General features: G+C 71.5%; 51 protein-coding genes (2 of these 51 running past the window's edge). 19 read left to right on the top strand and 32 right to left on the bottom strand.

All coding sequences use genetic code 11. The features are described from left to right. The 3 genes from MTF69_RS42910 to MTF69_RS18345 all read left to right on the top strand — a co-directional run. Positions 1-2687, top strand: the 3' portion of a protein-coding gene (locus MTF69_RS42910) for a serine/threonine-protein kinase (protein WP_308401419.1). The gene continues 1573 nt to the left of window position 1, outside the view; 2687 of the gene's 4260 nt are visible here — the last part of the coding sequence; the start codon falls outside the window, past its left edge; its stop codon occupies positions 2685-2687. 51 nt (positions 2688-2738) lie between these two features. Next, positions 2739-4853: a TPM domain-containing protein gene (locus tag MTF69_RS18350; protein WP_374323305.1), complete on the top strand. Its 2115-nt coding sequence runs from the start codon at positions 2739-2741 to the stop codon at positions 4851-4853. A 101-nt stretch (positions 4854-4954) separates the two neighbouring features. Further along, positions 4955-5674, top strand: a complete 720-nt coding sequence (locus MTF69_RS18345; RefSeq protein WP_243335875.1) for a PspA/IM30 family protein — start codon at positions 4955-4957, stop codon at positions 5672-5674. A gap of 96 nt (positions 5675-5770) precedes the next feature. Here the strand turns inward: MTF69_RS18345 and MTF69_RS18340 are convergent, their stop codons facing one another. The 8 genes from MTF69_RS18340 to MTF69_RS18305 all read right to left on the bottom strand — a co-directional run bounded on the left by MTF69_RS18340 (position 5771) and on the right by MTF69_RS18305 (position 15541). Continuing rightward, on the bottom strand, positions 5771-8371 hold the full coding sequence (locus tag MTF69_RS18340; protein ID WP_243336141.1) for a SpoIIE family protein phosphatase: 2601 nt from the start codon (positions 8369-8371) through the stop codon (positions 5771-5773). A gap of 185 nt (positions 8372-8556) precedes the next feature. Then, complete coding sequence (locus tag MTF69_RS18335) at positions 8557-8985, bottom strand: ATP-binding protein (protein ID WP_243335873.1); 429 nt, start codon at positions 8983-8985, stop codon at positions 8557-8559. A gap of 167 nt (positions 8986-9152) precedes the next feature. Then, positions 9153-9623, bottom strand: a complete 471-nt coding sequence (locus tag MTF69_RS18330; RefSeq protein ID WP_243335870.1) for a (deoxy)nucleoside triphosphate pyrophosphohydrolase — start codon at positions 9621-9623, stop codon at positions 9153-9155. Between the two features lie 44 nt (positions 9624-9667). Then, a complete protein-coding gene (locus tag MTF69_RS18325) occupies positions 9668-9871 on the bottom strand; it encodes an SPOR domain-containing protein (RefSeq protein WP_243335867.1) in 204 nt (67 codons plus the stop codon). A 232-nt stretch (positions 9872-10103) separates the two neighbouring features. Then, positions 10104-11516, bottom strand: a complete 1413-nt coding sequence (gene iscB / locus MTF69_RS18320; RefSeq protein ID WP_243335858.1) for an RNA-guided endonuclease IscB — start codon at positions 11514-11516, stop codon at positions 10104-10106. Positions 11517-11749: 233 nt separating this feature from the next. Then, complete coding sequence (locus MTF69_RS18315; protein ID WP_243335847.1) at positions 11750-12502, bottom strand: GntR family transcriptional regulator; 753 nt, start codon at positions 12500-12502, stop codon at positions 11750-11752. A 126-nt stretch (positions 12503-12628) separates the two neighbouring features. Next, on the bottom strand, positions 12629-13804 hold the full coding sequence (locus tag MTF69_RS18310) for a DUF4190 domain-containing protein (protein WP_243335845.1): 1176 nt from the start codon (positions 13802-13804) through the stop codon (positions 12629-12631). Positions 13805-13966: 162 nt separating this feature from the next. Then, positions 13967-15541: a S8 family peptidase gene (locus MTF69_RS18305; RefSeq protein ID WP_243335843.1), complete on the bottom strand. Its 1575-nt coding sequence runs from the start codon at positions 15539-15541 to the stop codon at positions 13967-13969. A gap of 220 nt (positions 15542-15761) precedes the next feature. Between MTF69_RS18305 and MTF69_RS18300 the strand changes: the two genes are divergently transcribed. Continuing rightward, positions 15762-16883: a pyridoxal-phosphate dependent enzyme gene (locus tag MTF69_RS18300; RefSeq protein WP_243335841.1), complete on the top strand. Its 1122-nt coding sequence runs from the start codon at positions 15762-15764 to the stop codon at positions 16881-16883. A 107-nt stretch (positions 16884-16990) separates the two neighbouring features. After that, positions 16991-17881, top strand: coding sequence for an EamA family transporter (locus tag MTF69_RS18295; protein ID WP_243335840.1), 891 nt, complete (start codon positions 16991-16993; stop codon positions 17879-17881). A 26-nt stretch (positions 17882-17907) separates the two neighbouring features. Here MTF69_RS18295 and MTF69_RS18290 read toward each other — a convergent pair whose 3' ends face one another. The 8 genes from MTF69_RS18290 to MTF69_RS18255 all read right to left on the bottom strand — a co-directional run bounded on the left by MTF69_RS18290 (position 17908) and on the right by MTF69_RS18255 (position 27833). Beyond that, positions 17908-18810 (bottom strand): serine protease, encoded by a 903-nt coding sequence (locus tag MTF69_RS18290; RefSeq protein ID WP_243335831.1) that lies wholly within the window; start codon positions 18808-18810, stop codon positions 17908-17910. Beyond that, positions 18726-19781, bottom strand: coding sequence for an alpha/beta hydrolase (locus tag MTF69_RS18285; protein ID WP_374323357.1), 1056 nt, complete (start codon positions 19779-19781; stop codon positions 18726-18728). The genes MTF69_RS18290 and MTF69_RS18285 overlap by 85 nt, the downstream gene beginning before the upstream one ends. Positions 19782-20066: 285 nt before the next feature. Next, a complete protein-coding gene (locus MTF69_RS18280; protein ID WP_374323300.1) occupies positions 20067-21311 on the bottom strand; it encodes an alpha/beta hydrolase in 1245 nt (414 codons plus the stop codon). 224 nt (positions 21312-21535) lie between these two features. Next, a complete protein-coding gene (locus MTF69_RS43410; protein ID WP_243335828.1) occupies positions 21536-21913 on the bottom strand; it encodes a BTAD domain-containing putative transcriptional regulator in 378 nt (125 codons plus the stop codon). Between the two features lie 197 nt (positions 21914-22110). After that, on the bottom strand, positions 22111-23679 hold the full coding sequence (locus MTF69_RS18270) for a class I adenylate-forming enzyme family protein (RefSeq protein WP_243335826.1): 1569 nt from the start codon (positions 23677-23679) through the stop codon (positions 22111-22113). A 226-nt stretch (positions 23680-23905) separates the two neighbouring features. Beyond that, positions 23906-26296: a xanthine dehydrogenase family protein molybdopterin-binding subunit gene (locus MTF69_RS18265; RefSeq protein WP_243335825.1), complete on the bottom strand. Its 2391-nt coding sequence runs from the start codon at positions 26294-26296 to the stop codon at positions 23906-23908. 2 nt (positions 26297-26298) lie between these two features. Beyond that, the gene (locus MTF69_RS18260; RefSeq protein ID WP_243335823.1) at positions 26299-26916 is read right to left on the bottom strand and encodes a (2Fe-2S)-binding protein; all 618 of its coding nucleotides are present in this window, start codon (positions 26914-26916) and stop codon (positions 26299-26301) included. A gap of 2 nt (positions 26917-26918) precedes the next feature. After that, positions 26919-27833 (bottom strand): xanthine dehydrogenase family protein subunit M, encoded by a 915-nt coding sequence (locus MTF69_RS18255; protein WP_243335822.1) that lies wholly within the window; start codon positions 27831-27833, stop codon positions 26919-26921. Positions 27834-28044: 211 nt separating this feature from the next. On the opposite strand from MTF69_RS18255, the gene MTF69_RS18250 reads away from it, so the two are divergent. Then, positions 28045-29778 carry a PucR family transcriptional regulator gene (locus tag MTF69_RS18250; RefSeq protein ID WP_243335820.1) on the top strand — a complete coding sequence of 578 codons (1734 nt, stop codon included), beginning with the start codon at positions 28045-28047 and terminating at the stop codon, positions 29776-29778. A 56-nt stretch (positions 29779-29834) separates the two neighbouring features. Continuing rightward, the gene (locus MTF69_RS18245) at positions 29835-30416 is read left to right on the top strand and encodes a Uma2 family endonuclease (protein WP_243335818.1); all 582 of its coding nucleotides are present in this window, start codon (positions 29835-29837) and stop codon (positions 30414-30416) included. Between the two features lie 77 nt (positions 30417-30493). On the opposite strand, the gene MTF69_RS18240 is transcribed toward MTF69_RS18245, so the two are convergent. The 5 genes from MTF69_RS18240 to MTF69_RS18220 form a co-directional block, all read right to left on the bottom strand. Beyond that, positions 30494-31573 (bottom strand): C40 family peptidase, encoded by a 1080-nt coding sequence (locus tag MTF69_RS18240; protein WP_243335816.1) that lies wholly within the window; start codon positions 31571-31573, stop codon positions 30494-30496. A 68-nt stretch (positions 31574-31641) separates the two neighbouring features. Then, entirely contained in the window at positions 31642-32124 is a 483-nt protein-coding gene (locus MTF69_RS18235) for a poly-gamma-glutamate biosynthesis protein PgsC/CapC (RefSeq protein WP_243335815.1), read from the bottom strand. Then, positions 32121-33866, bottom strand: coding sequence for a poly-gamma-glutamate synthase PgsB (gene pgsB / locus MTF69_RS18230; RefSeq protein WP_243335812.1), 1746 nt, complete (start codon positions 33864-33866; stop codon positions 32121-32123). The genes MTF69_RS18235 and pgsB overlap by 4 nt, the downstream gene beginning before the upstream one ends. Positions 33867-33870: 4 nt before the next feature. Next, the gene (locus MTF69_RS18225; protein ID WP_308401418.1) at positions 33871-36183 is read right to left on the bottom strand and encodes a HAMP domain-containing protein; all 2313 of its coding nucleotides are present in this window, start codon (positions 36181-36183) and stop codon (positions 33871-33873) included. An 88-nt stretch (positions 36184-36271) separates the two neighbouring features. Next, complete coding sequence (locus MTF69_RS18220) at positions 36272-37495, bottom strand: CapA family protein (protein ID WP_374323355.1); 1224 nt, start codon at positions 37493-37495, stop codon at positions 36272-36274. A gap of 141 nt (positions 37496-37636) precedes the next feature. Here MTF69_RS18220 and MTF69_RS18215 point away from each other — a divergent pair, with 141 nt between their 5' ends. Continuing rightward, positions 37637-38491 (top strand): hypothetical protein, encoded by an 855-nt coding sequence (locus tag MTF69_RS18215; RefSeq protein WP_374323296.1) that lies wholly within the window; start codon positions 37637-37639, stop codon positions 38489-38491. A 133-nt stretch (positions 38492-38624) separates the two neighbouring features. Here the strand turns inward: MTF69_RS18215 and ychF are convergent, their stop codons facing one another. Next, on the bottom strand, positions 38625-39713 hold the full coding sequence (gene ychF / locus MTF69_RS18210) for a redox-regulated ATPase YchF (protein WP_243335808.1): 1089 nt from the start codon (positions 39711-39713) through the stop codon (positions 38625-38627). A 133-nt stretch (positions 39714-39846) separates the two neighbouring features. On the opposite strand from ychF, the gene MTF69_RS18205 reads away from it, so the two are divergent. Beyond that, a complete protein-coding gene (locus MTF69_RS18205) occupies positions 39847-40326 on the top strand; it encodes a DUF6542 domain-containing protein (RefSeq protein ID WP_308401417.1) in 480 nt (159 codons plus the stop codon). A gap of 100 nt (positions 40327-40426) precedes the next feature. On the opposite strand, the gene ppgK is transcribed toward MTF69_RS18205, so the two are convergent. Both ppgK and MTF69_RS18195 read right to left on the bottom strand, forming a co-directional pair. Continuing rightward, positions 40427-41173 carry a polyphosphate--glucose phosphotransferase gene (gene ppgK / locus MTF69_RS18200; RefSeq protein WP_243335800.1) on the bottom strand — a complete coding sequence of 249 codons (747 nt, stop codon included), beginning with the start codon at positions 41171-41173 and terminating at the stop codon, positions 40427-40429. 50 nt (positions 41174-41223) lie between these two features. Continuing rightward, positions 41224-42267, bottom strand: coding sequence for a 4-hydroxy-3-methylbut-2-enyl diphosphate reductase (locus tag MTF69_RS18195; RefSeq protein ID WP_374323293.1), 1044 nt, complete (start codon positions 42265-42267; stop codon positions 41224-41226). Positions 42268-42363: 96 nt separating this feature from the next. Between MTF69_RS18195 and MTF69_RS18190 the strand changes: the two genes are divergently transcribed. The 4 genes from MTF69_RS18190 (at position 42364) to MTF69_RS18175 (ending at position 46026) form a co-directional block, all read left to right on the top strand. Continuing rightward, positions 42364-43803: an APC family permease gene (locus tag MTF69_RS18190; protein ID WP_243335796.1), complete on the top strand. Its 1440-nt coding sequence runs from the start codon at positions 42364-42366 to the stop codon at positions 43801-43803. A 9-nt stretch (positions 43804-43812) separates the two neighbouring features. Next, positions 43813-45030 (top strand): exodeoxyribonuclease VII large subunit, encoded by a 1218-nt coding sequence (gene xseA / locus MTF69_RS18185; protein WP_243335794.1) that lies wholly within the window; start codon positions 43813-43815, stop codon positions 45028-45030. A 79-nt stretch (positions 45031-45109) separates the two neighbouring features. After that, positions 45110-45337 carry an exodeoxyribonuclease VII small subunit gene (locus MTF69_RS18180; RefSeq protein WP_243335792.1) on the top strand — a complete coding sequence of 76 codons (228 nt, stop codon included), beginning with the start codon at positions 45110-45112 and terminating at the stop codon, positions 45335-45337. Between the two features lie 98 nt (positions 45338-45435). Beyond that, positions 45436-46026 (top strand): malonic semialdehyde reductase, encoded by a 591-nt coding sequence (locus MTF69_RS18175; protein WP_243335790.1) that lies wholly within the window; start codon positions 45436-45438, stop codon positions 46024-46026. 82 nt (positions 46027-46108) lie between these two features. Here MTF69_RS18175 and MTF69_RS18170 read toward each other — a convergent pair whose 3' ends face one another. Further along, on the bottom strand, positions 46109-46627 hold the full coding sequence (locus MTF69_RS18170) for a DUF4245 domain-containing protein (protein WP_243336135.1): 519 nt from the start codon (positions 46625-46627) through the stop codon (positions 46109-46111). Between the two features lie 211 nt (positions 46628-46838). Between MTF69_RS18170 and glpX the strand changes: the two genes are divergently transcribed. Then, positions 46839-47870 carry a class II fructose-bisphosphatase gene (gene glpX / locus MTF69_RS18165; RefSeq protein WP_243335787.1) on the top strand — a complete coding sequence of 344 codons (1032 nt, stop codon included), beginning with the start codon at positions 46839-46841 and terminating at the stop codon, positions 47868-47870. 158 nt (positions 47871-48028) lie between these two features. Here the strand turns inward: glpX and MTF69_RS18160 are convergent, their stop codons facing one another. From MTF69_RS18160 to MTF69_RS18150, 3 genes are all read right to left on the bottom strand, one after another. After that, on the bottom strand, positions 48029-48403 hold the full coding sequence (locus tag MTF69_RS18160) for a WhiB family transcriptional regulator (RefSeq protein ID WP_374323290.1): 375 nt from the start codon (positions 48401-48403) through the stop codon (positions 48029-48031). Positions 48404-48574: 171 nt separating this feature from the next. Continuing rightward, entirely contained in the window at positions 48575-48994 is a 420-nt protein-coding gene (locus tag MTF69_RS18155; RefSeq protein ID WP_243335784.1) for a maleylpyruvate isomerase N-terminal domain-containing protein, read from the bottom strand. 92 nt (positions 48995-49086) lie between these two features. After that, positions 49087-49803, bottom strand: a complete 717-nt coding sequence (locus tag MTF69_RS18150) for a DUF1707 domain-containing protein (RefSeq protein WP_243335783.1) — start codon at positions 49801-49803, stop codon at positions 49087-49089. A 150-nt stretch (positions 49804-49953) separates the two neighbouring features. Here MTF69_RS18150 and MTF69_RS18145 point away from each other — a divergent pair, with 150 nt between their 5' ends. Then, on the top strand, positions 49954-51615 hold the full coding sequence (locus tag MTF69_RS18145) for a fumarate hydratase (protein ID WP_243335781.1): 1662 nt from the start codon (positions 49954-49956) through the stop codon (positions 51613-51615). 50 nt (positions 51616-51665) lie between these two features. Here the strand turns inward: MTF69_RS18145 and MTF69_RS18140 are convergent, their stop codons facing one another. Together MTF69_RS18140 and MTF69_RS18135 are read right to left on the bottom strand one after the other, a co-directional pair. Next, a complete protein-coding gene (locus MTF69_RS18140) occupies positions 51666-53309 on the bottom strand; it encodes a recombinase family protein (protein ID WP_243335779.1) in 1644 nt (547 codons plus the stop codon). Positions 53310-53656: 347 nt separating this feature from the next. Next, positions 53657-54106: an ATP-binding protein gene (locus MTF69_RS18135; protein WP_243335778.1), complete on the bottom strand. Its 450-nt coding sequence runs from the start codon at positions 54104-54106 to the stop codon at positions 53657-53659. 270 nt (positions 54107-54376) lie between these two features. Between MTF69_RS18135 and MTF69_RS18130 the strand changes: the two genes are divergently transcribed. Then, entirely contained in the window at positions 54377-55234 is an 858-nt protein-coding gene (locus MTF69_RS18130) for a helix-turn-helix transcriptional regulator (protein ID WP_243335776.1), read from the top strand. Further along, a complete protein-coding gene (locus tag MTF69_RS18125; protein ID WP_243335774.1) occupies positions 55231-55437 on the top strand; it encodes a DUF397 domain-containing protein in 207 nt (68 codons plus the stop codon). Before MTF69_RS18130 ends, MTF69_RS18125 begins: the two co-directional genes overlap by 4 nt. Before the next feature lie 63 nt (positions 55438-55500). Here the strand turns inward: MTF69_RS18125 and MTF69_RS18120 are convergent, their stop codons facing one another. Then, on the bottom strand, positions 55501-55857 hold the full coding sequence (locus MTF69_RS18120) for a hypothetical protein (RefSeq protein WP_243335772.1): 357 nt from the start codon (positions 55855-55857) through the stop codon (positions 55501-55503). 71 nt (positions 55858-55928) lie between these two features. Further along, on the bottom strand, positions 55929-56351 hold the full coding sequence (locus MTF69_RS18115) for a hypothetical protein (RefSeq protein ID WP_243335770.1): 423 nt from the start codon (positions 56349-56351) through the stop codon (positions 55929-55931). Between the two features lie 100 nt (positions 56352-56451). On the opposite strand from MTF69_RS18115, the gene MTF69_RS18110 reads away from it, so the two are divergent. Both MTF69_RS18110 and MTF69_RS18105 read left to right on the top strand, forming a co-directional pair. Next, positions 56452-57222, top strand: a complete 771-nt coding sequence (locus tag MTF69_RS18110; protein WP_243335767.1) for a glycerophosphodiester phosphodiesterase family protein — start codon at positions 56452-56454, stop codon at positions 57220-57222. A 168-nt stretch (positions 57223-57390) separates the two neighbouring features. Next, positions 57391-57477 carry the start of an AfsR/SARP family transcriptional regulator gene (locus MTF69_RS18105; protein ID WP_243335765.1) on the top strand. It continues 816 nt past the right edge of the window, so the window shows 87 of its 903 coding nt (coding positions 1-87); its start codon is at positions 57391-57393; its stop codon lies off the right edge, out of view.

The raw sequence follows: 57477 nt of genomic DNA, 5'->3' as shown, positions 1-57477 counted from the left end.
TCGGGGACGGGGCGCAGGACCGCGACGGAGCCGGGGCAGAGGCCGGCGTCGAAACCGGGGCAGAGGCCGGCGTCGGAACCGGGACAGAAGTCGGCGGCGGAACCGGGGCAGAAGTCGGTGTCGGGGACGGGGCAGCGGACCGCGTCGGAGCCCGGGCCGAGGCTGGCGTCGGAGCCGGAGCCGACGTCGGAGCCGGCGTCGGGGTCGGAGCCGACGTCGGAGCCGGCGTCGGGGTCGGGGTCGACGTCGGGGTCGGAGCCGACGTCGGAGCCGGCGTCGGGGTCGGCGTCGGGGTCGGAGCCGGCGTCGGGGTCGACGTCGGAGCCGGGGTCGACGTCGGAGCCGGGGTCGGGGCTGAGGCGGGCGGGGTGCCTGGGCATGTGCGGGAGTTTGTGCGGGAGTTGTTGCTCGAGGCCGAGGGCGGGGTGCGGGCGGTCGAGGTCGGGGATGAGGCGCGCATCGATGTGCTGGCCGTGGCCGCCGACGCCGCGGCGCGGTTCGACGCGGAGCTCGCGGGGCGGCTGCTCGGCGACGCCGAGATCGCGGCGTGGGAGGGCGGCCGGGGCGACGGGGCGCGGGTGGCCGAGCTGCTGACCCGGCTGGCCCGGGCCACCTCCACCCGCGCCCCGGCGCGGGCCCGGCGGCTGCTGACCGAAGCGCAGCAGGCGCTGTTCACGGTGTTCGGCTCCCACCGGGCGGGCCCGCTGTGCGCGGTGGCGGAGGAGCTGGCCGTCCTCGCCCCCGCGCAGGCCGCCCGGATCGCCGAGGACCACTTCGCGGACGGCCGGGCGGACAAGCGGCTCCGGGCCCGCGTCGCCACGGCCGTCGCGGCGGCCGATCCCGCCGAGGCCGAGCTCCAGTTGGCGCTGATAGCCGACCCCGCGCTGCGCGGGGCCGCCACCTACGACATGGTGCTGGCCGTCGCCCCGCACGACGTGGCGGCGGCCCTGCGCCTCAGCGAACGCATCGGCTCCGCCGGGGGCCGGCTGCTGGCGCTGTGCCAGGTGGCGCGCGAGCGTGCCGGGGCCGGGGACGCGGCGGGCGGGGCCAGGGCGCTGGAGCAGGCGGAGGAGGAGCTGCCGCGGTTCCTGGAGGAGCGGGCGGCCTGGCTGCGCGAGGAGGCCGCGCACCATGCCGAGCAGGGGCGGCTCGCCCAGGCGGAGCGGCTGCGGAACCAGGCCGCCGCCCTGCTGGGCCGCCGCCCCGGGGAGGCCGCGGACGCGAAGGCCGACCACGCCCTGTCTTCGCTGGCCGGCGCCCGGGCCCGCGTCGAGCAGGACACCCGGTCTCCGCTGGACCCGGCGGCGGCGCGGGAGCGGGCGGGCCGGGCCCGCAGCCTGCCGGACCCGGAGCAGCGGGCCCTGCAGCTGGCCCTCGCCGCGCGCTTGTGCGTGGGGACGGGCCTGGCGCCCTGGCGGGCGGAGGCCGCCGCCGACGCGGGGAGCCCGCCGCCGTCCGGGATCAGGGCCCTGGGCGGCCCGGACGCCGGTTCCGGGACGCGCGTGACGGGCTCCGGGCCGAAGCCGCTCCCGCGCCCCGGGCCCGGGGTGCACGCCTGGCAGACGGCCGCCCGCCCGGACGCCGCGTACGCGGCCGGGGCCCACGTGGTGTGGCGGTCGGGGGCCGAGGTGGGCTGCGTACGGGCCGAGGAGGGCACGACCCGCTGGACGGCCCGCTCCGACGAGGGTGTGGGCGCGGCCGCGCCCCCGCTGCCCGGGACCGGGCCGCTCCTGGTGTCCTGCGCGGCGGACGCGGACACGGTGTACGTCGAGGTCCGGCGGGACGGGTTGCCGGGAGTACGGCTGCTGGCGCGCGAGCCGCGCGACGGGCGGGTGCGGTGGTGGCGGGACCTGCCGGGGGGCACGCAGGACCCGCACGGCACCAGCCGTGCGTACCTGCCCGGCACGCGGCCGCTGCGCAGCGCCGGGCCCGTGGTGGTGCACGGGGCGCCGGGGGACCTGACCGCGCTGCGGGCGGCGACGGGCGAGATCCTGTGGCAGCGTGCCGTTCCCGACCCGGCGACGCGCTCCCCCGCCGCGGTGGGCGACTGCCTGGTCCTCGCGGACGGGCTGCGGCTGCAGGCGCTGCACCTGCCGACCGGCCGCCTGGTGTGGTCCTTCCGGCGGTCCGGCCCCACGGCGCGCACGCTGCACGATCCGCGGCTGTCCGGAGGCGGCCTCGTCCATCTCGTGGACGAGGGCTCGGTGCTGGCCCTGGACCGGGGCTCCGGCCGGGAGCTGTGGCGCCACGCCCTGGGCGCCCCGGCGGAGGGCCTGCTGGTCGAAGGCGGCACGGTGTACGCGGCCTCGCACGCCCCGGAGGTCCGGGACGGCCGGGACCGCCGGGACGGCCGGGACGGCTCGGGCGGCTGGGACACGGTCCAGGCGCTGGACGCGGGCACGGGCGCGCTGCGCTGGCAGCGCCAGGCGGCCCGGTGCGGCGGCGCGGAGTGCGGGCTCGAACTGCTGGGGCTGCGTCCGGGCGGCCTGTACGTCAAGGTCCCCCAGGGCAGCCGGCGCGGTCTCCTCGGCCGCGCGTCGGAGCCGTGCGTGGCGGTCCTGGACCCGGCCTCGGGCAAGCCGCGCCGGTACTGGGACCACCCGCCGCTGGCCACGGCCGACGTCCTGCTGGTCGGCGACCGCCTGGTCCTGTCCCGCCCGGAACTCGCGGCGTACGGCCTGCCGTAGGACCCGGGTCTCCGGGTGCGGGAGGGCGAAACCGCCCATACTCTCCCAAATGTGACTCCGCCGAGAAGCAGCACGAAGAGACGCACCACCGCCGGGATACCCGTCCGGACCGGCCTCGCCCTCGCCGCCGCACTGTTCGCGCTCAGCGGCTGGGCGACGGCCACCGCCCCGGCGGCCCGGGCCGACGATCCCGTCACCCTGTCAGCGCAGGGGCAGATCACCGACCGGGTGGGCGCCCTGGGCGACCGCAAGGCCGAGGTCACCGCCGCGCTGGACAAGCTGTACGCCGATCGGAAGGTCCAGCTGTTCGTCACGTACGTGCGCGACTTCTCCGACCGGTCCGCGCAGAGCTGGGCCGACGCCACCGCCCAGAAGAACGGCCTCGGGCAGAACGACGTCCTGCTGGCCATCGCCACCGGGGCCCGGCAGTACGCCTATTCGGCCGATGTCGACTCCGGATTCACCAAGGAGCAGCTCGCGGCGGTCGCGCAGACCGCCATCGAGCCGGCCCTCAAGCAGAACGACTGGGCGGGAGCCGCGATCGGCGCCGCCAACGGCTACGACGCGGTCCTGGGCGGCCGGCCCGTGCCGGTGCCGGCCATCGTCCCCGGCGAGGCCGACCCGGGAGGCGCCGCGGCGAGCGGCGGCGAGAGCGGCGCCGGGGACTTCGTCCTCCCGGTGGTCGTGGTCGGCGCGGCCGGCGCCCTCGGGGCGTACGCGTACACCCGCCGCAAGCGCAAGCAGACGGGCGGCAGTGGCGGCTCGAAGACCACCGGCTGGTCCGGGCAGGGCCCCGCCCAGCTGCCACTGCCGGAGCTGGACACCAAGGCCAAGGCCATGCTGGTGGAGACCGATGACGCGATCCGTACCAGCACCGAGGAACTCGGCTTCGCCACCGCGCAGTTCGGCGAGGAGGCGGTGTCGGCCTTCACGCAGGCGGTGGACTTCGGGAGGAGCGAGCTGACGGCCGCGTTCCGGCTGCGCCAGCAGCTCGACGACGCGTACCCGGAGGACGACGCCACCCGCCGCCGGATGCTCGACGAGATCGTGGCCCGCTGCACGGAGGCGAGCCGGCGGCTCGACGCCGAGTCGGCGGACTTCGACCGGCTGCGGGACCTGGAGAAGAACGCCCCGCAGGCGCTCGCGACCGTGGAGGCCCACTTCCGCGCCCTGACGGGCCGTACGACCACGGCGGAGGCCACCCTCACGGCGCTCGGCCGCCAGTACGCGGACTCCGCGGCGGCGCCGGTGGCCTCCAACCCCGAACAGGCCAAGGACCGGCTGCTGTTCGCGACGACCAGCCTCGGCGGGGCACGCGCCGCGATCGACGCCGGGGACAACGGCAAGGCCGCCGTGCACGTCCGGGCGGCCGAGGGCGCCGTGGACCAGGCGGCGACCCTGGTCGACGCGGTGGAGCGGCGCGCGCAGGAGCTGGCGGAGGCGGCCGGGAAGCTGCCGGGCGCACTCAACGAGACGGACACGGACCTCGCCGACGCGCGCGGGCTGCTGACCGGCACCACCGAGGGCTCGACCGCCGATCTGCGCGGCCGGATCAGCCGGGCGGAGGCCGTGGTGGCCGACGTACGCCAGGAGCAGGGCGCCGGACGGTACGACCCGCTGGACGCGCTGCGCCGCGTGGAGGAGGCCGACGCGGCCCTCGACGAGGCGCTGGCCGGGGCCCGCGAGCGGGAGTCGGGCCGGCAGCGGGCCGCGGCCCTGCTCGACCAGGCCCTGCTGACGGCCCGCAGCGCGATCGGCGCGGCCACGGACTACATCACCACCAGCCGGGGCGCGATCGGCAGCCAGGCCCGCACCCGGCTGGCGGAGGCCCAGCGCCACCTGGAGCGGTCCACGTCCCTGGCGGGCTCGGACCCGGCGGGCGCACTCGCCGAGGCCCAGCAGGCGGACTCGCTCGCGCGCCAGGCGCAGCAGCTGGCCGAACAGGACGTACGGGGCTACCAGAACCCGTACGGCGGTGGCGGCCGGCAGCAGGGCGGCGGCATGGGCGGCGCGGTGCTCGGCGGGATCATCCTCGGCGAGATCCTCGGCGGCGGCCGCGGCGGAGGCGGCTTCGGCGGCGGCTTCGGCGGCGGCGGCGGACGCGGCCCCGGCTCCTTCGGCGGCGGCGGAACCCGCGGCCGCATGGGCGGCGGCGGCCGCTTCTGACAGACGCACTCCCTTCGCACCCGCACCCGCACCTCCCCTCCCCCCTCACCCTCCCCTCCCCCCTCACCCTCCCCTCCCCCGTTCCCAAGGAGACAGAGCGCATGAGCAAGCAGAGCATCCTCGGCCGCGTCACCCAGCTCGCCAAGGCCAACATCAACTCCCTGCTGGACCAGGCGGAGGACCCGCAGAAGATGCTGGACCAGCTGATCCGCGACTACACGAACAACATCTCCGAGGCGGAGCAGGCCGTCGCCACCACCATCGGCAACCTGCGGATGCTGGAGGCAGACCACAAGGAGGACGTGGACGCGGCCGCGGAGTGGGGCGGCAAGGCCCTCGCGGCGAGCAAGAAGGCCGACGAGCTGCGCACGTCCGGGTCGGCCGCCGACGCCGACAAGTTCGACAACCTCGCGAAGGTCGCGCTCGGCCGCCAGATGCAGTCGGAGAAGGAGGCGAAGACGGCCGCGCCGACGATCGCCGCCCAGACCGAGGTGGTCGACAAGCTGAAGTCGGGCCTGGCCTCGATGAAGACCAAGCTGACGGAGCTGACGGCGAAGCGCGACGAGCTGGTCTCGCGGGCCAAGACCGCGCAGGCGCAGAACACGATGATGGACGCGGTCAAGAACATCGACGTGATGGACCCGACGAGCGACATCACCCGCTTCGAGGAGAAGGTCCGCCGCGAGGAGGCCATGGCCCTGGGGAAGCAGGAGCTGGCCGCCTCCTCGCTGGACGCCCAGTTCGAGTCCCTGGACGACCTCGGCAAGACCTCGGAGATCGAGGCCCGCCTGGCCGCACTGAAAGCCCGTAAGGCCGCCTGAGGGCCGGCGCCCGGCGAGGCGGGCCGCCCTCCGGGGCGGCCCGTACCCGTTTCTCACCAGGGGCTGCGGACCCTGACCCCAAGGCCCCGGACGTGCTCACCCGTACATGCTCAGCAGTTGCTCCGCCGACAGTTCCGCCACCGACTCGGCCACCGCGCCCGGGAGCGGGAGTTCGAACCAGACCGTCTTGCCCCGGTGGGTGCGGCGGGTGCCCCAGCCCGCGGAGAGCAGGCCGACCAGCTGGAGGCCGCGGCCGCCCTCGTCGGTGTCCCGTGCCCGGCGGCGGCGGGGCTGGACCAGGTTGGCGTCCCAGACTTCGCAGACCAGGGTCCGGTCCAGCAGGAGGCGCAGCCGGATCTCGCCCTCGCCGTACCGCAGGGCGTTCGTGACGAGCTCGCTCACCAGCAGTTCCGTGGTGTCGAGCAGTCCCTCCAGGCCCCACGCGGGCAGCTTCGCCCGCGCCAGCTCGCGGGCCCGGCCCACCGAGCGGGCCTCGCGCGGGAGCTGCCAGTCGCCGACCGCGTCCACCGGGAGGCCCTGGACCCGGGCCATCAGCAGCGCGATGTCGTCCTCGCCGTGCCGGGTGTCCAGGGTGTTCAGGACGTGGTCGCAGACCTCCTCCAGCGGGCGCGCGGGGTCCGCCAGCGCGTCCCGCAGGCCCCGTAGGCCCTCCTCCAGCGGGTGGGTCCGGGATTCGACCAGGCCGTCGGTGTAGAGGGCGAGCAGCGCCCCTTCGGGGAGTTCGACCTCGACCTCCTCGAAGGGTTCCCCGCCGACGCCCAGCGGCATCCCGGTCGGTATCTCCAGCAGCAGTCCGGGGCGGGGCGCAGCGCCCTCCTCGACCGGTTCCACCAGCACCGGCGGCATGTGGCCGGCGTTGGCGATGGTGCAGCGGCGGGTGACCGGGTCGTAGACGGCGTAGACGCACGTCGCGAGGTACACCTCCGAGCGGTCGGCGTCCCGCGAGTGCAGCGCGGCCCGGGAGGCCTGCTGGGAGCCGCCGGGTGCGCCGAGGCCCCGGGCGATCTCGTCCAGCGCGGTCAGCACCTCGGCCGGTTCCAGGTCGAGCAGCGCGAGGGTCCGTACGGCGGTGCGCAGTTCACCCATGGCCACGGCCGCGCGCAGTCCGCGGCCCATGACGTCGCCGACGACCAGCGCCGTACGGTGCCCCGGCAGCTCGATGACGTCGAACCAGTCGCCGCCGACTTCGGTGGCGGCGTTGCCCGGCAGGTAGCGGCAGGCGATGTCGAGTCCGGCGGCCTCCGGGTCGCCGGGGGGCAGCAGGCTGCGCTGGAGTATCAGCGCGCGCTCGTGTTCGCGCCGGTAGAGCCGTGCGTTGTCGATGCACACGGCGGCCCGTGCGGCGAGCTCCACCGCGACCGCCCGGTCGCGTTCGCCGAAGGGCTCGCTGCCCTTGGTGCGGGAGAACTGCGCGAGCCCGACCACCGTGTCGTGCGCGACCAGCGGGACGACGAGCGTGGACTGGACGAGGTCCCCGGACTCGGGTCCGCCGCCCTCCACCAGTCTCGGCCGCGCCGTGCGCAGGGCGAAGGCCCCCGGCGATCCGGCCGGGTACCGGTGCACCTCCCCTACGGAGACCAGCGCGCCCGGGCCGGACAGCGGCGCGTCCGACACGGCCGAGGAGAAGGCCACCCGCCGCAGCGGCGCCGAGGGCGCGCGTCCCGTTCCGTGGCCGGGCAGGCTGGGCACGCCGGGGCCCTGCGGGCGGGCGGGGCGGTCGTCGTCGCCGAGCAGCAGCCCCTGGTAGAGGTCGACGGCGGCCAGGTCGCAGAAGCCGGGGACGGTGACGTCGAGGAGCTCGCGGGCGGTGGTCTCCAGGTCGAGGGAGTTGCCGATGCGGTGTCCGGCCTCGTTCAGCAGGGCCAGGTTGCGCCGGACCCCGGCGGCCTCGCGGGCGGCGAGGTGGCGGCGGGTCACGTCGATGCCGATGCCGGCGACCCCGATGGGGCGGCCGGTGCCGCCGTGGACCCGGTAGAGGTTGATGGACCAGTGGCGGTTGTCCCGGCTGCCGGGGGCGGCGCCGGTGATCTGGAGGTCGTTGACGGAGTCGCCGGTCTCCAGACACCTCCGGAGTGCGTCGGCCATCCGGTCGGCCTCGTGCGCGGGCAGGTAGTCGTGGACGGTGCGGCCGCGGTGCTCCTCGGCGGCGCCGCCGAAGACGGTCGCGAAGCGGCGGTTGGCCCGCTGCACGGTGAGGTCCGTGCCGAAGAGCAGGAACCCGAAGGGAGATTGACCGAATATCGCCTGCGAGGCGGCCAGATCGGATTCGATCCGGCGCAGCGCGCGTACGTCGACCACGACGCAGAGCGCGGCCCGCTCGGCGGATTCGGTCTGGGTCGGCATCACATAGATCTCGGCCACCCCGTGCGCACCGTCGCCGCCGGGGATCCGGAAGGGGATCAGGCCGGTCCATTCCTTGCCGTCGAGAATCTCGGCCACCCTGCGGTGTGCGCCGGCGCGCAGCTCCGGGGGCATGAAGGCGTCGACGGGGTCGCGGCCGACGGCCTCGGCCGCGGTCAGCCCGAAGATTTCCTCGGCGCGCAGACTCCACTGGTCGATCAGCCCGTCGGGCCCGATCGAGAAGGAAGCGACCTTTATGTAGTCATATATCGAGCCAGGCGGGCTGCTGTGCCACAGGGAGTCGCGCCAGGTCTCCCCAGACGCTTTCCCGGGCACACGGGCCTGATGTGCCTGTACAGGTATCTCGCTCACGCGACCGTCCCCTCCAGCTCACCGCAACCGGACCGGCCATGACCGAAGTATTCAGCACCACGGCGCTCTACGACACGGCCTTCGCGATCACAAAAAGATCCCGTTGTTTTCCAGCCAAGCTTTGTGATCGTCGATGGGCCCTCACCTTGTTACTCACCAGGAAGAGCCAATTCGAACCACACGGTCTTGCCCGACTTCCCGTGGCGGGTCCCCCAGCGCTGCGCGGAGACGGCCACGAGGTGGAGTCCGCGGCCCCCCTCGTCGTCGGGTTCGGCGATGCGCTCGCGGGGTGGATCCGGAAGCGGATCCGAAACCTCCACGAGAAGCGCGGGACCCGAGGGGGCGTCGGCGGCGGCTGGATTGCGCCGTACGAGACGGACACCGATGGGGCCGGAGGCGTACCGCAGGGAGTTGGTGACCAGCTCGCTGACCAGCAGTACGGTGACGTCTCCGACGGAGTCGAGACCCCAGTCGCGAAGAGTGCCGCGCACCGCGTGGCGGGCGGTGCGGACGGCACCCGGTTCGGCGGGAAAGGCCCATTCGGCGCATTCACCGTCTGTGTCGATCACGCCGATCACTTCCCGGGCCGGCTGGCGACCCCAGTCCGGTTCGACAGGGAGGACAGAGCCTCGTGTGCAAGTGCGAGATAGGGATTAATAGCGACATACCCGATATTCGTGGCGTCGTACCACTCGGCCCCCCGCGGACCGGCGCACTGTGGCGCAGACGGCCTAGCGCGTGCGCGTCACGCGCCCCCGCGACCGCCGTGAACCCCGTGGACCCCGTGGACCCCCGCGACCCCGCGAACCCCGTGAACTCCTCCGGCAGCGCTCAGCCGGCGGCCCGCCTCGGCGACGGCCGGGCGGTCCTGGTCGAGCCAGTCCACCGAGTCCAGCTCCTCGGGCCGCAGCCAGCGCAGCTCGTCGTGGTCCTCCAGCGGGAGCGGATCGCCCGAGAGCAGCCGGGCCGTCCACACGTGCAGGACGAGGCCGGGCTTCAGCGGCCACTCCCCCGGGATCCGCTCCAGCGCCTCGGTCTCCACGCCGAGCTCCTCGCGCAGCTCCCGTACGAGCGCCTCGGGTACGGATTCGCCGGGCTCGGCCTTGCCGCCCGGGAGCTCCCAGCGGCCGGCGAGCTCCGGGGGCGCGCTCCGGCGGGCGGCCAGCAGGCGCCCCTGATGACAAAGGGCTCCGCCCACGACCACTCGTACAGTCATGAGCGGAGCCTATGGCAGCGGCGGCGACGGGTGCGCCGCACCGCTCAGTTCCTCGTACCGGTCCGGCCGGCGGTGCTGTCCTGACCGAGGCGCTCGATCCAGTAGAGCTGCTTGTGCCCTCTGTCCTCGAGGCTGTCGGCGACCTTCTGGGCCTCGGCCCGGGTGGAGTACCGGCCCACCCGGTAGCGGTTGCCGTTGTCGTCCTCACGTATGACCAGCCACGGGAGCAGGGCACCGCTGTCGTTCATCGCGTTTCACCCTCCGCCGACGTACCTGCCCGGGAAACCGCATTGCGCATATGCCCGAGCCTACGCCCGACCTTTACTCAGCGGATACGGTTTTTCACGAAGAGGTACCTCGCAGGCGTACGCATCCGGCCATGCGTACGAGTGGGCCGTGCGCGCCGGTTCAGACCCCGCGCACGGTCGGCGGCGGCAGGATCAGGGGGCGCCGGAAGTGTCTTCTCCCTGGCGGTGGCGGTCAGATGGCAACGGTGGGGCCTTCGGGTCGAGCGGTGTAGGCATAGCCGTCGGCTCGTTGGAGGAGCCGGAAGTGTTTGTGGCGGATGCCCTGAATGAGGCCGTGTGTGGTTTTGATGTTGAAACTGCCGGTGGCACGGACGGCAATACGGCCGGTGTGCGTGCCGGCCTTCTTGCCCGTGGGGACGACGGCCCGGGCGAGGTCTCCGGTCTGGTAGCCGAAGAACTGCTTCTGCCTGGGCAGTCGTAGGCGGGGGAAGCCGTACTTGTCGGGGCAGGTGCGGGTATAGCTGCCGCGCCCGGTTGCGGTGACCGCGAGAACGCGGGCCGGGGTGCGGGTGACGGTGTCGAGCTCGCCTACGCAGAGGGCGTCGAGGGTGTGGGTCTTGGGGGTGCCGGTCCGCTGCCGGTTCCATTTGGTGCGGCCACCGGATGCGGTGCGCACCGTGGGGAAGGCGGCGTCGAGGGCGCGCCAAAGGGCCCAGCGGGTGGCGTTGACGGCTGCCGCGTCGCGGAGTGGGGCTTTGGCCTGGGCGAGGATGCGGGCCAGCACGCGCGGGGACTTACCGAGAAACTCTTCGACCGGCTGGTTGGACTTCTTCTCGTTGCAGGGGATGCAGGCGGTGCACAGGTTGGAGATGCGGTCGCTACCGCCGCGTGAGCGCGGGTGGATGTGGTCGATATTGAGCGGCACCCCCGTGATACCGCAGTAGGCGCAGGCCCTCCCCCACTTGGCGAGGAGGTATTCGCGGGCTTCCGTGCCGTGCAGGGTGCCGTACTGGTACTCGGCTCCCTCCAGCGGTCCGCCGTGGGACATGACATGGGTGTCGAACGCGACGCGCTCCACATGCACCGCGCGAACGGGTGCCCAGCGCGCGAGGCGTGTCATCCACGACATGGTGGTATCCACGCGGTGACGCAGCGACGGGGCGAGCCAGCCTGTGGGGCGGGTGCGGTTGGAGAAGCGGGGTGCGCGGTAGCGCAGGTTGCGTGAACGCCTGCCACGACGGTAGGCGGCACGAGTGGTGAGCTTGTCCCGGATCCGGCCACCCCGGTGGGTGAGCTCGACCGTGTACAGGCCACGACGCTCACCGTCCTTCGCAGTGAAGACAGCGATGCCGGTGCGCTTGGACCCGGGGTCTATCCCGAGTTCCACACTGTCCACCTGCGACTGGCCGGCGGTGCGGTCTTTGAGCCGGATGACGAACGGAGTGTGCCGGGCCACGACGGCCCTGCCCTGACGGAGGAGCCGGCGGGCCCTCGCGGGACTGGTGGGTTGCAGCGGATGGCCGTGCTTGTCCAGGACGAACACGACGGGGTGGCCTTCACGGGCCTTCTCCCCAACCTGATGGTTGGGGGTGACGCCACCGATGCCAGGTGAAGCATCGGCGGTCTCCCCTCGCACATGTTCCACGCCGGTTACCGCAGAGCGGTGTTCGAGTCCCGTTTCGTCCCCGATCCGAGGGGTGTCTGCTGACTCGAATTCCAGAGCAGCCCGCTGAGGAAGCACGGACTGGTGGGTCTTCTCGCCTACGTGGAACGTAGCCAACTTCGTTCACCTCCACATGTGGATTGTTGGCTGGTGCTGGTAACGGCGGCCCTCAGTCAGTGCCGCTGACAGCCCCCTCCTTCAGGAGGGAGATCCCGTTACCTCACCGGCAGGTGGTACGCCAGGCGGTAGCGGTCGGCCGGGACGATGACGTCGGCGGTTTCCACGGCGCGGCCGGAGGCGAAGTAGGTGCGCCCGATCACCAGGACCACGTGCCCCGGCACCCCGCCGAGCTGCACGCTCTCCTCCGCCAGGCCCGGTCGCGCCCCGACCTCCTCCACCACGTTGTCGACGATCACGTCGATCGCCGCCATCCGGTCGACGACCCCCGCGCCGCCGAGCGGCCCCTCCTCCGGCAGCATCACCGGCGTCCGCCCGGTCACCGTCAGCGGCTCCCAGGAGGTGGACAGCATCATCGCCTCGCCCGCGTCGCGGTAGACGTACCGCGTCCGCATCACCCGCTCGCCCGGTTCGATGCCGAGCCGTTTCGCGATGTCCGCCGGGGCGTCGGCCTGTTCGCTGCTGGAGTCCCAGGTGCCGCGCGCGCCCGAATCCGCCTGTTCCTGCCGGAAGGGGGTCGAGACCCCGCCGGTGCGGTAGCCGGAGCGCGCGACGCGCCGCGGGACGGGTTGTTCGCGTACGTACGTGCCGGATCCGGACCGGCCCTCGACCAGACCCTCCGCCATGAGGACCTTGCGCGCCTCCAGGGCCACCGTGTCGGAGACCCCGTATTCCTCACGGATCCGGGCCTGCGAAGGGAGCCGGGCGTGCGGAGGCAGGGACCCATCGACGATCTTCCGTCGCAGATCCCCGGCGACGCGCAGATAGGCCGGCTGCTCGCCGAAAGTCACAGGCCACTCCCATCAGGTTGACAGACAGCTACACCCTGGCAACCGACGGTTGTCCATCGCAAGCAAGGGCCAGAGTTTCACCCGAAGTGATGAAGCCAGGTCACCCAAACCCACGCGTCACACCCGTTACGCGGACTCCCTGGAAGGGCTCCGCGCGGGACCCGGCGAGGTGCCCGGCGGACCCGACCCGTTCCCCTCATTCCCCTCTGACCCCACCAGCCACTCGGGAACCGTCGTCGACAGTCCGTACGACCCGCGCAGCGCCTTCTCCAGCTCGACCGGCAGCGCGGCGAACGCCCGGTCCCACGCGTCCAGGAACGCCTCCTCGGTCGTCGCCCGCGCCGCCTGCTGCCACGCGAGCCGTGCGACCTCCAGCCGCTCGCGCTGCACCCCGGCCGGACCGGCCGGACCGGCCGACTCGGGCCGCTCCTTCGCCGTGTCCAGGAACCGCGCCTCGGCGCCCAGCGCCTCGTCCATCTCCCGCGCCCAGGCCCGGTAGGACGGCAGGTCGTCGGCCACGTCCCCGGCCGGCTCCTCGGCCAGCGCCTCGTCCACCCCCTTCATGACCCGCAGGAAGGCCACCTGTTCGGGCGTCAGCATGCCGCCGTCGTTGCGCAGGCTGCCGCGCTGTTGCCCGTCAGCCGTGCCGATCACGCACACGATCCGCCGGTCCCCGTCGCGCCAGCTCCCGCGCGAGGGCGCGAAGTAGTACATCCCCGCGTACGAGGGCAGGGCCCACGTGTCCATCGCGTACGTGTCCTGCGCGCTCCAGCAGTCCCGCACCGCGATGTCCCGCACCTCCTGCACACCCGGGTACCGCTGCTCGGTCATCGAGGCCGCGGAGGTGACCTCCGCGTCGTGGACCTCGGCGCAGTCGATCCGGTACATGGGGGTCTCCTCGGCGAGCAGGCCCCCGTCCGGGACGTTGAAGCAGTGCCCGACGCGCAGTTCGGACGCGTCCACGAGGGTGCCCGCCACGGACTCGTACGTCCCGGCCCCGCCCAGGGAGCGGCCGCGTCCGTCGAGCGCGTCCAGGGCCCGTACGGCCACGGGGACCGCGAGGACGGCGGCGACGCTCATCACCAGCGACACCACCAGCCCCCAGACGGCGAGCGCCGCACCCCGCTCGCCCTTCTTCTTCGTCTGCACGAGCGCCACGATCGCGAAGACGATGCCCAGCGGCGGGAAGCAGAGCAGCCCGACGAGCAGGGAGGCGAGCGCGAAGCCGTTGAACGGGGGCGGCCCGGACGCGTACCCCTGCGGGGGCGGGGCGGGCCAGAGGTGCGGGGGCTGGGTGCTCACGGGGCTCCAGGAAGCGGGGCGAACGAATGCGCGAATGGTACGCAGCGGGGGCGACCGTCGAAACGGTCGCCCCCGCCTGTTCATCGCGTCCCTACTGCCCGGGCATCAGAACCGGAACGTCAGAGCCGGAGCCTCAGAACCGGAGCATCAGAAACCGGAGCCTCAGAACTGGAGCGCCCAGGAGTCGATCTTGCCGGTGTCGATGTTCGCGTTGTCGTTGACCCGGAGCTTCCACACGCCGTTGGCCACCTCGGAGGAGGCGTTGACCGCGACGGTCTTGATGATGTTGTCCGCGCTGCCGCCCGAGCGGTTGTGCAGGTTGTACAGGGTGCCGTCGGGGGCGACCAGGTCGACCTTCAGGTCACCGATGTAGGTGTGCTTGATGTCGACCGAGACGCTCAGCGTGGCCGGGGCGTTGCCGGAGATCCCGCTGACGGTGAGCGGCGAGTCGACGGTGGTGTTGTCGGCGATCGCGTAGTCGTTCAGGTTCTCGAAGCGGGTGCCCGGGTTGGGCGGGGTGGTACCGGTGCCGACGCGGAGCAGGCGGTTCGGGGAGCCGGTGCCGGGGCTGGTCACCACGTTCGGAGTCGAGGCGGCGACGAGGCCCGCGGAGATCTGGGCCGGGGTGCTGCCCGGGTTGTCCGCGAGGTAGAGGGCGGCCGCGCCCGCGACGTGCGGAGAGGCCATCGACGTGCCCGAGATGGTGTTGGTGGCCGTGTCGCCCGTGCCCCACGTGGAGGTGATCGAGGAGCCCGGCGCGAAGAGGTCCAGGACGGTGCCGAAGTTGGAGTAGCTGGCCTTGGCGTCCGTGTTGGTGGTGGCGCCCACCGTGATCGCCTCGGCGACGCGCGCCGGGGACTTGGTGGAGGCGTTGGCCGTCTCGTTGCCCGCCGCGACGGCGTAGGTGATGCCGCTGGCTATGGAGTTGCGCACGGCGGTGTCCAGGGCGGAGTCCGCGCCGCCGCCCAGCGACATGTTCGCCACGGCCGGCTTGACGGCGTTCTGGGTCACCCAGTCGATGCCGGCCACGACCTGGGCCGTCGTGCCCGAGCCCTGGTTGTTGAGCACGCGGACGCCGACGATCTTCGCCTTCTTGGCCACGCCGTACGAGGTGCCCGCGACGGTGCCGGCGACGTGCGTGCCGTGGCCGTGGCCGTCCTGGGCGGTGTTGTCGTTGTCGATGGCGTCGTAGCCGTCGGCGGCGCGGCCGCCGAAGTCCTGGTGCGTCTTGCGGACGCCCGTGTCGATGATGTACGCCGTCACACCCTCGCCGGCCTTGTCCGGGTAGGTGTAGCTCTGGTTCAGCGGGAGCGCCGCCTGGTCGATGCGGTCCAGGCCCCAGGAGGGCGGATTGGGCTGGGTGGCGTCGACGGTGAACACCCGGTTCTGCACGACGGACTTGACCGCGGGGTCGGCGGCGAGCTTCCTTGCCTGCGCCTCGGAGACCTCGACGGAGTAGCCGTTGAGGGCCGCGCTGTAGGTCCGGTCGATCCTCGCGCCGTACCGCTTGGCCACGGCCTTTCCGCTGTCCGCGGTGGAGCGGGCGGCGGAGTCGTTCAGGGTCACGATGTAGCTGCCGGAGATGGTGCCCTCCGCGCCGGCGTTCTCGATGACGCCCTGCGGGGTGAGCGGGGCCGCCGAGGCGGGTAACGCGAGGGCGGCTCCGAGGGCGAGGGCCAGGGTGGCGGTCGCTCCGATGCCGGTGATCCTCCGGCGGGTGTGACGCGTCGCAGACATCTGAGGGGTCCTCCTCATAGGTGGTGCGTTGCGGGGGGTGCGCGGCCGTCGGGCCTGTCGTCAGGGCATGGCTTTTAGCCATGCGCATGTCAAACAATTCGGCTCAACGATGCGCCGCTGACGAAAGGTTGGCCCACGGAGTCGCTCCACCACAAGAGGACAACGAACGCGTAACATCCGTGCCATACCTCGGCCATGAACGAGCAAAGGCTCACCGCACATGACGCACGCACTACCCGGCTACGTCTGCGGCGAAGACGGCACCCGCGCCGACGCGCGGACGGCCCCCTGGTGCTGCCCGGTCTGCGGCGGCCCCTGGGACCTCGACTTCACCCCCGACCCCACCGCCGTGCTGGATCCCGCGGCCGGCCCCCACTCGCTCTGGCGCTACGGCTCCGCCCTGCCGCTCACCGGGGCCTTCGCCGTGACGCTGGCCGAGGGCAACACCCCGCTGGTACCGCTGGCGGAGCGGGTGCACGCCAAGCTCGACTTCCTGATGCCCACGCTGTCCTTCAAGGACCGCGGCGCGGTGATGCTCGCGGAGCTGGCGCGCCGGCTGGGACCGGAGCGGGTGGTGGCGGACAGCAGCGGCAACGCCGGGACGGCCCTCGCGGCCTACTGCGCGCGGGCCGCACTGCACTGCGAGGTCTTCGTGCCGGAGGGCACCTCGGCGAAGAAGACGGAGCAGATGCGCGCGCACGGCGCGACGGTGACGGTGGTGCCGGGCGGCCGCGAGGCGGCGGCGGTGGCGGCCCGCGAAGCGGCCGACCTGCCGGGCGTGTTCTACGCCAGTCACGTCTTCAACCCGTACTTCCTGCACGGCACCAAGACCTACGTCTACGAGATCTGGGAGGCGCTGGGCGGCCACCTGCCCGAGGTGATCGTCGTCCCGGTCGGCAACGGCACGCTGCTGCTCGGGGCCGCGCTGGCGGTGGAGGAGCTGGCCCTGCGCGGGGTCCGCCCGCCGACCCTGATCGCCGTCCAGTCGGCGGCCGTCGCCCCGCTGGCCGCCGCCTTCCGCGCGGGCGCCGAGGACGCCGACGCCGTACCCCAACTCCCCACCCTGGCCGAGGGGATCGCGATCCCGGCTCCGCCGCGCGCCCGCCAGATCCTGGCGGCCGTCCGCAAGTCCGGCGGGACCTTCCTGACCGTCACCGACGACCGTGTCCGCGCCGCCCAGCTCGATCTGGCCCGGCGCGGCCTCTTCGTGGAGCCCACGGCCGCCGCCTGCTGGGCCGCGGTCGGCCCCACCGCCCCGGACGACCCCCTCCAGGGCCGCACCGCGGTCGTCCCGCTCTGCGGCGCGGGCGCCAAGACGGGACTGGCGGCGCCGGCGGCCTGACCGGGGCTGCCGCCCCGACCGGGGCGGACCGAGGGCGGACCGGCCGGAGCACCCCGGGCCGGGGACCCCGCGATGGGTGCAGAGGCCAACGACATAGGCTCCGCGTCATGCACACCCCAACGACCCGTGTCTGGATCGCCCTCGCCCTCGTGTACGTCGTCTGGGGTTCGACCTACCTCGGCATCCGCATCGTCGTCGAGACGATGCCCCCGTTCCTCTCCGCCGGGGCCCGCTTCATCACCGCCGGTCTCCTCCTGGCCGGCATCATCGCCTGGCGCGACGGCCCGGCCGCCCTCAAGGCCACTCGCGCCCAGGTGCGCTCCGCCGTCGTGGTCGGGCTGCTGCTGGTCCTCGGCGGCAACGGCCTCGTCGTCCTCGCCGAGACCACGGTCCCCTCCGGGCTGGCCGCCCTCCTGGTGGCCGCCGTGCCGATGTGGCTGGTCGTCCTGCGCGCCGGCTCCGGTGACCGCCCCTCCCCCCGCACCCTGGCCGGGGTACTGCTGGGCCTCGGCGGGCTCGCCGTCCTGACCAGCCCGGGGCTCGGCGGGGAGATCGGGATCGGCGGGGTGCTCCTGGTGCTGGCCGGCTCGGTGTCCTGGGCGCTCGGCTCCTTCTCGGCGGCGAAGCTGACCCTGCCAGCGAACCCCTTCACCGGCAGCGCCTACCAGATGCTCGCGGGCGGGGCCGGCGGGATCCTCGTCGGCCTGTGCCGCGGCGAACAGCACGGGCTGGACCTCACCTCGTACTCCACCGCGTCCTGGCTGGCCCTCGGCTACCTCGTGCTGTTCGGCTCGCTCGTCGGCTTCACCGCGTACGTCTGGCTGCTGCGCGCGGCTCCGCTCTCGCTGGTGGCCACGTACGCCTACGTCAATCCGGTCGTGGCCGTCGCCCTGGGCTGGCTCATCCTCGACGAGGCCCTGACCTGGCCGATCCTGCTCGGTGGCGCGATCGTCGTGGCGGCGGTGTGCGTGATCGTGAGCACGGAGCGCCGCGGCTGAGGGCCGGGAGACGGCCCGGCCGCCCCTCAGCCCGTGGCCTTCGCCGCCCGCTCGTAGAGGGCCTTCGCCCGGTCGTCGAACAGCGCGGCCGTGGAGTCCACGTCGGTGTCCCCGCCGCTCAGCACCCCGATGAGCTGCCCGGGCCGCCCCGGACCGCCGCGGTCGGCGATCCACGGGCTGCCGCTCGTCCCCGTCCAGAACCCCGAGCAGTTGATGTAGAGCATGGCGGGGTCGTCCTCGTCGTGCCGGCTCTGCGTCGTACAGGCGACGGGCTTGTTCTCGGGGTTGTGCTCGGACTCCGGGTAGCCGACGACGGTCACCTCCCGCTCGTAGCCGGAGGTCCAGACGGGCTTCGGGGCCTCCCCGCGGCCGACGACCTCCTGCAGGCTGCGCCCCTCGGCGTCCGGTTCGACGCTGAGGAAGGCGAAGTCGGCGGTGTCCTCGCCCCACTTGCTCCAGCGCTCGTCGACCTGCACGGAGCGCACCTTCCACAGCCCGAGGGGCCGCTGCCCGCCCTCGCCGGAGAAGGCGGGGGCGAAGGAGAGCTCGCCGATGGCCAGTCCGTCGTGCGCGGCCTCGCCCGGCTGCCCGTCCTCGCCGGCGGGGGTCACGCAGTGCGCGGCGGTGGCGACGACGTTGCCCTGCGGGCTGTCGACGACGCTGGCCGTGCACCAGTGCTCGCCGCCGGCCATGAGGACGCCGACGGTGGGGAAGGGGACCACCGCGCGGTCCTCGTAGCCGCCGGAGTCCTTGACGAACACCACGGCCAGCAACCCCATGGCCAGCAGCGCGGCGACCCCCGCGAGGGCGGCCGAGCCGATCCCGATCCCCTTGAGGCCGGGGCTCACCGCGAGGCGGCGCCGCTCGCGCCGCCGCTCGGGGCCGGCCGGGGCTTCGGGGTGGGTGCGGACATCACCTTGCTGATCCACTCCAGTGCGCCCTCCCTCATCCCGCGTACGTACGACTTCCCGTTGTGCTCACCATCCTGGATCACCTGCAGCCTGGTGTGCACGGGACCCTTGCCGTAGTCCTTCATGAACCGCTCGGCCTTCTCCCGGCCGGTTTCCTTGGTGCCGATCTGGAAGTTCACGTAGACGTCCGGGCCGCCCCCCGCGATCAGCTTCGCGGCGAGCTTCTCGGGGTTGTTCTCGTCCATTGCCTGCGTGTTTCCCTTCCAGAGCGGGGAATCGGGGACGACGTCGACCCCGCTCGCGATGGCCGCCTTGAAGCGGTCGGGGTACTTCAGGACGTGCTTGAGGGCTCCGAAACCACCCGACGAGGAGCCCATGAAGGCCCAGCCGTCGCGGGAGGTGAAGGTCCGGAAATTGGCCTTCGCGAAATCCGGGACGTCCTCGGCCATCCAGGTGCCCATCCTGGGCTGGCCGGGGATGTCGGAGCCGTCGAAGTGGTGCTTCGTGTCGGCGTTGATCACCGGCATGACCAGGATGAAGGGCAGGCTCTTGCCGGACTTCGCCCCGTCGCTCACGGCCTGCTGGAGGCCGAGGCCGGGGCCCGTCCCCCAGTAGTTCGTGGGGTAGCCGCGGCCGCCTGGCAGGGAGATCAGGACCGGGAAGGCGCTGTCGGCGTACGCCGGGTCGTCGTACTCCTTCGGCACCCACACCCACACGTCGCCCGTGAACCCGGACTTCTTGCCCGTCAGGGTGGTCTTGGCGATCTGCGTGCCGTCCGGCAGCCGCGAGGTCCGGACGAACGAGGCCTTCGGCCCGGTCGGCATGAGCACGCCGGGCCCGACGTGCGAGGCGGCGGACGCCGCGGGCTGCGGCTTCCCGAAGGAGACGGGATCGCCTATGTCCGAGAAGAGGCCGTAGTGGTACGCGGCCGCGCCGCCGCCCGCCACGAGGGTGAGCCCGAGGCCCGCGCTGATCAGGATCGTGCGCAGCCGGCGCTTGGGGCGGCGGACCCCGGTGGCGGCGTGGTCCCCGGTCGCGGCGTTGTCCCCGGTCGCGTCGGCGCCGTCCCCGGTCCTCGCGCCGGCGCCCTCGGTCGTGGCGGTGGCGTCACCCTGCAGGTCTTGGTGCACGGATCGTTCCCGTTCCTTCTCCGGCGCCCTCTGGGAGCGTGGGTTGGACCGTTTGGTCCCCTCTTACATCATTAACAGAGGGATGAACGACCGGATGGGTTGCCTGGGACGGGTGGACGTGGCGAGGGCCACGCCCGATCGCGGTCAGCCCGCGTCGGGCTTCGGCCCCTTGAGCACCTTGCTGACCCACTCGAGCGAGCCTTCCTTCATGCCGCGCACGTAGTGCCAGCCGTTGTGCTCGCCGTTCTGGATGTCCCGGATGGTCATCTTGACCGGGCCCTTGGCGTACTTCTGCCGGAACTGCGTCATGCGCTCCTTGCCGCTCTCCTTGGTCCCGATCTGGAAGTTGATGTAGACCTCGGGACCGCCCGCGTCGATCAGCTTCTGGGCGAGCTTCTCGGGGTTGTTCGCGTCCATCTCCGCCTGGTGGCCCTTCCAGAACGGGGAGTCGGGGACGATCTCGCCGCCGCTGGCGATCACGGCCTTGAACTTGTCCGGGTGCTGGAGGACCTGCTTCATGCCGACGAAGGCGCCGGAGGAGGAGCCCATGAAGGCCCAGCCGTCGCGGGACTTGTACGTACGGAAGTTGGCGCGGGTGAAGTCCGGGACGTCCTCGGAGATCCAGGTGCCCATCTTGGGCTTTCCGGGGATGTCGGAGCCGTCGTAGTAGTACTTCGCGTCCGGGTTGAGCACCGGCATGATCACGATGAACGGCAGGCTGGTGCCGGCCTTGACGCCCTCGCTGATGGCCTTCTGGAGGCCGAGGCTGCGGTCGGCCCAGTAGTTGTTCGGGAAGCCGTTGCCGCCGGGGAGCGCGATGAGGACCGGGAAGCCGCTCTTGGCGTACTTCGGGTCGCCGTACTCCTTCGGCGTCCACACCCAGACGTCGCCCTCGAAGCCGGACTTGGCGCCCTTGAGGCGGGTCTTGGCGATGATCGTGCCGTCGTCGAGCTTGGTGGTCTGCTTGAACTCGGAGCTCGGGCCGGTCGCCTGCTGCACGTCCGGGTCACCGGTCGGCGCGGGCGGGCTCGCGGGGGCCTGGCCCGGGTTCCCCCGCGCCGCCCCCGCGTCGGCGGAGGGCGGGGTCTTGCCGAAGCTCACCGAGGAGCCGTTGCCGGAGAACCAGTCCAGCTTCCAGGCGGCGAAGCCACCGCCGCCGAGGACGAGGACGAAGGCCATGGCCGCGCCGGTCCACAGCATGCGGCGGGAGCGCCGCGCGGGCCTGTGGGACACGGGGCCGCCGGGGGGCCCGGGTATGTGCGGGGGGACGTAGGCCGCGTCGCGGTACGGCGGGTCGTCCGGGTCGTCATCGGGGCGGTAGGGCCGGTACGGCGGGTGGGACTGGTACGGCTGGTCATCGGGCCGCGGGCGCTGCGGGTCCTGGTGCACGAACTTCGCTCCGAACGGTCATGACTGCCCCCCGGTGGGACAGAAGGGACTGGGCTCCCCCTAGTCCTGATGCGTGAATCCCCTGGAAAGTTCCAAATCAACGCAAAAACATGATCCGAATTCCGGGCACGTCACCTCAGCCCGTCCAGGACCCCCGCGCCCTGCGCCGCCGGACTGGGCGGCGCAGGGCGCGGTCGGGTGAAGTGCCCGGCATCGCCGCCGGGTCAGTCCAGGGTCGGGGCCTGGCGCAGGATCTCGACCTCGAGGCGCTGGAGCGCGGGGCTCGACGAGATGCCCAGGTCCTCGGCCATGCGCCGCTGGTGCATCCGCAGCACCGAGAGCGCGTCGGCCTGCCGTCCGGCCCGGTACAGGGCCAGGCTGAAGAGTTCGCAGCCGTATTCGCGGAGCGGATGGGCCTGCGTGAAGCCCGCCAGTCCCGAGCCGGAACGCGACCACGGCCTGCGCGAGGGCGTCGCCGTACATGTCCAGGATGGGCAGGACCTTGTCCCGCGCGCACTCCACGTCCAGCAGGCCGGCCGATTCCTCGATGGCCGCGTAGAGAACGTGCACCGGGCTTTCTTCGGTGCCCCCGGTCGCCTCACTCATGGCTGGTTTCATCGTCTTGACGCTTCATGTGGGCAAGACTCGGACACCGATCTTGCCGTCCACTGTTCCGCGACTTGACGCCGACTTGGCGGGGATCCGCGCGGGGAGAACCGGCACGCCGAGCTCCCGGCGGACAGGGGCTCTCGTTCGAGAACCCGTCCGCCGGGAGCGTGACGTGCGGCCCGCGGCCGGCTCAGCCCTGCGGCAGGATCTCGTCCTCCAGGCGGCGGGACAGTTCCACCCGGCGCGTCTTCATCGTGGCCGTACGGGGCAGTTCGGCCAGCGGGATCTGGATCGGCTCGGCCAGCTGGGGATAGGCGGCGACGGCCGTGCGCCAGCGGTCGGGATCGAGCGGCTTGTCGTCGTGGGTGCAGACGATCGGGACCCCCCGGGAATCGGGGCCCAGCACGACGACGAGCTCGACCAGTTCCTCCAGCTTGTCCAGCACGAGGTCCTCGATCTCCAGGCTGCTGCCCACCCCGGGGATCATGTCGATCTCCCGGTCGAGCATGTGCAGGCAGCCGAACTTGCTGCGGTAGCCGACGTCCCCGGTGCGCCACCAGCCGTCGTGCACGTTGGCGTCGTAGCGCTCCTGCTCACCGTGGTACGTCTTGGCGATGCCGTCCCAGCGGGCGTCGATGAGCCCGGGGTTCTGCGCCGAGGGCCGCTTGCCGTTCTGGCTGACCAGCCGCACCCGCGCGCTGCCCGGCAGCGGGTAGCCCACGCGGCGCCCGTCCATCCGGTGCGCGGACCAGCGGTAGTACGGCCGGCCCACGGCCGGGCCGACCTCGCTCTGCCCGTAGATCTGGAAGAACTGGGCCCTGCGCGCGGAGGCCCCGAGGAGCCGGCGGACCGTCCTCGGGTGGATCGCGTCGAAGGTGCTGCTGAAGTACTTCACCGAGGCGAAGGGCTTCCGCGGATCGTCGGCCAGGTTCTCCCACGCCAGGAAGGAGTTGGGGAGCGCCTCGATCAGTCCGGGCCGGTGCTTCAGGAAGAACTCGGCGACGTCCGCGGGGGCGCCGCGGTTGACCAGCAGCACCGGCATGCCCTTGGAGAGGCACAGGGCCATCGCCGCGAACATCCGGGAATGCCCGAAGGCGATGTGGATCGCCACCGTCTCGCGCCCCCGCATCAGCGCCAGCAGGACCAGCTGCGGCCGCAGCCGGGCGCGCATCGTCCGCGGGGTGTGCACCACCAGCTTGGGGATCCCGGTGGTGCCGGACGTGTGCGTGATCATCGCCGGCTCGTCCAGGCCCTGGAGCACGGGCCGTACCGGCGGGGAGCCGGCGAGCTCGGCGAGCGAGACCGCTCCGGGGGCGGCTTCGCCCACGCTGATCACGCTCCGGGTGAGCTCGGCGAGCGGCAGCCCGGCCAGCGCCTCCAGCTTGGGGCCGTCGGTGAGCAGGTGCGGCTTGTCGAGCCGCTCCAGGAGGGCGGCCATGGTCGGGCCGTCCAGGGTGTGCGACAGCATCACCGGGACCGCGCCCGTGCGCGCCACCGCGGTGGCCAGCAGCCAGACGTCGAAGTTCGCCGCCTTGTGGACCACCACGTGGTGGCCGGCCTTCACTCCGGCGGCCGATATCCGGCCCGCGAGGTCCTCCACGTGCCCGGCGAGACCGGCCACCGTCAGGCTCCGGCCCGCCTCGGGCAGCACGTCGAGATCGTGATCGAGGGTCAGCGGCGTCGAGCCGCCCCGGACCGCCGCCCTCTCCGGCACGGACCCGAGATAGAGACCCTGCTTGTGTATCGAGTTCCGCCTCATGAGACCTCCGTCCAGACCCGCGTCGCTCCCGGTGTTCACTGGACAACGGCGGTCTGTGTACCGACACTTCGGAGCTCCAGCATCCGCCGTGGGACTTGGGCGGAACTGACCCGCGAGTTGGCCTCCACTTGGCAGGGGGCAGCCACGGTGCGGGCACGGGGCGGGCACGGGGGCGGCCACGCCGAAGGGGCCGGCCCCCGCAGGAGCCGGCCCCTCGTGACCTGCGTCAGGACCCGGTGAGGTGCTCGGGGCGGACCGGCGTCTTGTTCAGCTCCAGCCCGGTCGCGTCGCGGATCGCCGCGAGGACGGCCGGGGTGGACGACAGGGTCGGGGCCTCGCCGATGCCCCGTACCCCGTACGGGGAGTGCGGGTCGCCCAGTTCGAGGTAGTCGACCGGGAGCGTCGGCACGTCGAGGATGGTCGGGAGCAGGTAGTCCGTGAAGGAGGGGTTCTTCACCTTCGCGGTCTTGGGGTCCACGATGATCTCCTCCATGATCGCGACGCCCAGGCCCTGGACGGTGCCGCCCTGGATCTGGCCGACCACGGACAGCGGGTTGAGGGCCTTGCCCACGTCCTGGGCCGTGGCCAGCTCCACGACCTTGACGAGCCCGAGCTCGGTGTCCACCTCCACCACCGCGCGGTGCGCGGCGAAGGAGTACTGGACGTGGCCGTTGCCCTGACCGGTGCGCAGGTCGAAGGCTTCGGTGGGGCGGTGGCGCCACTCCGCCTCGATCTCCACGACCTCGTCCTCCAGGACGTCCACGAGGGCGGCGAGCACCTCGCCCCCGTCGGTGATCACCTTCCCGTCCTCCAGGAGGAGTCCGGCTTCTGCCCACCCCGCGTGCTCGGCGCCGAACTTGCGCCGGCCCATCTCCAGGACCTTCGCCCGGACGAGCCCGCAGGAGTTCTTGATGGACCCGCCGGTCATGTACGTCTGGCGGCCCGCCGACGTCGAACCGGCCGAGCCCACCTGGGTGTCGGCGGGGTGGATGGTGACCTGCTGGACACCGAGCTCGGTACGGGCGATCTGCGCGTGGATGGTGATGCCGCCCTGGCCGACCTCCGCCATGGCCGTGTGGACCATCGCGACGGCCTCGCCGTTGATGACCTCCATGCGCACCTTGGCGGTGGAGTAGTCGTCGAAGCCCTCGGAGAAGCCGACGTTCTTGATGCCGACCGCGTAGCCGACGCCCCGGACGACGCCCTCGCCGTGCGTGGTGTTCGACAGACCGCCCGGCAGCGCGCGCACGTCGGACGCGCCGTCGGCGCTCTCCCACTGGCGCTCGGGCGGCAGCGGACGGGCCTTGACCCGGCGCAGCAGCTCGGCGACCGGGGCCGGGCCCTCCACGACCTGGCCGGTGGGCATGACCGTGCCCTGCTCCATGGCGTTGAGCCGGCGGAACTCCACCGGGTCCATGCCCAGCTTCGCCGCGAGCTTGTCCATCTGGGCCTCGTACGCGAAGCAGGCCTGGACGGCGCCGAAACCGCGCATCGCGCCGCACGGCGGGTTGTTCGTGTAGAGGCCGACGGCCTCGATGTCCACGTCGTCGATGACGTACGGGCCGACCGAGAGGGAGGCCGCGTTGCCGACGACCGAGGCCGTGGAGGAGGCGTAGGCGCCGCCGTCCAGCACGATCTTGCACTTCATGTGCGTGAGCTTGCCGTCCCGGGTGGCGCCGTGCTCGTAGTACAGCTTCGCCGGGTGGCGGTGCACGTGCCCGAAGAAGGACTCGAAGCGGTTGTAGACCATCTTCACCGGCTTGTTCGTGCGCAGCGCGAGCACGCTGGCGAGGATCTGCATCGAGATGTCCTCGCGGCCGCCGAAGGCACCGCCGACGCCGGCCATCGTCATGCGGACCTTCTCCTCGGGCAGCCCGAGGACCGGGGCGATCTGCTTGAGGTCCGAGTGCAGCCACTGGGTGGCCACGTACAGGTCGACTCCCCCGTCCTCGCAGGGCACCGCGAGTCCGGACTCGGGGCCGAGGAAGGCCTGGTCCTGCATGCCGAAGGTGTACTCGCCGGTGACGATGACGTCGGCGCGCTCCCGGGCGGCCGCCGCGTCTCCGCGCAGGATGGGCTGGCGGTGCACGATGTTCGGGTGCGGGACGTGGCCGGAGTGGTGGTCGTCGCGGTTCTCGTGGACGAGTACGGCGCCGGGCGCGGTCGCCGAGGCCTCGTCGGTGATCAGGGGCAGCTCCCGGTACTCGATCTTGATCTTCGCGGCGGCGCGGCGGGCGGTCTCCGGGTGGTCGGCGGCCACCAGGGCGACCGGTTCGCCGTGGTGGCGGACCTTGCCGTGCGCCAGGACCGGAGTGTCCTGGAACTCCATCCCGTAGTACTTCACCGGGGTCGGCAGGTCCTCGTAGGTCATGACCGCGTACACGCCGGGCAGGGTCAGGGCCTCGGAGACGTCGATGGACAGGATCTCGGCGTGCGCGACCGTGGACCGCAGGGCCTGGCCCCACAGCATGTCCTCGTGCCACATGTCCGAGGAGTACGCGAACTCGCCGGTCACCTTCAGGGTGCCGTCCGGGCGCAGCGTCGACTCTCCGATGCCGCCCTTGGTACGGGTGCCCTGGGTGACCTCGGTGGGAATGCCGGTGGTGGTGCCAGCCATGGTCAGACCGCCCTTTCCTGGAGTCCTTCGTGTTCCCGGCGGGCAGCGGCCAGGCGGACCGCGTCCAGGATCTTCTCGTAGCCCGTGCAGCGGCAGAGGTTGCCGGACAGGGCCTCGCGGATGTCCGCGTCGGACGGCTCGCCGACCCGCTCCAGGAGCTCGTCGGCGGCGACCAGCAGACCGGGCGTGCAGAAGCCGCACTGAACGGCGCCGCAGTCGATGAAGGCCTGCTGGACGGCGGAGAGCCGGCCGCCGCCGCCGCTCTCGGTCTCGCTCTCGGTCTCGCTCTCGCTCTCGCTCTCGGTCCCGCTCTCGGTCCCGCTCTCGCCTACGACCGTGCCGGTGTCGCGACCCCCGTGCGCGACACGCTGCTCGGCGTAGGCGGCGAGTCCCTCGACCGTCACCACGTCGCGGCCCTCGGCCTGACCGGCCGCGACCAGACAGGAACAGACCGGCACGTCGTCGAGGCGGACCGTGCAGGAACCGCATTCGCCCTGCTCGCAGGCGTTCTTGGAGCCGGGCAGACCCAGCCGCTCCCGCAGCAGATAGAGGAGGGACTCACCCTCCCAGACGTCATCCGCTTCCCTCGGACGGCCGTTGACCGTGAGATTGACGCGCATGGTCACGCAACTCCTTCCGCGCCGCGGCTCGTTCCGCGGCGGTACGACTCCCAGGTCCAGCCGAGCGCGCGGCGGGCCATGATGCCCACGGCGTGCCTGCGGTAGCTCGCGGTACCGCGGACGTCGTCGATCGGGTTCGCGGCCCCGGAGCAGAGCTCCGCGAACCGCTTGGCGACCGACGGGGTCAGGGTGCGGCCGTTGTCCCAGAACCCGCCCTCTTCGAGCGCGGCGTTCAGGAACTCCTCGGCGGCCTTCGCCCGGATCGGGGTCGGCGCCGCCGAGCCGATGCCGGTACGCACCGTCCTGCTGTCCGGGTGCAGGGCGAGCCCGAAGGCGCAGACGGCGATCACCATGGCGTTGCGCGTGCCCACCTTGGAGTACTGCTGGGGGCCGTCGGCCTTGGTGACGTGGACGGCCCGGATCAGCTCGTCGGGGGCCAGCGCGTTGCGCTTCACCCCGGTGTAGAACGCGTCGATCGGGATCAGCCGGGAGCCCCGTACGGACTCCACCTCCACCTGGGCGCCCGCCGCGAGCAGCGCCGGGTGCGCGTCGCCGGCCGGCGAGGCGGTACCGAGGTTGCCGCCCACGCTGCCTCGGTTGCGGATCTGCGGCGAGGCCACGGTGTGCGCGGCGAGCGCGAGACCCGGGAGTTCCCGGCGCAGACTCTCCATGATCCGCGTGTACGGCACGGACGCGCCCAGCCGGACCACGTCCCCGGCCGCGCCCGCGCCGACCCCACCCACTTCCCACTCCCGCAGTTCCGTGATGCGGTTCAGGTCCAGCAGGTACCCGGGACGCCGGTGGTCGAAGTTGATCTCGACCATCACGTCCGTCCCGCCCGCGATCGGCACGGCCGTGGGGTGGGCGGCCTTCGCGGCGAGCGCCTCCCCCCAGTCGGCGGGGCGAAGAAATTCCATGAGCGGCTCTCCTCGTTCGCATGTGGCCAGAAGTCGTCGTCGGCCGCATGCGCAGAAGTACATCCCGCGCCCCACGGGGCGAGGCAGTCACCGATCGCTCAGAACCGGCTTCTCCGACGGCTGTGGACGAGCGTGCTTTCGTACGGCCACACCCCGGTGAGCTGCACCGATCCACCGCCGGCACAGCCGGCGCCATGCGAAAGTAGCGATCATGCGGCTACGCGAACTCCTGGACGCCACCGAGCTCGGACTGCTCCTGCTCGTGGGCCACGACACCGACGACACCGACGACAACGACGGCATCCCGCCCGGCACCCCGCTCGACCGGACCATTTCCGCCGTGGCGACCAATGACCTGTCCGACCCCGGCCGCTTCCTCACCGGCGGCGAGCTCGTCCTCACGGGGCTCGCCTGGTGGCAGGGGGACGGGGACGCCGAATCGTTCGTACGCGTCCTGCACCGGGCGGGCGTCACGGCCCTCGCGGCCGGCGAGGTCGAACACGGACTCGTCCCGCACGACCTCGTGCGCGCCTGCCGGCGCCACGGGCTCCCGCTGATCGCCGTACGGCCGGAGACCTCGTTCGCCGCGATCACCGAGCACGTCCTGCGCCGGCTGCACCGCCGGGACCCCGGCAGCCTCGCCGGCCTGGCCGCCCTGGTCGAACGCCACCGGCGGCTGCTCACCGACCGGGCCGCCCCGGACTCCGTACTGGAACTCCTGCGGCACACCCTCGGCTTCGACGTGCGTGTCCTGTCCGCGACGGGACGCCAGGTCGCCGGGGCCCGGCCGCCGCTGCGCGCCAAGACGGCGGCGGCCCTGGCCGCCCGCTACCTCGCCGCCCGCCGCGCGGGCGAGAGCGCCCCCCACCACGTCACGGTCGGCGGCCGCCCGTACTCCCTCGTACCGGTACCCGCGCCCGCGCCCGTCCGCGTACCCGTACCCGGACCCGGACCCCTCCCCCACCCCCACCCCCACCCCCACCCCGCCGAACTGGGCGACTGGCTGCTCGTGGTGGAGGCCGACACCTCGCTCTGGGCGACCCCCGACCGGGAACTCCTCGACCGCACCGTCGAGTTGGTCGCCGACGCCCGCGCCGCCCGCGAACAGGCCAACACGGCGCGCAACGACCTGGCCGACCGGTCCCTCGCCCTGCTGCACAGCGACGTCCCGGCCGAGGAGATCCCCCTCCGGCTGCGCAGCACCGCACAGGCCGTGGTCAGCGGAGTCGGCTACTGGCCGCGCCTGCAGTTCGTGGTCGCCGCGGGCGAGTGGCACGCAGCCCGTCCCGTCCCCGCCGCGGCGCTGCGCGTCCTGCTGGAGGAGGCCCTGCTCCAGGAGGACGGCCCGGTGCCGGTCTCCTCGGAGGACATCGCAGCCACCGTCGACGGCGACCGGGCCGTGCTCCTCGTCCTGGTCCCCGGACCCTCGGAGGCACACCCCGACCCGGCCCTCGACCACGCCGCGCTCGAGCGCAGGCTCTCCGCGGCGCTCGCCCGCTGGCTCGGCCCGGCGGACAGCGTCTCCATCGGCGTCAGCTCCCCGGTCCCCGAGCCGGGGAACGCCCGCCGCGCCCTGGAACAGGCGCACAACGCCCTACGGATCGCCCACGCCGCCCCCGGGCAGGTGACGGTCCGCGGCCCGGAGGACCTCACCTCCCACATCCTGTCCCTGCTCCCCCTCATCCCCGCCGAAGCCCGCCGCGCCTTCGCCACCCGCCTCCTGGGCCCCCTGCGCGATCACGACGCCCGCCACCGGACCGACCTCCTGACCACCCTGGAGACCTTCCTCGACTGCGACGCCTCCTGGACCGCCTGCGCCGCCCGCCTCCACCTCCACGTGAACTCGCTGCGCCAGCGCATCGCCCGCATCGAACACCTCACGCAACGCGACCTGTCCCGCCTGGAAACCAGACTGGACTTCCTGGCAGCCCTCAAATCCGGCTGACCGGGGATCACCGGCACAAGGCCCCTCTCGACGGCCGCGATCGCTATGGTTGGCTCATGACCGCACTGCCCGACTGGATGCGCCCGCCGCGCACGGAAGGCTGGTTCGCGGAGGACCTCGACCGCCTCCCCGAGGCGCCCCGCCACACCGAGCTGATCGATGGAGCCCTCGTCTTCATGATGTCGCCCCAGAGGTGGTGGCACGGCCACCTCATCACCATGCTCACGGTCGCCCTCATGGAACAAGCCCCCGCCGACACCAGAGTCGGCCGCGAGATGACCATCAAGCTCGATCAGCGCAACCGGCCCGAGCCGGATCTGCTGGTGACAACTGCCGACTTCGACGGTGACCGGACCTGGTTCGCACCAGACGAAGTACGGCTCGTCATCGAGGTCGTCTCCCCCGAATCCGCCCACCGAGACCGCACCGTCAAACTTCGCAAGTACGCGGAGGCCGGCATCCCGCACTACTGGCGCGTCGAGGACGAGGACGGGGCACCCGTCGTGCACGTCTTCGAGCTCGAAGAACCCGTCGGCGCCTACGCGCCGGCCGGCATCTTCCGTGGCACCCTCCGCCGCCCGGTGCCCTTCGAGATCAGCCTGGACCTCGACAAGCTCACGCCGCCCCGGAGCAGCTGAAAGTCGGCAGGGGATGCGGAAGGGGCCGGACTCGTCGGAGTCCGGCCCCTTCCGCTGCACGGGCTATGCGCCCCCGGTCACAGCCGCTTCGCGCTCCGCAGGGTCGTCGCGTAGTAGCCGTTGCCGTCGAGGCGGGAGGTGCCGCCCTTGTCGCCGATGGTCGGGCCGTTGGCCTCTTCGCGGCTGGAGATGAAGATCTGGTGGCCGTCGGTGTCGGTGCCGAGGTAGATGCCCGTGTGGTCCAGCCGGTCTCCGGTGCGCCCGTCCAGCTTGAAGAACAGCACGTCGCCCGGCTGCAGGACGTCGATCGAGGTGGGCCGGGCCTCGGCGCCGACCCCCTTGAGCGGGATGACGTCCACGCCGATCTTGGAGCGGGCCATGCCGTTCGCGGTGCGCGGCAGGCCATCGCCGCTGGCGGTGTCCGAGGCCATCAGCGGGAAGCGGGCCCGGTAGCCGAAGACGGTCCGGATGAAGCCGGAGCAGTCCATCGAGCGGGCGCGCATCGCTTCGGGCTTCGCCGTGGTCCCGTTTCGGAAGGTGTACGGGATGCCCAGGTAGTCGTAGAAGTCCGACTCCTCCAGGCGGTAGTCGTTGCCGACCGAGCCGTTGGGGTTGATCGGGCCGAAGTTCGCGTCGCCGGCGTACGAGACGCCCTCCGCGTCCTTCTTGACCGGGGCCTGGTCTCCGTACTGGAAGGACATGGCGAAGAGGTCGTCCTCCTCACTGCCCAGGTACTTCTTGAACCACTCCTGGAACCACTGCTCCTTCTCGGCACCGCTGCGCCAGGTCTCCGGCATCAGCCGCACCCAGTTCTCGGTGACCACCCGGGTCTTGGTGGTGGCCGGCTCGGTGAAGGTGCGGCTGGGGCCGGTGAGCGTGGCGGTGCGGGCGCCGTCGGTGAAGGTCGCGAGGATCCCGCCCTTGCCGTCGCGCAGCACGGAGCGCTCCGGGTTCTTCAGCCGCTCCCACTTCTGCGCGCTCTCGGCGCCGCCCCCCTTGCCGGCGACGGGGGCGTCGACGAGCGACTGGATCGCGGGCGCCTTGGCCTGCTCCTCCTTGCGCAGCTCGATGGTGAAGTAGACGCTGCCGGCCAGCAGGGCGATCACGGTGGCCGCGTGCAGGACGGGACGTGTGCGGCGCTTGGACGTGGCGGTCATCGGTTACTCCGGGCGAGGTCGGGTCGGGCGGGCGAAAGGACGGGCGGGGGCGGCGGGCCGCGGCGGGGTCACGCGTGCGGCATGACGCCGAGCAGGATGCCGGCGGTCAGCACGACGTACGTCATGAGCGTCGCGGAACCGGTGGCCAGCAGCGTGGCCCCCTTGGGCTGGCGGACCAGCTGGTAGGCGATCAGGCCGGGCACGATGAAGCCGAGGGTCTGGTTCGCGTACAGCAGCGGGAACTTCATCTGCAGCAGGATCACGACGCCGCCCTGGAGCAGCACGCCGATGAGCACGACGGTCGCGAACAGCCGCTTGCCATAGAGGATCACGTAGCGCTGCGCGACGAGCGTGAGCGCGTACGTCAGGACGGTGACGCCGAGGACGATCGCGGCGCGCTGGAGGTCCTCGATGAGGGTGAGCGCGAGCCAGCCCGGGGTGATCATGCCGCCGGGGGAAAGGTTGGTCGTCAGGTAGCAGACGAGGGAGAACAGCAGACCCAGGGCGATGCCGATCGCGGCGATCTCGGGGGTGAGGACGGCGGGGATCAACGGGGTTCTCCTGGGTTAGACCACTGCGGGGGCCGCGGGTGCTGCGGGTTCTCGGGCTGGGCGTTCTGGGACTGCGGATCCTGGGGCTGCCGGGGCGGCGGCGGGAGCTGCGGCTGCTGCTGCAGGGGCTGCGGATGCAGGGGCAGCGGCTGCGGCTGCTGGAGTTGCGGCCACGCCGCCGACACCAGCTCCGGGCGCTGCTGCTGCTGGTGCTGCTGGTGCTGCTGGTGCTGCTGGTGCTGCAGATTCTGCAGATTCTGCTGGTGCTGCTGCGCCTGGTACTGCTGCTGCGCGGGCGAGAACTGCTCGTACCCGGGCTCGTACTGCTGGGGCTGCGGGAACTGGTGCTGCGGGTAGTGCTGGTGCGGGAACTGCTGGTTCGGGTACTGCTGACCCCCGCCGCGCGGCGGCGGGATCTGGGGGTTGCGCATCCGACGGGCTTCCTCGGCCGCGGGCAGGTTCGCGTACGGGTCGAGGTGCTTGAGGTACAGCGTCATGGTCTGGTCGTGCCGTACGTGCTGCGTGGGCGCGCCCGGCGTGGGCAGGGCCTCGCCGTCCTCCTCGAAGGAGGGCAGCTCGGCGAGGTGCTCCAGCAGGATCTCGCCCTGGCCGTGGATGTTGCCGATGGCCACGAGCGAGGAGTCCGCGCTCAGGTGGTCGAACAGCTCGTTCATGAACTCTTCGCCGTCGCGGCCGTCGCCGCCGAGGTCGACGGCGCGGCCGCGCCAGTCGGCCGGGATCGCGTCGATGGCGCTCTTGGACGGGTGGCCGATCACGAACACCTTGTCGGGCTGGAGGTCGGGAACGATCTGGCCCATCTGGCCGTTGCGCTCGACCCGGTCGGGCCGGCAGTTGATGACCACGTTCAGCGGGCGGTTGATCGCGCCGAGGTCGAGGAGCTGGTTGATGTTCATCAGCGTGGACTCGGGGTCGTTGGCCGCGAAGACGTTGGCGAACCGCAGCCGCTTGTCGCCGGGGCCGACGTAACGCTCGACGGAGAGCACACCCGGGTCCGGCGGAGCGTCGTACATGCCCTGCAGCGCGGTCTCCCGGTCGATGCCGAGGAGCTCGGCCACGACCAGCGCGATGGCCACGTTCTCCTTGAAGGTGAACCAGCTGAAGCCGCGCAGCTCCTCGTCGCTGACGATCTCGGGGTCCGCGTAGATGAGCCGGCAGTCCCGCGCGTCCGCTTCCTCCTGGAGGACGTGGAAGCGGTCCTTCTCGGCGGTGACGCAGATGCCGCCGTGCGGCATCGAGCGGGACAGCGAGCGGCCGATGTCGTCGAGGGTCGGGCCCATCTCGGCCACGTGGTCCTCGCGCACGTTGCACAGCACGCCGATGGTGGACTGGATCAGCTTGGCCTGGTTGAGCTCCTGGAGCGGCGGCATGACGGCCATGCACTCCATGACCAGCGCGTCGGGCTTGTAGGCCGCCGCGCGGCGCACGATGCCGATCTGCTCGACGACGTTGGCGATGCCGAACTTGCGGTAGACCGGCTCCTCGGTGGCGTCGGGGTGGATGAAGCGGGCCGCGGTGCCGGTGGTCTTGGCGACCGTGACCAGATCGCCGCCGCGCAGCGCGCCCGCGACGAGCCGGGTGATGGAGCTCTTGCCGCGGATGCCGTTGACCAGCACCCGGGTGGGTATTTCTTCCAGGTTGGCGAAGTGCCGCCGCTGCTCGATGATGCCGGCGATCAGCATCACGAGGCAGCAGACGACCAACACGCTGAAGAGAAAGAGCACGGGGTCAGTTCCTTCCGGCCTTGGCAGCCTGGCCGGACCGGCCGGCGGTGCTGGTGGCTTCCCGCTTGCGCAGCTCCTGGAGCTGCTGCCTGATGACTTCCAGGCTGCGGGTGACGGCGCCGACCTCGTCGTGGTGGCGCGGGTAGAGGACGGTGCGGCGGTCGCCGTCCGCCAGGGCTTCGGCGCGCCGCGCGAGCTCGCGCAGCGCCTGGACCACCACGATCTGGAGCCAGCCGAGACAGACCAGGGCGGCGGTGAGGCCGAGCAGGCCGGCCAGCACCGTGCGGTTCTGCAGGTTGTACTCGGGGATGGCCAGGCCCTTGGCGGGCTGCCAGCTGACCACGGTCCAGGCCAGCGGCTTCGCGGCGCCGCCGCCCGCCATCGGGACCGCGGCGGCGACGGTGATGTCGTCGCCGCCGCGCAGCACGACGCTGCTGGGGCGCGGGCCCTTGCCGACCTTCTGGTTGGTGCCGGCCACCAGCGCCCGCAGGCTCTCGTTGGGCAGCTGCGAGAAGGCCAGGTAGCCGTTGTTGCCGCCGATGACGCGCTGCTTCTCGTCGATCACGCGGATCTCGCCCAGGCCGGGACGCTTGAGGAGGGAGTTGAGGAAGTCGATGCGCAGCTCTCCGACCACGGAGGCGCCCTTGAGGCCGGGGGCCGCGGCGAACTCGACGATGACCGGCGCGTTGCCGGACTCGAGGAGCACCACGGGCTCGTCGACGGAGGGTGCCTTGCCCTGCGGGCGCCGGGGCGGGGCCCCGACCTTGGCGGTGACGGTCCCGTCCGCCTGGAGGACGTACAGGGCCTCGTAGCGCTGGTGCTGCGTGAGGGTGCGCTCCAGGATGCCGGTCATCTCGGCGGGGGTGGTGGCCGGGCCGATCAGCGAGCCCACGGAGGCGAGGTCGGTGTGCCCCTCGTTGAGGGCGCGGCGGACCCGGTCGGCCAGGGTGTCGGTGCGTTCGCGCTGGTCGTGGACGATCGTCTGCGGTACGCCGACGGAGTCGCCGGCCCGGTTGAGCAGCAGCACCAGGGGCGCGGACCACAGCAGCAGGAGCGCGCCGCAGGTGGCGAGCAGGGCGCGGGCGCCGATCCGGCCGCGGCCGCGGCCGGGGGTGTGCGCCTTCTGGTCCTCGGCGGACTCGCCGAGCAGCTGGCGGCGCAGCCGCTCCAGGGCGGTGCCGATGCGGGCGGCCTCGCCGTACTTGGGACGGTTGACCGGACGGTTCAGGTCGCCGCGGCTGAGCCGGCGGCTCTCCAGAAAGAGCTGGAGCAGCGGCTTCTGCACGGTGCCGATGAGGAGGGAGACGGCGAGGAGGCCGATGACCAGCAGGACGGCCGCGGCGACGATCCCGAAGAAGGGGTCGACGAGGGCGGCGCGGTCCTCGGTGACGTTGATGAGGGAGATGACGGTCAGCCCGAGGGCGGTGGCCGCCGTGCCCTTGCCCGCCTCGGGGCCGGTCAGGCTCGCGTAGCCGACGACGGTCCGCTCACCGTCGTTGGAGGGGCCGAGGAGGCTGCCGCTGACGCCGCGGAAGCCGCCCCCGCCGGGCTCCTTGGTGGTCAGCGGGTTGGCCTTGGTCTTCTTCGCGGCGATCTTGGCGTACTTCTTGAGCTGCTTGCGGGACCGCTCGGTCTCTTCCTTGACCTCGTCGGACTGGATCTGCTCGTCGTTGGCGAGGCCGTCGCTGCTGAGGATCGTGCCGGTGGAGTCGGTGACCGCGATGGCGCGGAACTTGCCGAGGCTGACACCGGGGAACCTCAGGCTGCTCGAGGCGACGAGCAGTTTCTGGGGCTGGCCGGGCCAGGACAGAACGGCGAAGGTGAGCAGGCGGGTCTCGCCGTTCTCCAGCCGCACCATGCGCGGGACGAGGCCGTTGGCCTCGGCGAGCTTGGTGGAGTCGATGGCGGTCAGCGGCACGTTCTCGCCGCGCTGGGCCTCCAGCCGTCCCGACTTGATCTCGACGACGGCCATGCCGCGCCACTTCTGGTAGACGTTGCCGAGCTTGTCGAGCACCGTGTCGGCGGAGACCGGGGCGCCCGCGTTGAACAGGGTGGCCGTGCGGGAGAGGTCGGTGATCGACTCGTCCAGCGAGGCCCGCATCGCGATGGCGCCGTCCTCCGCGAAGTACTGCTGGGAGGTGCGGACCGCCTCCGGGACGGACTCATTGCCCACCTTGCCGAGGTGGAAGGCGGTGAGCGCGGCAAGGGCGAGCAGCAGCGCGGACAGCGCGGCGATGGGCGGCCGGATACCGCCCAGCAGCGACATGTCCGCCCTTCGGCGGGCCTTCTGCCGCCGCTTCGTGCGCGACGCGGACAACGGGACTCCTGTGGGTGATCGTGCGGGTGCGGGTGCGGGTGGTTCGCTGTGCGACACGTCCGACGGGCGGACTGCGTTCGCCTCGGTCCTAGCGGTTCGCCAGCGGCGCCAGTCCGTCCTTGCCGCCGCCCCGGTTGAGCAGGGTGCCCTGGGTGCGGTCGTACGCGAGCTGGTAGCGGGCCCGCCGCTCCGCCGACAGCCCGCCGCCGTTCTTCAGCGCGGCGGCGAGGTCGATCAGCCGGTGGTCCTTGACCTGTCCGGTCTCGGGCAGCTTGACCGCGGGGTCGGTGACCTCGAGGTCCGGCGGCAGCTCCACGAAGGTGGGGACGTACCGGGCCTTGACGTCCCACCTGCCGTTCTTCTCGGCGAATTCGAACCAGCCGATGACGCCTTCCTCGGACAGCCCGCTGGGCACCTCGTGCCGGGCGAGCTGGTTGCCGAGCCCGTACGCGACCCACATGCCGCCGACCTTCTCCATGGGCTGGACGACGTGGGCGTGGTGGCCGATGACCAGGTTGATGCCGGTCTTCTCGGCGATCTTCTTGGCGAGGCTCAGCTGGAGCGAGTTCGGGGCGGGCTGGTGCTCCTTGCCCCAGTGGATGCTGAGGATGACGACCTCGGCGCCGGCGGCCCGGGCGGCCTTCTCGGCGGCCGAGATGGCGTCCAGCGAGGTCTTGTTGGCCAGCCAGGGCTTGTCCGCGGGTACCTGACGGCCGTTGAACCCGCCGGCGAAGGAGATCTGCGCGACCTTGACGCCCTTGACGTCCATGATCAGCGGCTTGGCGCCCTCCGCCTGGTTGCGGGCGGAGCCGGTGTGCTTCAGGCCCGCCTTGTCGAGGGCGTCGAGGGTTTGCCTGACGCCGCCCTCACCGTGGTCGAGCGCGTGGTTCGACGCGGTCGAGCAGGTGTCGTACCCGATGTCCTTGAGGGTGGTGGTGATCTGCGGCGGCGCGATGAAGTCCGGGAAGCTCTGGAACGGCCCCTCCGGCTTGCCCAGCACCGGCTCCATGTGGCAGATCGCCAGGTCGGCCTTGCTGATGACCGGCTTCACCCCGGCCATGATCGGCCCGAAGTCCATGCCGCCCTTGCCCTTGGCCTTGCCGTCCTGCTCGGCCTGAGTGGTCAGCTCGGGGTGGATGAGGACGTCGCCGGCCGAGGCCACGGTGAAGGAACGCCCACCGGCCCCCGTCGCCAGACGGCCCTTGGCATCCCCACCGGATTCCCCGTCTCCGAGGAGTCCACAGCCGGCGAGGGCTGTCGACAGGAGCAGGGTGAGCGCTCCTGTGCGGAGCGTGACGAAAGAGACGGATATCTTCACTCGGTCTATCTTTATCCGATCATGACTCCGTTCCTCGCGAAACGTATAACGATTAAGGCAACTCTGTGCGCGATGGCCGTCGTAGCGGCGATTGTGGCGTATTTCACGCTCTCCGCAGGGCAACCATCGGGCGAAATGCAGGTGAATTCCAGACCTTCGGCTGCCCCCGGGGTCGACCTGGAAAAGCGGATTACGGCATTCACCCAGGGATTCGGCGAGCGAGGGGGCTACCGGGTCCCCACGGCGGCCGAGCGCCGGACGGTCGCCCAAGGGGTCGCCCTGCTCCTCGACGGCAAGGAGGACGCGGCGCGCAAGCGCCTGGCCGAGGTCGATTTCACCGTGCAGGCCTTCACCGACACGGCGAGCGGCCGCGACTTCGCCGAGGTCGCGGACGCGGCGAGCGCTTCGGGCTCGGCGAACCGGGGCTGGGGCCGGGTGTACGTGAATCTGGGCGTCCGGCTGACCTGGAGCGTGCAGGTCCCGCACCCCATCGCCGACCAGGAGACCGAGCGGCTCGGCGCCCGGGTGCTGCGCGGGGCGCCCGGCGGAGTGCTGGTGCTCGCCGGAGCCCACCGGACCGCGGGCGAAGGGGACGCGGCCGATGTCGCGCACCGGACGGACTCGGTGTTCCACAAGGTGATCGAGGAGCTGATGGAGCGCCGCCTGCCGGGGGTGCAGCTGCACGGCTTCGCCAACGAGTCCTTCCCCGAATTCGACGCCGTGGTCTCGACGGGGGCCGGGGACCGGGCGGTGTCCGAGGCCAGGACCCTGTCGGCGGCGCTGACCGGGGAGGGCCTGGAGGTCTGCCGGGCCAATGTCCGTAAATGCAAGCTGTCCGGCACCTCGAACGAGCAGGGCCAGGTGGCGGCCGAGGAAAAGCTCCGTTTTCTCCACATTGAGCTCGCGAGGGTGATAAGGACGGACGACGCCCGTCTCGACGATGTGACCGAGGCGATAACGGTGCTCACCAAGCGTTGGTCGAATTCTTGACCATATTGACGCTATTAATCCCATTGCTCGCCCTGGTCGCCTTCGTCGGGTTGGTTGGTTTAGTCGGGTTTGACCCCTCTTGGCCGTACACCGAAGGGGCCGGCTCCCGCAGGAGCCGGCCCCTGGCGGTCACTCAGACGTTGAAGCGGAACTCGACCACGTCGCCGTCCTGCATGACGTAGTCCTTGCCCTCCATGCGGGCCTTGCCCTTGGAGCGGGCCTCGGTGACCGAGCCGCAGGCGACCAGGTCCTCGAAGGAGATGACCTCGGCCTTGATGAAGCCGCGCTGGAAGTCCGTGTGGATCACGCCGGCGGCCTCGGGGGCGGTGGCGCCCTTCTTGATGGTCCAGGCGCGGGTTTCCTTCGGGCCGGCCGTCAGGTAGGTCTGCAGGCCCAGGGTCGCGAAGCCGACGCGGCCGAGGGTGGCCATGCCGGGCTCCTCCTGGCCGACCGACTGCAGGAGCTCGAGCGCCTCCTCGTCGTCGAGCTCGATGAGCTCCGCCTCCAGCTTGGCGTTGAGGAAGATCGCCTCGGCCGGGGCCACCAGCGCGCTCTGCTCGGCCTTGAAGGCGTCGTCCGTCAGCTCGTCCTCGTCCACGTTGAAGACGTAGAGGAACGGCTTGACCGTGAGGAGGTGCAGCTCGTGGAGGAGATCGCCCTGCTCCGTGCCCTTGGAGATGCCCTGGGAGAAGAGGGTGTCGCCCGCTTCGAGGATCTTCTGGGCCTTCTCGACGGCGGCGAGGACCGCGACCTTCTCCTTCTGGAGGCGGGACTCCTTCGTCAGGCGCGGCACCGCCTTCTCGATGGACTGGAGGTCCGCGAGGATCAGCTCGGTGTTGATGGTCTCGATGTCGTCCTTCGGCGAGACCTTGCCGTCGACGTGGACGACGTTCTCGTCCTTGAAGGCGCGGATGACCTGGCAGATCGCGTCCGACTCGCGGATGTTCGCGAGGAACTTGTTGCCGAGGCCCTCGCCCTCCGACGCACCGCGCACGATGCCCGCGATGTCGACGAAGTCGACCGTCGCCGGGAGGAGCTTCTGCGAGCCGAAGATGCCGGCCAGGACGCCGAGGCGCGCGTCCGGAACGCCGACGACGCCGACGTTCGGCTCGATCGTGGCGAACGGGTAGTTGGCCGCCAGCACGTCGTTCTTGGTCAGGGCGTTGAACAGGGTCGACTTGCCGACATTCGGCAGGCCGACGATTCCGATCGTGAGCGACACGTTGGCGACTTCCCGTAGCTGGAGGGGGCGGCGGCCCGGAGTGGGCCAAGGAGCAGTTTACTTTCGATGAGGGGGCACGGATGTACGCGTGTCCGGGCACACGATCGGCGGCCTCCCCGCCTAGTTTTGGGGGGTGGAGCGATACGAGGCGCGTACGGTACGTCACCCGGCGGAGCGGTCCCCCGAGCGGTCCCCCCAGCGGGCGCCCGCACCGGTACGCCGGCTGCCGCGGCCCCGGCTGACCGGGCTCGGCGGCGGGCTCTTCGCCTGCGCCGCGATGTTCCTGGTCGGCGGCCTCGACTGGCTGCTGTTCGACGCCTCGCTGTTCGTCTACGGCCTGTTCTTCCTGCCCGTCGCCGCCGCCACCGCGCTGTGGGTGCGGCCCGCCGACCTGATCACCGCGCCGATCAGCGCCCCGATCGCCTTCGCCGCCGGAGTGTGGCCCGTGTCGGGCGGCTCCGGCGGCTTCGCGGGCGAGGTGATGGGGCTGGTGTCCGCGCTGTCCCTGCACGCCGGCTGGCTGTACGCCGGCACGCTCGTGGCGGCGCTGATCACGGTGGTGCGCAAGGCAGTCCTCATCGGCCGCCGCCGGATGCCGCGTCGCGTCGCCTGAGCGGCGACCCTGGGGGCGGCCCGCAGGGACGGCCCGGGGGACAGCCCGCAGGGACGGCCCGGGGACAGCCCGGGGACGGCCCCGAGGACGGCCCGGCCGGCTACTGCGACGCCGAGCGCGCCGCCATCGCCGCACCCACGATGCCCGCGTTGTTCCGCAGCTCGGCCGGCACGATCCGCGCCCGGACGCCCTCGATCAGCGGCAGGAACTTCTCCGGCTTGCGGCTCACGCCGCCGCCGATGATGAAGAGGTCCGGGGAGAACAGCATCTCCACGTGCGCCAGGTACTTCCCGACCCGGCGGGCCCAGTGCTCCCAGGTCAGGTCCCCGTCCTCCTTCGCTTTCACCGAGGCCCGCGTCTCCGCGTCGTGGCCCTTCAGCTCCAGGTGGCCCAGCTCGGTGTTGGGCACCAGCCGCCCGTCCGTGAACAGCGCGCTGCCGATTCCGGTGCCCAGCGTGAGCAGGATGACGGTGCCGTCGACCCCGCGCCCCGCCCCGTAGGCCATTTCCGCGACCCCGGCCGCGTCCGCGTCGTTCAGGACCGTCACCGGACGGCCGTCCAGGCGCGAGGAGAGCAGCGCCGCCGTGTCCACGCCGACCCAGGCCTTGTCCATGTTGGCCGCCGACCGGGTCACCCCGCCCGTGACCACCCCGGGGAAGGTGACCCCCACCGGACCGTCCCAGCCGAAGCGGCGCACCACCTCGACGACGCAGCCGGCCACCCCGTCGGGGGTGGCCGGCTGCGGTGTCAGCACCTTGTGGCGCTCCTGCGCCAGGTCGCCACGGTTCAGGTCCACGGGAGCGCCCTTGATCCCGGAACCGCCGATGTCCACGCCGAAGATCTCCATGGACCCAACCGTACGAAAGGACCCGCCCGAGCGCCCTGCCGGGGAGATGCCTACTTCTGTGCGCCCTGAGCCGCGTCCTGGGCCGCACCCTGGGCCGCGCCCGGCGCCGCCACGAGCTCCGCCGCCTCCGCGCGCAGGTCGCGGCGCAGTTCCTTGGGCAGGGAGAAGACGATGGACTCCTCGGCCGTCTTGACGATCTCCACGTCCGCGTACCCGCGCGCGGCCAGCCACTCCAGCACCTCTTCGACCAGCACCTCCGGCACCGAGGCGCCCGAGGTCAGACCGACGGTGGTGACACCCTCCAGCCAGGCCTCGTCGATCTCGCTCGCGAAGTCCACGAGGTACGAGGCCTTCGCGCCCGCGTCGAGAGCGACCTCGACGAGGCGGATCGAGTTCGAGGAGTTCTTGGAGCCGACGACGATGACCAGGTCGCAGTCCTTGCCCATCACCTTGACCGCCTCCTGGCGGTTCGAGGTGGCGTAGCAGATGTCGTCGCTGGGCGGCGAGACGAGCAGCGGGAACTTGGTCTTCAGGGCGTCGACCGTCTCCATCGTCTCGTCGACGGAGAGGGTGGTCTGCGACAGCCAGACGACCTTCGACTCGTCGCGGACGGTGACCTTCTCCACGTCGTGCGGGCCGTCCACGATGGTGATGTGGTCCGGGGCCTCGCCGGAGGTGCCGATGACCTCCTCGTGGCCCTCGTGGCCGATGAGGAGGATGTCGAAGTCCTCGTTCGCGTAGCGGATCGCTTCCTTGTGGACCTTGGTGACCAGCGGGCAGGTCGCGTCGATCGTCGCGAGCTTGCCGCGCGCCGCCTCCTCGTGCACCACGGGGGCCACGCCGTGCGCGGAGAACATCACGATGGAGCCCTCGGGGACCTCCTCCGTCCGCTCGACGAAGATGGCTCCCTTCCTCTCCAGGGTCTGCACGACGTACTTGTTGTGGACGATCTCGTGCCGCACGTAGACCGGCGCGCCGTACTGTTCGAGAGCCTTCTCGACGGCGATCACGGCTCGGTCCACGCCCGCGCAGTAGCCGCGCGGGGCGGCGAGGAGAACGCGGCGGGATGCGGGAGCGGGGGCGTCAGCAGTCATGGGCTCCATCGTACGGGGGTGTCCAGGAGGCCGCGGGTCGCCCGTTCGGCACAAACTGGGTCGAACATCCACACCAGCCTTACTCCCGGAGGAAAGATGGCGTCCGCGACGGACCCCAGTACGCCGCCCGGCCCGTCCGGCCCGTCCGGCGGCCCGTCCGACGCGCCCGGCACCTCGCTCCGCCGCAGTCTCGGTTTCCGGGACCTGGTCGTCTACGGACTGCTCTTCATCGCCCCCATGGCCCCGGTCGGCGTCTTCGGCACCCTCGACGCCAAATCGCACGGCGCCGTCGCCCTCGTCTACCTCGTCGCGACGGTGGCGATGGCCTTCACGGCCTTCTCCTACGCCCAGATGGTGCGCGTGGCCCCGCAGGCCGGCTCCGTCTTCACGTACGCCCGCAAGGGCCTCGGCGAGGGTCCCGGGCTGATCGCCGGCTGGATGGCGATGCTCGACTACCTGCTGATCCCGGCGGTCGCGTACCTCTTCTCCGGGATCGCCATGAACGCCCTGGTCCCGGAGGTCTCCCGGTGGGTGTGGACGGCCCTGGCGGTGGTCGTGACCACGCTGCTCAACCTGTGGGGCGTACGGGCCGCCGCGCGGGTGGGCTTCGCCGTGCTGGCCATGGAGATCGCGGTCCTGCTGGTGTTCCTGGTCTCCGCGGTGACCGTACTGGTCCAGGGCGCGGAGCACCGCGACTGGCTCTCCCCCTTCACCGGCGACGGCTCGCTCGGCGGGTTCTCCACGGCCGCCGTGCTCGGCGCGGTGTCGGTGGCGGTCCTGTCCTACCTGGGCTTCGACGCCATCGCCTCCTTCGCCGAGGAGGTCACCGGCGGCAGCGCGAAGGTGGCCCGGGCGGTGCTGTTCTGCCTGGCGCTGACCGGGGTGCTGTTCATCGCCCAGACCTATCTGGCGGCCCTCCTCAGCCCCCTCTCGGCGGCGGAGCTGGCGGCCGACCCGGGGAAGCAGGGCCCGGCCTTCTACACGACGGTCGAGGCCTCCGTAGGGACGTGGCTGCACGACCTGGTCGCCCTCAGCAAGGCCATCGGGGCCGCCTTCGCCGCGCTGGCCGGGCAGGCCGCGGCGGGCCGGCTGCTCTTCGCGATGGCCCGCGAGCGGCGGCTGCCCCGCGTGCTCGCCCACACCTCGCACGGCACCCCGCGCCCGGCCCTGCTGCTGGCGGCGACGGTCACCCTGATCGCGGCCGTGTGGGCGGCCCGGCGCGACGACGGGCTGGACCACCTGGTGTCGGTGGTCGACGTCGGGGCACTGGTGGCGTTCACGCTGCTGCACGCCTCGGTGGTCGGCTGGTTCGTGGTCAAGCGCCGCGAGGGGGCCCCGAACTGGTTCAGGCACCTGGTGATCCCGGTCCTCGGCGCCGCCGTGACCATCGCGGTGATCGTCGAGGCCTCGTGGACGGCGCAACTGGTGGGGGCGGTGTGGCTGCTGGTGGGCCTGGGCGTCCTGGTGGCCCAGCGCGGGCGACGCGCGCAGGACGAAGGCTCCCGCCCCGACGCCGGTGTCAGCCCTGGCGGTTAGCCTGCGTGCATGGGTCTGAATTCGTCGGCTGACGCGCCGCTGCCGGTCGGTCAGGTGTCCCGGCTCATCGGGGGCTGGATCGACAAGCTCGGCCAGGTGTGGGTGGAAGGGCAGATCACGCAGCTCTCGCGGCGGCCGGGGGCGGGGGTGGTCTTCCTGACGCTGCGCGATCCCTCGCACGACATCTCCCTGAGCGTGACCTGCTTCCGGCAGGTCTTCGACGAGGTCGCGGACTCCGTGTCGGAGGGCGCGCGGGTGGTCGTGCTCGCCAAGCCCGAGTGGTACGCCCCGCGCGGGCAGTTGTCCTTGCGGGCCACCGAGATACGGCCCGTCGGCATCGGCGAGCTCCTCGCCCGGCTGGAGAAGCTCAAGCGGTCCCTCGCCTCCGAGGGACTCTTCGCGCTGGACCGCAAGAAGCCGCTGCCGTTCCTGCCGCAGCTGATCGGGCTGGTGGTGGGGCGGGCCTCGGCGGCCGAGCGCGACGTCCTGGAGAACGCCCGGCGCAGGTGGCCGGCGGTCCGCTTCGAGGTCCGCAACGTCGCCGTCCAGGGGGTGCACGCGGTGCCCCAGGTGATCCAGGCGGTCAAGGAGCTGGACTCCATGCCCGAGGTGGACGTGATCATCGTGGCCCGTGGCGGCGGCAGCGTGGAGGACCTGCTGCCCTTCTCCGACGAGGAGGTCGTACGGACCGTCGCGGCGGCCCGTACGCCCGTGGTCTCGGCGATCGGGCACGAGCCCGACTCCCCGCTGCTGGACCTGGTCGCGGACCTGCGGGCGTCCACGCCCACGGACGCCGCGAAGAAGGTGGTCCCGGACGTCGGCGAGGAACTGGAGCGGGTGCGCCAGCTGCAGGGCCGGGGGCTGCGCGCCGTGCGCGGGCTGCTCGACCGGGAGGAGCGGGGGCTCGCCCACGCGCTCGCGCGGCCCGTCTTCGTCCATCCCCAGCGGATGGTGGAGACCCGGGAGGCGGAGGTCGACGCGCTGCTGGCGCGCGGCCGCCGGACCCTGGGGCACTTGCTGGACCGGGCCGATTCGGAGCTGGCGCACACGCTCGCCCGCGTGGTGGCGCTGTCCCCGGCCGCCACGCTGGAGCGCGGGTACGCGGTGCTCCAGCGGGCCGACGGGCACGTGGTGCGCTCGCCCGGGGACGTGTCGGCGGGCGATGTCCTGCGGGCGCGGGTGGCGGAGGGGGAGTTCTCGGTGCGGGTCGCCGAAGAACCCTCGTAGGCACGTCGCTTCACCGGCAGCCGGCTTCACACTGCCGCAACAAATTTCGGTGTACTACACAGTTAAGGTGGGAGCGGGAATGTCCGAGAGCGATACGGCGCTGGGGTACGAGCAGGCCCGGGACGAGCTGATCGAGGTCGTCCGCAAGCTGGAGGCCGGCGGCACCTCGCTGGAGGACTCCCTCGCGCTCTGGGAGCGCGGCGAGGAGCTCGCGAAGGTGTGCCGCCACTGGCTGGAGGGGGCCCGCGCCCGGCTGGACTCGGCGCTGGCGGCGCGCGAGGCGGCGGAGGGGGCCGGCGGGGAGTGATCCCGGTCACCCCCGGAGATATTTAGTTGAATTTTCACCTACTTTCGTCGTAGTCTCTGGACATCGCTTCGCAGTCCCGTACAGAAGAAGGCTTTCCGATGTCTCTCGTTCTCGACGCCGCCGCCCAGGACCTCCTCTTCCGTGAGGCGCGCACCGCCAACACGTTCTCCGACGAGCCGGTGACCGAGGAGCAGGTCCAGGCGATCTACGACCTGGTGAAGTACGCGCCGACCGCCTTCAACCAGTCGCCGCTGCGCATCACCCTGGTCCGCTCCCCCGAGGCCCGCGAGCGCCTCGTGAAGCACATGGCCGAGGGCAACCAGGCCAAGACCGCCACCGCCCCGCTGGTCGCGATCCTGTCCGCGGACATCGAGTTCCACGAGGAGCTCCCGCAGCTGCTCCCGCACTTCCCGCAGGCCAAGGACGCCTTCTTCTCCGAGCGCCCGGTCCGCGAGCAGTCCGCCAAGCTCAACGCCACCCTGCAGGCCGCCTACTTCATCGTCGGCGTCCGCGCCGCCGGCCTGGCCGCCGGTCCGATGAACGGCATGGACCACGCGGGCATCCAGAAGGAGTTCCTGGACGACGACCACGCCCCGCTGATGGTCGTCAACATCGGCAAGCCGGGCGAGGACGCCTGGTTCCCGCGCTCCCCGCGCCTGGAGCTCGACCAGGTCATCACGACCGTCTGAGCCCAGCCCCGCAGGCAGTGAACGAAAAGGCCGCCCTCCCCGGAACCCCGGGGAGGGCGGCCTTTTCGCGTAATCCAGCGCTCTAAGAGCCCTGCTTGAACTCCAGCGCCGCGGCCATCGCGCCGAGCTGCTCGAAGGAGGCCGTCCCGGTCACCACCGTGACGTAGCCCTGGTCCCGGCGCACCAGGGCGTCGTACTTCTCGCCGTCCCAGCGCTCCCAGACCTGGTCACCGACCTGCTGGGTCTCCCCGGTGGCCTGCGCCTTGCGGGTGACCTTCCCGATGTACCTGTCCGTGGCGTCCGCGGACTGCTCCACCGCCACGTACTGCTGCCCCGGGTCCAGGAAGCCCAGGTGCCAGGCACTGGCGTCCTTGCGCGCGAACCCGACCGAGGTCGCCCGCCACTGCGGCGGCAGCCCGACGGGCACCGCCACGGGGTACGGCGCCGCGCGCCGGGCCGTGAGGCTTTCGACGCGGTAGTCGACCACCTTCGTCGGATCGGCCTTCTCGTCATGTGGGATGACCAAATAGATCCCCCCGACCACGAGGCCGATCACCGCCAGCGACCGGACCATGTCCACGACCGTCTGCTTGCCCTTCATACCTGCCACGACACCATCGTCCCGCATGGCCCGGGGCGATCACCGCCGGGGTCGGGGTGGCGCGCCACGGGCAGCGCAAGATGTCCGCTCAGGACAATCACCTGACCGATATGGCGCTCATACGTGACCCGGTCTGCTCAATATGTCGACGTACCGATAGAGTCCAGGGACCCTCACTCCCGGCCGTCGCCGTACAGAAAGGTGCGCTCCGATGACCGAGCACAACCTGCCGCCCCAGCTCGAAGTCTCTCCGGAGGCACCCGACCGCAACCTCGCCCTGGAACTCGTACGGGTCACCGAGGCCGCCGCCATGGCCGCCGGCCGCTGGGTCGGGCGCGGCGACAAGCTCGGCGCCGACGGCGCAGCCGTCAACGCGATGCGGACCCTGATCTCCACCGTCTCGATGAACGGCGTCGTCGTCATCGGCGAGGGCGAGAAGGACGAAGCCCCGATGCTCTTCAACGGCGAGCGGGTCGGCGACGGCACCGGTGCCGAGGTCGACATCGCCGTGGACCCCATCGACGGCACCACCCTGAACGCCAAGGGCATGCCGAACGCCATCGCCGTTCTGGCGGCCGCCGACCGCGGCACCATGTTCGACCCGTCCGCGGTGTTCTACATGGAGAAGCTGGTCACCGGTCCCGAGGCCGCCGACTTCGTCGACATCAACGCCCCGGTCTCCGTCAACATCCGCCGCGTCGCCAAGGCCAAGAACATGGCCGTGGAGGACGTCACGGTGATCATCCTCGACCGCCCCCGCCACGAGGGCATCGTCAAGGAGATCCGCGAGACCGGCGCGCGCATCAAGTTCATCTCCGACGGCGACGTCGCCGGCTCGGTCCTGGCCGTCACGGAGGACAGCGGCATCGACCTGCTGCTCGGCATCGGCGGCACCCCCGAGGGCATCATCTCGGCCTGCGCGATCAAGTGCATGGGCGGCACCATCCAGGGCAAGCTGTGGCCCAAGGACGAGGCCGAGCGCCAGAAGGCCATCGACGCGGGCCACGACCTGGACCGCGTCCTGTTCACGGACGACCTGGTCTCCGGCGACAACGTGTTCTTCGTCGCCACCGGCATCACCGACGGCGAGCTGCTGCGCGGCGTCCACTACCGCTCGGAGACCGCGACGACCTCCTCGCTGGTCATGCGCTCGAAGTCGGGCACGATCCGGCAGATCGACTCGACCCACCGCCTCTCGAAGCTCCGCGCGTACAGCGCGATCGACTTCGACCGCGCCAAGTAGGCCACGGGCGACGGCACGGCAGCATCACGGAAGGGCGCTCCCGCGTGCGGCGGGGGCGCCCCTTCCGTATGCCCTCATGACCTCGGCATGTCCTCATGGCCTCGGCATGTCCTCATGGCCTCGGCTCCGGGACCGCGCGCCACGGAGCTCGGCGTCGCCTACGAGGCTTCGCGCAGCTCCACCGCCCGGCGCCGCCGGCGGGCCAGCACCACCCGGCGCTCCGCGGCCGTCAGCCCGCCCCAGACTCCGTAGGGCTCGGGCTGGATCAGCGCGTGCTCCCGGCAGGCGACCATCACGGGGCAGCGGGCACAGACCCGCTTGGCGGCGTCCTCACGGGACAGCCGGGCGGCGGTGGGCTCCTTGGAGGGGGCGAAGAACAGGCCGGCCTCGTCACGCCGGCACACCGCGTCCGCGTGCCATGGGCCGTCCTCTTCCCTGGCCGGCACCCGCGGCTTCGGCACGACCGCCGCCGGGCGCCCCTGAAGACTCTGGACGGCGGCTACCTGCAGGGACTGGCGCGGCGGATGCGGCACGGTCTACTCCTGACGACGTATACGCGAGCGAGAGGCGACGCACCTGTCCCTACCCGCTGTGCGCCCCCCTATGCACCGCGTGCCGCCGATCCGGCCGGTTCGACCGAAACGTGCCCCCGCGCGGCCCGGCCCCGCGCGACCCCGCCCGGCCCCGCCCCCGTCACCCGGACGTCACGCGACGGACGGCGTCCAGTCGGGGCGGCGGCCCAGGAAGGCGAGCAGCGCACCGGCCGGATCGGCGTCCGGATCGGGCGCGGGGACGAACGCCGGGCCGTACGCGAACCCGCGCAGCGGCTCGGCCAGCGCCCGGGCGGCCGGGCTCAGGGCCGCGGCGAGGGCGGGCTCCAGCAGCTCCGCAGGGCCGGCGGCCAGGGTGCCGGTGGGCGCGAAGGGGTCCTCGGCCGGTCCCGGCCCGCCGGTGAGGCGGCCCGGGTAGGCGAGTTGGTCGCCGGCCGCGTGCTGGAGCACTTGGCCGACATTCCACTGGTCGCACGGCGTCGGCGCGCTCAGGGCGTCGGCCGGTAGGGCGAGGGCGACGGAGCGCAGCGCTGCGTACGCCTGGTCAAGAAGGTCCCACTCGGATACGGCCATGGGCCGACCCTACGGGCGCCTACCGGCCAAAGGGGCTTATTTCAGCGGCAGTTGTCCGCGCGTCTGTCCGCACGTCTGTCCGCGCGTCGGGCTCATCGGGTGCCCTCCCAGCCCTTGCGGAGCCTGTTCGCCAGGTCCACCAGGCGGGCGCCGAGCTTGGGGCGGGCCTCGATGTTGCCCAGCAGCGCGAAGCCCCGGACGATCACGACGGGCGCCTGCGGATCGGTCTCGCCGCGCGCCTCGCCGTGCACCTCGAAGTTGCCGAGGACCCCGCTGCCGTAGCCGCGCAGGGTGACGTTCTCCGGGACCAGGATCTCGACGTTGCCGAGGATGCTGGTCACGCTGATCTCGGTGACCTGCTGCTCGAAGACCGCCTGGGTCAGGTCGATGCTGATGTCGCCCATGACGGAGACCGCGCGGGTGTGCGCGCCCGGCCGCCAGCGCCCCTTGCGGGAGGAGCTGCTGCACACGGCCACGACCGTCTCGACGGGCGCGCCCGCCGGCGCTCCCGCGTACGCGGGCTCCTGCCGGCTGCCGGCGCCGGGCGCGGGCAGGTCCCGTACGAGCACGTCCAGCTCGGCGACCGTCTTCAGCGCGTACAGCGAGTCGAGCCGCTCCGAGTGCTCCTCGGCGGTCAGCCGGCCCTCGGCGACGGCGTCGGCGAGGATCTGCGCGATCCGGTCCCGGTCCGCGTCGGAGGCGCGCAGCCCGGTGACGGGCGCGGGGGCCGGCGCGGGAGCGGGGGCCGGCGCGGGAGCGGGGGCCGACACGGGGGCCGGCGCGGATGAGGGCTGCTTTTCCAGGTCCACGCGCCCCAGCATAGCGAGACACGATAGATCGCGATACTGGCCAGTGAGCCTTACCTCACAACAAAAGCCACCGGAAGAGGTCCTACGCTGGATACCGCGCTGCCAAACGGTCGTCAGCGCCGTCTGCCGAGTGAGGGAATGACTGCCGTCATGCCAGAGTTTGCGTACACCGACCTGCTGCCCCTGGGCGAGGACTCCACCCCGTACCGGCTGGTGACCTCCGAAGGCGTCTCGACCTTCGAGGCCGACGGCCGTACGTTCCTCAAGGTCGAGCCCGAGGCGCTGCGCAAGCTCGCCGAAGAGGCGATCCACGACATCCAGCACTTCCTGCGCCCCGCGCACCTCGCGCAGCTGCGCCGCATCATCGACGACCCCGAGGCCTCGGCGAACGACAAGTTCGTCGCCCTCGACCTCCTGAAGAACGCGAACATCGCGGCGGCCGGCGTCCTGCCGATGTGCCAGGACACGGGCACGGCGATCGTGATGGGCAAGCGCGGCCAGAACGTCCTCACCGAGGGCGACGACGAGGCGGCCCTGTCGCGCGGCATCTACGACGCGTACACCCGCCTGAACCTGCGGTACTCGCAGATGGCCCCGGTCACCATGTGGGAGGAGAAGAACACCGGCTCGAACCTGCCCGCGCAGATCGAGCTGTACGCGACCGACGGCGGCGCGTACAAGTTCCTCTTCATGGCCAAGGGCGGCGGCTCCGCCAACAAGTCGTTCCTCTACCAGGAGACCAAGGCGGTCCTCAACGAGGCCTCCATGATGAAGTTCCTGGAGGAGAAGATCCGCTCGCTCGGCACGGCGGCCTGCCCGCCGTACCACCTGGCGATCGTGGTCGGCGGCACCTCGGCGGAGCACGCGCTCAAGACCGCGAAGTACGCCTCGGCCCACTACCTGGACGAGCTCCCCACGGAGGGCTCCCCCCTGGGCCACGGCTTCCGCGACCTCGACCTCGAACAGCAGGTCTTCGAACTCACCCAGAAGATCGGCATCGGCGCGCAGTTCGGCGGCAAGTACTTCTGCCACGACGTCCGCGTCGTCCGCCTCCCCCGCCACGGCGCGTCCCTCCCGATCGCGATCGCCGTCTCCTGCTCCGCGGACCGCCAGGCCACCGCGAAGATCACCGCCGAGGGCGTCTTCCTGGAGCAGCTGGAACGCGACCCGGCCCGCTTCCTCCCGGAAACCACGGACGAGCACCTCAACGACTCGGCGGACGTCGTCTCGATCGACCTGAACCAGCCGATGGAGTCGATCCTCGCCACGATCACCCAGCACCCGGTCAAGACCCGCCTGTCCCTCACCGGACCGCTGGTCGTGGCGCGCGACATCGCGCACGCCAAGATCAAGGAACTCCTCGACTCCGGCGCGGAGATGCCGCAGTACCTGAAGGACCACCCGGTCTACTACGCGGGCCCCGCGAAGACGCCCGAGGGCTACGCGTCCGGCTCCTTCGGCCCGACCACGGCCGGCCGCATGGACTCCTACGTCGAGCAGTTCCAGGCGGCGGGCGGCTCCAAGGTCATGCTGGCCAAGGGCAACCGCTCCCAGCAGGTCACCGACGCCTGCGGCACCCACGGCGGCTTCTACCTCGGCTCCATCGGCGGCCCGGCGGCCCGCCTCGCCCAGGACTGCATCAAGAAGGTCGAGGTCCTGGAGTACGAGGAGCTCGGCATGGAAGCCGTCTGGAAGATCGAGGTCGAGGACTTCCCCGCCTTCATCGTCGTAGACGACAAGGGCAACGACTTCTTCAGCTCGGTGGAACCGTCTCCCACATTCCTGAGCATCCCGGTCCGCCAGGGCTCATAACGCAGGCTCAGTCAGGTCTATGCTGCCCGCACCCGCAGGTGCGGGCAGCATCAACCAGCAGGACGGAATGGCACGGAGGCAGTCGTGTCCCAGTCCACCTGCCCTTCACTCCCCTGCCCGCGTTTGCGCCGCGCATTGATCCTGTACTCCAGAGTCGGCATCTCGATCCGGGCAAGGTGTTTCGGCAGCCACGGACCAGCGGCTTCCACCACTTCACGCATACCCGGCATCGAGACCTTGATGACCCGGATGGCGCTGTCTTCGGAGTCCACACCGATCCGAATGTTGATCTCATGCCGCTGCACGAAAACACGTCGCTGTTCATCGTCCATGCCGGACCACATCTGTCGGTAGGTACGGCCTGTGTCAACGAACCGCGGGGCAACTGAAGCACGTTCGAGCTCCTCATGCACCTTGCTCACTCTTGCAGTCAAGGCCTTGTGCATACGCCAGTAGGACTCTTCCTGCCCTTCCGCGTCGTACTTGCCGGCGAGAAAATCCGTTTCGAGACGCTCAAGACGGGCCTTGGCATGCGCCATTTCGGACTTGGTCTCGCTGATGGCATTGGACGCCCTCTCAACGACCGGCAGGTCCCCGAGGGCGATCTCCACGAACGTATTCACCGCAGGGTCGGCATCGTCCCTGCGAACGCGCCCCGGACGGCTGCACTTACCGGTGTTCATCGCGTTGCAGACGTAGTAGTAATACACCCTGCCCGACGACTTGACCCTCTTTGATGAGGACATCCGGCCCCCGCACGCTTCGCAGACCGCCACACCGCCGAGCAAGGAGCGGGATGGAGCAGCCCGGATCGCCTTCTTCCTGGAGCTTAGCCGTGCGACGAGTTTGGACCATTCGGAGTACGGCATGATCGGCTCGTTCGTGATGGGGACAGGCTCTCCGTCCTCGTCCTCCACTATCTGCCCCTTGTAGGTGTACACCCCGCCCACGGTGGGATTCTTCACCGCGACAAGAACCGCATTAGAGGTCCACTCGACACCGCGCGCTGGGTTTCCCTGCTGCACCCGCAGATGGTCGCGCCAGGTGAGGACCCCTCTCCTGTTGAGATCAATAGCGATCTTGTATGAGGACCAGCCCCCATTGAGCTTGTCGATGATGTCCAGCAAAAGCTTGCTGTACTCGGGGTCCTGTATGAGCTTCTTGCCACCACCCTCCTGCCGCTGGAATCGGTAACCGAACGGCAGCACTCCCCCGACCCAGACCCCTTTACTTAGACGCGCCCGCGACCCGGACAGCGCGCGGGCGCGGATAGTGTCCAGCTCCCCTTCCGCGAACGCGGCGATGATCTGCGCGAACATCTTGCCCATCGGGGTGGACATGTCGACGCCCTCAGTCACCGAGACGATGATCTTGCCGCGCTTCTGACACCACTCATACACCTCGGAGAAGTGCGCGGACCTCCGGGTGAGGCGGTCCAGTTTCCACACAGCGATCACGTCGAAGTCATCGGCTCGCTCGGTGAGCCACGGACCGAGTCCCGGCCTCTTGAACGGGTGCATACCGCCTGACACGTCCAAGTCTTCGGCGTAGCCGATCACCCGTCCGTTGACCACGGGCCCGTAAGTCCAGTGCTCGACCGCTTCCCGCTGCTTCTCGGGCGAGGTTGTGTCGTCCTTGGAGACACTGAGACGCACGACCGCGAGAACTCTTGGCTGCTCCAACATGGCGAACATTCAGCCCCATCGCTATGAGAGGAAGGAAAGAACTGACTTATTCCAGAAACCAGCCCTGGAGCCGATATCCACGGGTTCCTTGCCGGGTAGGCAAGATCTCCCAACTCGGCGCAGCTCAGCGCAAAGGAGCGGCCCGGTGGAAGTCGGTGACGATCCAGCGGAAGCCGGTATGGCCGCTGCGGCTCGCGTGCCGCAGGGACCACGCGCCAGGGTCCGTACCGTCATCCGCCGGACCAGAACCCTCCATGCACGACGTGCACTCCATCTCGACCACTGCGCCACCACCCGAGCGGTCCGAACTCAGCAGCCAGTCGGATGGACTGTGCACCACCACCCCGGCGACAGCCTCACCCGCCACGGCGGCAGCTGCCTTCGGCCGGAACGTAGAGTTCGGCCCAAATCCGCTTCCCCGGCCCGCACCGCTCCCCCGCCGCCCACCGGTCTGCGAGCGCGGCCACCAGGAACAGACCTCGCCCGTAGTCCCGTTCCAGGTCGGGGGGCAGCACCTCTGCCCGTCCCGGGGCGGCGTCATGCACCTCGATCCGCACACCTGCGGGGAGCCGTACGTACCGGGTCTCGATCTCCCGGCCGACAGCGGCCCGCGCGTGCCTGCCGGCGTTGGTCAGCAGTTCGGAGACTACGAGCAGCGCGTCGTCCTCGATCTGCGCGAGCCCCCAGTCCGTGAGTGCCTTGCGCAGTTCCGTCCTCGCCCGTCCGACGCACCGTGGATCGCGGCTCCAGCGGCGTACGACGGGCCCGTCATCCGGCCCGACCAAGGGCCCGTTAGGGTTCACCATGTTGACGCTCCTGAGTAAGCGTTGGCCATGCCCCCGGACCGTTGGCGCGGTCGCGGGGGTCTCTCTTTTCAGGCGTGCCAGGTCCACCATCGACAGCAGTTGGTGACCGTGCACGCACTCTGAGCAACTGCTTCGTTCAGAATGCTCCCTTCTCCACGCGAAGTGCAACCAGAACACATGAAGTGCACGTGCACTTGCCGGAATCAATCCGATACTCCTCAACTCGGCGGCATACTGTCCGCAGTTGCGAGCTAGAGAGGGGTGGGAGTGGTGGCCGCGATCCCCACCATGCGTCGCCGCATGCTTGGTGCCGAGCTCCGCAAGATCCGGGAGCGCCAAGCCGTCAAGGCAGAGGCCACTGCCGAGGTGATGGGCTGGCACCCGTCGAAGATCAGCCGCATCGAGAGCGGGCGCAGCGGACTGCGCACCCACGAGGTCAACGCCCTGCTCGACTTCTACGTGGTGCACGACCCCGACACCCGAGCCGCCCTGGAATCCCTTGCCCGGGAAGGGAAGCGCCGGGTGTGGTGGCAGCCGTACAACGACGTGCTGACGCCCCGCTATCTCGACTACCTCAGCTTCGAGGCGGAAGCGTCCGCAGCCCGCAGCTTTCAGACCGTGCTGGTGCCCGGGCTTCTGCAGACGCCGGACTATGCGCGGGCCGTCATCAGGGCCCTCAAACCTGAACGCCCCGCCGATGAGGTCAACGCCCTGGTCGATGTCCGGCTCGCCCGCCAGAACGCGGCGCTGAGCCGCGAAGACCCTCTGGCACTTTGGGCCATCCTCGACGAGTCGATCCTCCACCGCGAAGTAGGAGGACGCGTGACGACCGCGAAGCAGCTGATGCGGCTGGCCGAGGCCGCTGACGAACCCAATGTGACCTTGCAGGTCCTGCCGTTCGGGGCCGGGGCACACGCAGGCATGCTGGGGCCGTTCGTGATCCTCAAGTTCCCCGTACAGTCCGAACTCGACGTGGTCTACGCGGAGGGCCTCGCCAGCAGCGTCTACCTCGAACGGGATGCCGACCGCGCTGCCTACAGCGCGACATTCGACAGGTTGCGGGCCGCAGCCCTGGACGTAGATCCTTCGCGTGACGCGATCCTGCGCCGAGCAAGGGGACACTCATGACGTACACACAGCGCCGGCTGATAGACCTCACCCAGGCCACCTGGCGAAAGAGCTCGTTCAGCGGCGACCAGGGCGACTGCCTGGAAGTGGCCGACGGCTACCAGGGGTTGATCTCGCTGCGCGACAGCAAGCGGCCGCACGGACCCGTACTGTGCTTCGGCGCCGGAGCATGGGGCTCATTCCTCGGCACCGTCGAGGAATGAGCCCACGCCGGCGGGGCGCCTCCGGTGACGTACTCCTCGCTGGGTCGTACTCCCACCTCCAGGTCACCCATTCACCGCCTGCGCGGCCTCGGCCTCGATGGCGGACAGTTCGTCCATGGCGGGGCGGAAGCCCAGGGCATCCTTGCCGGTGGTGCGGTGGATGGTGGCCAAGGCGTCGTTGCGGCGGGTGAAGAAGTCGGGACGCCGTTCGATCTCGACCTCGCGCATCCACCAGTCGAGCCAGTGGGTGAGATGGCCGATCTTCCCGCTGCGGATGGCGGCGGCCAGCGCGTTCTCCTTGTGCTGCTCCAGCTCCGCCAAGCGGTGCGGGGCGATGCGGGCGAGGGCGACACGTACGGCCTCGGGGTTGTGCTCGGGGCGCGGGATCAGCGCCGCGCCGTGGTCAGGCTGTGTGGTCACGGTTTCCTCCATGGGGCGCGCCGGCCAGGGTACCGATTCGCCGTCGCCGTGAGGGCTTGAGCGCCGACTGCTCACATCCGTCCGCTGCTGGAGGATCCCCCTGCCGTCCGGGCGGAGACGCCTGACTCCTGGAGGAGGGCCGTCAGGTACCAGGCCTCCACCGGCGTGGCGCGGTAGCCGTCGCGGACGGCGGTCCGGAGCTCCTGCATCGTCAGGCCGAGCGCGTCGCGGAAGGCCCTCAGGGGCCCGCCGCCGGCGCCGCCCACCCGGAGCAGGACCGTGCCCTCGGCCGCCACTACGGCCGCGCGGACCTCCGCAGGGGGCCGCCCCCAGCCCTCGTCTCGGTTGCAGATCTCCGGGGCGCCGAAGCCGCAGGTGTCGCACTCCCACTCGGACATCCACAGCAACCGTCCCCGCTCGATCAGCTGCCACGCGTGGAAGACACAGCGCGGGCAGGGCTCGCAGTACAAGGTCCCGATCGTCGGTTCCGGCATGGCGACACCCTGCCCTGCCCGGCACGGGGAGCGCATCCGGTTAACGTCGGGGACACGACCCCGCACCAGCGCGTTCACCCCGGTTTGCGAGGATTTCCGAATGACAGCGACCTCCGCCCTCCCCACCGCCCGCGCCGTCCGGGTGGTCGCCCATCGGGGGGCCTCGCACGCTCACCCCGAGCACACCATGGCCGCCTACCGGCAGGCCATCGCCGAGGGGGCCGACGCGCTCGAGTGCGATGTGCGGCTCACCGCCGATCGGCGGCTCGTGTGTGTGCACGACCGGACGGTCGAGCGGGTCTCCGACGGGCGCGGGGTCGTCTCCGACATGACGTATGCGGAGCTCGCTGGACTCGACTTCGGCCGGTGGAAGGGAGAGGGGCACCGCGGGGCCCGGGTGCTGCTCTTCGAGGATCTGCTGCGGGAGGCGCTGGCCGCGCCGTACCCCGTCGGGCTGGCCGTCGAGACCAAGCACCCGACGCGCGCGGGCGGGCGGCTGGAGGCCGAGCTCGTACGGGTGCTGCGGGACCACGGGCTCGCGGACGGCCGCGGCGGGCGCGTCGAGGTGATGAGCTTCTCCCGCAGCGCGCTGACCCGGATGCACCGGCTCGCCCCCGGGCTGCCCGCCGTGTACCTGATCGAGCGCAAGGTCCGGCCCGTGCGGCCCCCGTACGCCACTCACGCGGGCCCGGGGATCGAACTCGTACGACGGGACCCGGGTCTGGTGGGGCGGCTGAAGGCGAAGGGGCTGTCGGTGCGGGTGTGGACCGTGGACGAGCCCGAGGACGTAGAACTGTGCCTCCGGCTGGGCGTGGACACGATCATCACCAACCGGCCCCGCGCGGTGCGTGAGCAGCTCGAATCCTGGTAGTGGCCACCGCTCCCGCCTCGTTGGCTGGTTCGCACTCGTGACAGCCCGTCGGCGAACGTCGAACGTATGCCGGGGCGTGCAGAGCGGGGGGACCCGTCCGTGAGCACGCCTGGCCGACGACTGGACAGGCGCTCACCAGCGCCGTGGTGGGGGCGAGGGTGACCGGGCATGAGCACAGGCACGCGGTACGAGGCGAGACGTACGACCGAGGGACCGTCCGAGGGCACCGGCGCGAGCGGCGGGCCGTGCTACCTC

This window comes from Streptomyces sp. AP-93 (genome assembly GCF_022808175.1).
GTDB lineage: Bacteria > Actinomycetota > Actinomycetes > Streptomycetales > Streptomycetaceae > Streptomyces.
Note: the sequence above shows the minus strand (reverse complement) of the source record. Positions and strands in the feature narration are given on the sequence as shown.

Bases quoted from the DNA above. Each gene is read 5' to 3' on its own strand.
- MTF69_RS18140 (WP_243335779.1), bottom strand. From the start codon at position 53,309: ATGTTCGCCATGTTGGAGCAGCCAAGAGTTCTCGCGGTCGTGCGTCTC.
- MTF69_RS18110 (WP_243335767.1), top strand. From the start codon at position 56,452: ATGACAGCGACCTCCGCCCTCCCCACCGCCCGCGCCGTCCGGGTGGTC.
- MTF69_RS18300 (WP_243335841.1), top strand. From the start codon at position 15,762: ATGACGCACGCACTACCCGGCTACGTCTGCGGCGAAGACGGCACCCGC.
- MTF69_RS18270 (WP_243335826.1), bottom strand. From the start codon at position 23,679: ATGAGGCGGAACTCGATACACAAGCAGGGTCTCTATCTCGGGTCCGTG.
- MTF69_RS18125 (WP_243335774.1), top strand. From the start codon at position 55,231: ATGACGTACACACAGCGCCGGCTGATAGACCTCACCCAGGCCACCTGG.
- MTF69_RS18260 (WP_243335823.1), bottom strand. From the start codon at position 26,916: ATGCGCGTCAATCTCACGGTCAACGGCCGTCCGAGGGAAGCGGATGAC.
- MTF69_RS18155 (WP_243335784.1), bottom strand. From the start codon at position 48,994: ATGGCCGTATCCGAGTGGGACCTTCTTGACCAGGCGTACGCAGCGCTG.
- MTF69_RS18195 (WP_374323293.1), bottom strand. From the start codon at position 42,267: ATGACTGCTGACGCCCCCGCTCCCGCATCCCGCCGCGTTCTCCTCGCC.
- MTF69_RS18325 (WP_243335867.1), bottom strand. From the start codon at position 9,871: ATGAACGACAGCGGTGCCCTGCTCCCGTGGCTGGTCATACGTGAGGAC.
- MTF69_RS18180 (WP_243335792.1), top strand. From the start codon at position 45,110: ATGTCCGAGAGCGATACGGCGCTGGGGTACGAGCAGGCCCGGGACGAG.
- xseA (WP_243335794.1), top strand. From the start codon at position 43,813: ATGGGTCTGAATTCGTCGGCTGACGCGCCGCTGCCGGTCGGTCAGGTG.
- MTF69_RS18305 (WP_243335843.1), bottom strand. From the start codon at position 15,541: ATGTCTGCGACGCGTCACACCCGCCGGAGGATCACCGGCATCGGAGCG.
- MTF69_RS18295 (WP_243335840.1), top strand. From the start codon at position 16,991: ATGCACACCCCAACGACCCGTGTCTGGATCGCCCTCGCCCTCGTGTAC.
- MTF69_RS18330 (WP_243335870.1), bottom strand. From the start codon at position 9,623: ATGACTGTACGAGTGGTCGTGGGCGGAGCCCTTTGTCATCAGGGGCGC.
- MTF69_RS18245 (WP_243335818.1), top strand. From the start codon at position 29,835: ATGACCGCACTGCCCGACTGGATGCGCCCGCCGCGCACGGAAGGCTGG.
- MTF69_RS18135 (WP_243335778.1), bottom strand. From the start codon at position 54,106: ATGGTGAACCCTAACGGGCCCTTGGTCGGGCCGGATGACGGGCCCGTC.
- MTF69_RS18145 (WP_243335781.1), top strand. From the start codon at position 49,954: ATGCCAGAGTTTGCGTACACCGACCTGCTGCCCCTGGGCGAGGACTCC.
- MTF69_RS18255 (WP_243335822.1), bottom strand. From the start codon at position 27,833: ATGGAATTTCTTCGCCCCGCCGACTGGGGGGAGGCGCTCGCCGCGAAG.
- MTF69_RS18215 (WP_374323296.1), top strand. From the start codon at position 37,637: ATGCAGGTGAATTCCAGACCTTCGGCTGCCCCCGGGGTCGACCTGGAA.
- MTF69_RS18250 (WP_243335820.1), top strand. From the start codon at position 28,045: ATGCGGCTACGCGAACTCCTGGACGCCACCGAGCTCGGACTGCTCCTG.
- MTF69_RS18175 (WP_243335790.1), top strand. From the start codon at position 45,436: ATGTCTCTCGTTCTCGACGCCGCCGCCCAGGACCTCCTCTTCCGTGAG.
- MTF69_RS18115 (WP_243335770.1), bottom strand. From the start codon at position 56,351: ATGCCGGAACCGACGATCGGGACCTTGTACTGCGAGCCCTGCCCGCGC.
- MTF69_RS18170 (WP_243336135.1), bottom strand. From the start codon at position 46,627: ATGAAGGGCAAGCAGACGGTCGTGGACATGGTCCGGTCGCTGGCGGTG.
- MTF69_RS18240 (WP_243335816.1), bottom strand. From the start codon at position 31,573: ATGACCGCCACGTCCAAGCGCCGCACACGTCCCGTCCTGCACGCGGCC.
- MTF69_RS18265 (WP_243335825.1), bottom strand. From the start codon at position 26,296: ATGGCTGGCACCACCACCGGCATTCCCACCGAGGTCACCCAGGGCACC.
- MTF69_RS18190 (WP_243335796.1), top strand. From the start codon at position 42,364: ATGGCGTCCGCGACGGACCCCAGTACGCCGCCCGGCCCGTCCGGCCCG.
- glpX (WP_243335787.1), top strand. From the start codon at position 46,839: ATGACCGAGCACAACCTGCCGCCCCAGCTCGAAGTCTCTCCGGAGGCA.
- MTF69_RS18345 (WP_243335875.1), top strand. From the start codon at position 4,955: ATGAGCAAGCAGAGCATCCTCGGCCGCGTCACCCAGCTCGCCAAGGCC.
- ppgK (WP_243335800.1), bottom strand. From the start codon at position 41,173: ATGGAGATCTTCGGCGTGGACATCGGCGGTTCCGGGATCAAGGGCGCT.